Origin of the sequence: Phyllobacterium sp. 0TCS1.6A, from assembly GCF_026420825.1 — a bacterium.
Taxonomy (GTDB): Bacteria; Pseudomonadota; Alphaproteobacteria; order Rhizobiales; family Rhizobiaceae; genus Phyllobacterium.
Window position 1 is genome coordinate 1 of record NZ_JAPMAB010000013.1, and the last position, 57307, is coordinate 57307.

Genomic DNA, 57307 nt, shown 5'->3' on the forward strand with positions numbered 1-57307 from the left:
GCTGAAGACCGCCCGTCTCCCCCCATTTCAATGACCAGACGCGATTTTCGCGGGCGTGGTGCGGATTTTCCGTATCCGGCATCTCCAACAAGAGATTGCACCCCACCTCCCTCATGCTGAGCTTGTCGAAGCACGCACTATGCTGATGCAACCAAACAAGGGATTGCACAAACGTTGTTGCGCCCTTCGACAAGCTCAGGATGAGGGAGAGTGGAGATTTGCAGGGTGGTAGTTCTGGGATGTTTCAATCTCTGGCTCCCTCCGCTTCCGCCATCAAATCAATCCCCTCATGCTGAGCCTGGTTAGCCTGCCGAACCACGAAGCACGCACCAATTCGATGCAGCGTTCCAAGTCCTCATACTGCGACGAAGCCGCCATCGACCATCAGTTCCTCGCCGCCGATGAAGCTGCCATCGTTCGATGCGAGAAACAGCACCGCCTTGGCAACCTCCTCGGACTGGCCGAGCCTGCCAAACGGAATGGCTTGTTGCATCCATTCCTCGGCGCCGGCATTTTTCTGCAGATATGACTGCATTGCCGGGGTCAGGACCATGCCGGGTGAAACGACGTTGACGCGAATATTCCGGGTTTTCAGGTCGGTCGTCCATGTCCTTGCAAATGAGCGGATCGCCGCCTTCGTGGCGCTGTAGATGGAAAGGCTGGCGAAGCCCTTGCTGCCCGCGCCCGAGCCCATCAATACGATAGCGCCGCCGGCGGACATCAGCGGCAGGGCCTTCTGCACCGTGAAGACCGTGCCCTTGACGTTGATGTCGAAGACGCGATCGAAATGGTCTTCCTCGATGCCGCCGATGGGCGCGGACTCCGACACGCCGGCATTGGCGAATACCACGTCGACCCGGCCGTGATCGTGCTTTATCCGCGCGTATAGAAGGTCCAGGTCGGCAAGGTCACTGACGTCGCCCTGAACGCCAACGGCGCCATTGCCGATTTCCCCGAGCGCCTCGTCGAGGCGGTCCTGCCGACGGCCCGTGATGTAGACGCGGGCGCCCGCCGCCGCAAATGATCTGGCCGTCGCGAGGCCAATCCCGTCCGTGCCGCCCGTGATCACCACGACCTTGTCATCGAATTGCCTTGTCATGTCGTATGCTCGCTTTCGTAATAAGTGGAGGATTGCTCCACTTAACATATGGAGGTATCCTCCACTTAGCAAGTTCCAATGAGGCAGGTATTTGACTGACGAGACCGTGTTACGGGCCGACGCCCAGCGAAACAGGGAGCGTATCCTCGCTGCCGCCGAGGAGGTGTTTCTGGAGCGAGGCGCCGGCGCCTCGCTGGAAGACGTCGCAAGGCGGGCCGGGGTCGGGATCGGAACGCTCTACAGGCGCTTTCCGACACGAGACGAACTTCTGGCTGCGACCTATAGCTCGCGATTGGTGGCTTTTGCCGAGACCAGCAGATCGAAGGACACTGGCGAGGACCCGCTGGGCGCGATGCGCTCCTATCTTGAACAACTCGTCCAGCACACGAACCTCTATCGTGGTCTAGCCGCCTCGCTCGGAACAGTCTTGCAGGTCGGATCGCCCGGCTGCGCCGCGACGAGTGCGGAAGGTATCAGGCTTCTGGACAATGCGCAGGCTGCCGGGGTGGTTCGCCCGGACACCAGCTTTGACGACCTTGTTTGCGTCGTGACCGCGGTTTCGCTGGCTACCGAGCAGGACAGCGCACCAAAGGCGCATATCGCGCATCTGGTGGGCGTGTTTCTGAACGGCATCGTTGCAGGCTGAGATGTCGCCTGTCGCCTATCGAAGCAGCGGCAGCAATTGCTCGCCCTGGCGCTTGATCTCCTGCAGATAGGGCGTGTCGGACAGGATGAAATGCGTCACGCCGAGAGCGCGGTACTTGCGAAGCGAGGCGGCGACATCCTCCGCCGATCCGACCAGCCAGGTGGTGCCGGCGCCGCCGCCGCCGAATTTTCCGGGCGCCGTGTAGAGATTGTCGTCAAGCACCTCGCCGCGTCTGGCGAGATCGAGCAGGCGCTGCTGGCCGACCGCACCGGCCTTGTGATCGTTCCAGTTGCCGCTCTTGCCCTCGGCCATGGCGGCGACGCGCGCCTGCGCATCCGCCCAGGCCTGCCCGGTCGTATCGCGAACGACGGTGGTGATGCGCAGGCCGAATTCCAGCGGCGGCAGGTCCCGATCGAGCGTCCTGCCGAGATTGCGCAGCCGCTCGATCCGCTCCCGGATCCCATCCAGCGGCTCCCCCCAGAACAGCTGGACGTCCGCTTCGGTTGCCGCAACGCGCTCGGCAGCTTCCGAAGCGCCGCCGAAATAGAGCTTCGGATGGAGCCTTTCACCGTGATTGTCGAGGCGCGGCGCCACGGTCGAATCGGTCACGCTGAAATGCTCGCCCCTGAAGGTGACATGCTCTTCGGTCCAGAGCCTGCGGATCAGCCGCATGAACTCCCTGGTGCGCGCATAGCGTTGCGCCTGGTCGCCTTCCTCGTCGCCATAGGCGGCCAGCTCGTCCTGGCCCGACACGATGTTGACGCGCACGCGGCCACCCGTCAGCTGGTCCAGCGTGGCGACCGACGCGGCGAAGTTTGCCGGGCGCCAGTAGCCCGGCCTGGCCGCGATCAGCGGCTCGAACGTCGTGGTACGGGCCGCCAGCGCCGTGGCAAGGGTAAAGGTGTCTGGACGACCCCAGCCGGTGCCGATCAGCGCGCCTTTCCAGCCATGGTCCTCGAGCGCTTTCGCCTGCTCGGTCAGCGTATCGAGGCGGTTGTGGTTTGCCGCCGCCGTATCGCCCCGGTGGCCGGCCTTAACGTCGTTGGGGATGTACCATAGATAGTTGCTATGATCGGTCATGGTCCTGCCTCGAAATGTTCAAATCAGTCTGGCGCCGGGTCACTCCGTCACCCGGTTTCGCAATCGCCCCTCGTCGAGCAGAATGCGCACGGTGCGCGCCGCATTGGTGCGCATCTCGGTCACGGCATGGTCGGAATAGAAGGCATTGTGGGGCGTGATCACCAGCCGGCCGGCAAGCCAGTCCTCGCGGTCGCGCCAGGCGGCGAGGAGCGGGTGATTGCCGGGCGGTTCCTCGGCCAGCGTGTCGATCGCCGCCGCCGCCAGATGGCCGCTTCGCAGGGCCGCCTCCAGTACATCGAGATCGGCGAGCAGTTCGCCGCGCGCCGTATTGACCAGGATCGCGCCGGGCTTCAATCGGGCCAACCGGGCGGCATCGAACATGCCCCGGGTCTGCGACGTTGCCGGGCAGTGCAGCGTGACCACATCGGACCGGGCGAGCAGGTCGTCGAGCCGGTCGACGCGCTCGTAGCCGACGGCCTTCTCGTGTCCCGGCGGCTGGCCGGGATCGAAGCCGATGATATGGAAGCCGAACGGCTTCAGGCGATTGACCACCGCCGTGCCGATCCGGCCAACGCCGACGAGACCGACAATCGTCCGGTTGGAGCGGGAGAGCGGCTTGAGGCTGTGGACCTGCCATCCGGATGCGTAGCGGCGAGCCCGCGCATCGTGCTCCCACAGACGCCGGTGCAGTGACAGGATCATCGCCACCGCGTGATCGGCCACTTCCTCGGTGCCGTAATCCGGATTGTTGGCGAAGGGAATTCCGGCCTTGGTCAGTGCCGCGACATCGATCTTCTCATAGCCGACGCCATAGCGGACGACGCCGCGACAGCGGGTCAGATGGGCAATGCTGCGCGCTCCCAGCCGCGCGCCCCAGACCATGAGGGCATCGAGGCGCGCCAGCCGTTCCGGGCTGAACCGGCTTTCATCGGTCGTCGCGAAGAAGTCGACCTCGACATCGTCGCCGAGAATATCGGCCTCGAGATCGGGCGTGTCGATCATGTGATCGGTGACGCCGACCACGTATCTGCCTGCTGTCGTCATGACGCTCCGCCCAACCTATTTCGTCATGCCCCATCTGAGGATCGTACGCTGTTCGATCTGCCGGAACAGCACGTTCTCGACGATCAGGCCAAGCAGGATCACGGTGATGAGGCCGGCGAAGACGCGGTCGGTATAGAGTTCGTTGCGGTTCTGGAAGATGTACCATCCAAGCCCGCCGCGCCCGGACGAGGTGCCGAAGACGAGTTCTGCCGCGATCAGCGTGCGCCAGGCAAAGGCCCAGCTGATCTTCAGGCCGGCGATGATCGAGGGGAGGGCCGCCGGCACCAGGATAAGGAAGACGTAGCGCAACCCGCGCAATCCGTAATTGCGCCCCGTCATCCGAAGCGTCTCGGGAACGCTGGTGAAGCCGGTATACATGTTGAGCGCCAGCGGCCACATCACCGAGTGGATCAGCACGAAGATCAGGCTGCCCTGGCCAAGCCCGAACCAGAGAAGGCCAAGCGGCAGCAGCGCGATCGGCGGCAGCGGGTTGAACATGGATGTCAGTGTCGACAGCACGTCCCGGCCGAACCGGCTCGATATCGCAAGCGTGGTCAGGACGAAAGCGAGCACCACGCCGCTGAGATAGCCCTTCAACAGCACGTCGATGGAGTTTGCCGCACGGCCGGGAATGACGCCATTCGCGATATCCTCGTAAAAGGCGCGGATGGTCTGGCCGAACGACGGCAGCATCAGGTCATTGCCCTGGATGCGCGCAACGACCTCCCAGAGGACGGCAAGCGCGACGAGGATAAGGCCCTTGCGCAACCAGGGCTGCTGCAACAGACGCTGCGGCAGCGGGATCGTGCGGGCAATGCTGGCTCCGGCAACGGCCTCCGGAGCCCGTTCGTATTCCGGCCGAACCGGCGGCGCCGGCCGGGCCGCTGCTGGTGACAGGAGGCGGGTTTCACTCATGTCGGCTTGCTTTCTTCCGGCGGAACGTCTTCGAACAGGAGGCGATGCACGCGGTTTGCCGCCGCCTGGAATTCGGCGCTTCCGCCACCGTGCAGGTCCCATTCATGGGCATTGAGTTCGGCACGCATGCGCCCCGGATGCGGCGAGAGAAGCGCGATGCGGTTGCCGACAACCAGCGCCTCCTCGATGGAATGCGTCACGAAAAGCAGGGTGAACCGGACCTCCTCCCACAGCGCCAGAAGCTCTTCCTGCATCTTTCGGCGGGTCAGGGCGTCCAGCGCGGCGAAAGGCTCGTCCATCAGCAGCACGCGCGGCTCCATGGCAAGCGCCCGCGCGATCGCCACGCGCTGCTTCATGCCGCCGGACAATGCGTTCGGATAGGCGTCGGCGAAGCGGCTGAGCCCAACCTTGTCGAGGTAGTAATCCGCGCGCTCTGCCGCGCTCTTGCGGTCAAGTCGCCCGGAAACCCGCACCGGAAACGCCACATTTTCGCGGACCGTCTTCCATGGCGGCAATTGGTCGAATTCCTGGAACACGACGACGCGGTCCGGTCCGGGACCGTCGACCGGCCGGCCATCGAGCAGTATCCGTCCCTCGCGGGGCTGGATAAACCCGCCGACCGCCTTCAGCAGCGTCGACTTTCCGCAGCCGGATGCCCCGAGAAGAACGAAGCGATCGGCCTCCCATACGTCGAAGCTGACATTCTGCGTTGCGCGCACGATCTGGCTCGCCCCGGTATATTCCAGCGTCACGCCTTCTACGCTGAGAAGCGCCGGCGGCAGGGTCGCGGAGACTTGGCTGTCGTTCGCTGTTGTGGTCAGGCCATCCATGATCGTTTCCAGAAATGATGCGCGCGCCTTGCCGGCCGCGCGCCGATATCGATGGGTCGCCCGGCCAACCGATCAGCTGCCATTGTCGGCGTGGGCTTCCGGGAAGAAATAGTCCTTCCAGGATGCGGCCTCGTTCTTCAGCACGCCGAGCTTGTGAAGCTCGGTGGCGTAGACGAAGGTGTTTCTCGGTACGATGGAGAAATCATTCTCGGGATCGTTGATGATCTGCAGCACCAGTTCCGGCGACAGCTTCGATTTCTGCTGACGGATGAAGGTGTCGGCGGCCTTCGCCTTGTTGGCGTTGATCCAGTCCGCCGCTTCGCGCAGGGCCGCGTAGAAGGCGGCATAGGTTTTCGGGTTCTCGTCGTGAAAGGCGGTGGTGGCATAGAGCGCGTTGAAGCTCGCCGGGCCGCCGAGGATGTCGTAGGAACTGATAACCTTGTGCACCGCCTTGTTGCCCTGCAGCGCCTGGTAATAGAAGGGCGCCGACGAAAAATGTGCGTTCACCTCGGTTCCGCCGGAGATCAGCGCCGCCGTCGCGTCGGGGTGCGGCAGGCTGACGGTGATCTCGTCCAGCTTCTGGAACTTGTCCTGGCCGAACACCTTGGCCGATTCGATCTGCAATGTTCGCGACTGGAAGCCGACCCCGGCGGCGGGGACCGCGATGCGGTCGTTCGCGCCGAAATCCTTGAGCGAATGGACGTCCGGATTGCTGCTCAGCAGATAGTTCGGCTGCGAGCCGAGGGTGGCGACGAGCTTGACTTCCTGGCGGTCCCGGGTCCGGTCCCACATGTTGAGCGCGGGCGGGACTCCAGCCGCCGCGATGTCGAGATTGTCGGACAGCAGCGCCTCGTTCATGGCGGTGGCGCCCGAAACCGTCGCCCAATTGACGGCGATGTCGAGGCCGGCTTCCTTGCCGTGCTTCTCGATGAGCTTCTGGTCGCGAACGACGTCGAGGATGAGATAGGAGATGCCGAACTGCTGGGCGACGCGGATCGTGCCTTCCGCAGCCGCCGGGCCGGGCACAAGGCTCGCGGCGATCGCCATTGCAGCACTCGTCGCCGCGGCGAAAATCTGGCGTCTGGTCGCGCCCAAAACCTGATGCCGCATGATGAAGGGGCTCCTGCGCCTGTATGATTGGATACGCAATGAAACTATTGTTCACAGCAAAATCCATCAATGCGCTGGCATTTCGTTTCACGCCTGAATTGCAAACTATCGTTCTCACTCGCGGCGATAGTTTCGAATATTGTTTTGCCAGCCGCCATGCCGCGAGGCAATTGACCTCGGCGGCCCCTCTCGCGGGTAAAGGCGCGGGAACGGGACGCCCGCGCCATCTTTAACGCTGCCGACCGTCAGATGATGCCGGGGACGACAAGGACGAGCCAGGCAATGATCGGGCCGATGATGGCAATCAATGCGCTGTAGACGAGCAGCTTGCGCAGGACGTCGTCGCGCTCGCCTTCGGACGCATTGGCCACCACGAGAGCGCCATTGGTCGAGAACGGGCTGGTATCGACGATCGTGGTCGAGATCGCGATGGCGGCGACGACGCCGATGGCGCTGATATGCCCCTGCATGAGAAAGGGCACCGCCAGTGGAATGATCGCGCCGAGCAGCGCCGTCGAGGAGGCGAAGGCTGAAACGACCGCACCCGTGAAGCACAGGAGCAGGGCGGCCAGGAGCGGCATTCCCAATCCCGAGATACCGGATGCCACATAGTCCACCGTGCCGGCTTCCTGCAGCACGCCGACATAGGTGATGATGCCGGAAATCAGCAGCACCGTCGACCAGCTGACCTTGTCAATCGCCGCCTTCTGGGTCTTGGGCGACACCAGCGCCAGCGCGACGGCAACGGTGATGGCGACGAGGCCGACATTGAACTTGAAAGCCAGGGCGCCAACGGCGAGCGCCGTCAGGCCGATCAATGTCAGCAGCCGTTCGCGGGTCAGGCCCTCGCTCGTTGGAATATGCGCGCCGGAGGGCGAAACGTCGCTGCGGTGATAGGCCGGCGAGGCGGGTGTACCGCCATGGCCGACAATGGCGCGCGATGCTCCCGCCAGGTGCGTGTCCGGATCCGGCCCCGCTGCCGCGGCGTGCTCGCGCAGGCTCTTCCAGCCGCCGAAGACGAAGAAGACGACGATTGCGATGGCCAGGTTGAAGAAGAGGCTGGACAGGAACAGCGTCGTCGGCCCATAGGGCAGGCCCGCCTTTTCGACGATCTGGTTGGTGATGCCGCCATAGACGCTGATCGGCGAAAAGCCGCCGCCCTGTGCGCCGTGAATGACCATCAACCCCATCATGACCGGACTGATGCGATATTGCGCGGCGAAGCGCAGCGCGACCGGAGCGAGGATCGCGACAGCCGCCGGGCCGAGCGCGCCGAAGCCCGTGATGACTGCGGCGACGAGGAACATCACCCAGGGTATGAGTGCCATATGTCCGCGCACCAGCTGGACGGCCTTCTCGACCAGCCAGTCGATCGTCCCGTTGTTCTGGGCAATCGCAAACAGGTAGGTGATGCCGACGAGCGTCAGGAACAGGTCGCTGGGGAAACCGGCGAAGATGTCCTTGGAAGGCAGGCCCATGATCAGGTCGCCAACGATGAAGGCTGCCGCGAAGGCAAGCGCACCCATATTGATGGGTAGAATCGTCGCAATGACGAACATGCCAATCAGCACAAGAATGGATAAAATCTCGATATTCACGGCAAATTCCTCCCTCTACGGCGCGCCAGGGGACGGCCGTCTTTTCCTCATTGATGCGGCGTGAGTTCCTCCCTACGCCTCTTTCGCGGCTGTCATCCTCCCGATGGCAGTGCTGAATGCTTCAAATCATCGCCCGCGCCAGCGGTATAAAGATCGCAATACCGTTCGCGCAGGACGTTTTTCTGGACCTTGCCCATCGTGTTGCGCGGCAGGTCGTCGACAAAGATGATCTGCTTCGGCTGCTTGTAGCGTGCAAGGCGATCCCCGAGCGCATCCCGAATGGCCCGTTCGTCAAGGCTCGAGCCGGGCTGCTTGACCACGACTGCGGTCACCCCTTCGCCGAGATCGGGATGGGCCACGCCTATCACCGCGCATTCGACGACGCCGGGCAACTGGTCGATCTCACCCTCGACTTCCTTCGGGTAGATGTTGTAGCCGCCGGAAATCACCAGGTCCTTCTGGCGGCCGATGATGTGGACATAGCCTTGCGCGTCGATCTTGCCGAGATCGCCCGTGATGAAGAAGCCATCGTCGCGAAACTCCGCTTTCGTCTTTTCCGGCATGCGCCAATAGCCCTTGAAGACATTGGGCCCTTTCACCTCGATCATGCCGGTCTCTTCGCGTCCCAGGATCTCGCCGGTTTCGGCCTGGCTGACACGTATGGTGACACCGGGAAGCGGGAAGCCGACCGTTCCGGCCCTGCGCTCGCCATCATAGGGATTGGACGTATTCATGTTGGTTTCCGTCATCCCGTAGCGCTCGAGGATGGCGTGGCCGGTGCGTTCCTGAAACGCCCGGTGGGTATCGGCCAGGAGCGGCGCCGAACCGGAAATGAACAGCCGCATATTGGCCACGGCCTGACGGTCCAGCCCATCATGCTGAAGCAGCCGGACATAGAAGGTCGGAACGCCCATCAGCGTCGTGGCGCGTGGCATCAATGCCAGGACCTGCGCCGGATCGAACTTCGGCAGAAGAAACATCGACGCGCCGGAAATCAGAATGACGTTCGTGCCGACGAAAAGCCCGTGGGTGTGGAAGATGGGGAGTGCATGGATCAGCCGGTCGTCCGGTGTAAAGCGCCAGGTATCCTTCAGGGCCTGGGCATTCGACAACAGGTTTGCATGGGTGAGAATCGCTCCCTTCGACCGGCCGGTCGTACCGGAGGTATAAAGGATGGCCGCGGGATCATCGGCCATTCTGGCGGCTTCGACAAAATCCGGCGATTCATCATTCGCGAGTTCGAGCAGGGTTCCGCCGCCGTGTTCGTCCAGCGTTTCGACGAGCGCACCATGTTTCGAGGCGATCGTCCTGATGCCGTCGGCAGCTTTCGGGTCCGCAACGACAAGGCGAGGCTCCGCATCGCCGATGAAGTAGTCGAGCTCGGCCAGCGTATATGCCGTGTTGAGAGGCAGGTAGATCGCCCCGCACCGGATACAGGCCAGGTACAGCATCAAGGCATGCGCGCTCTTCTCCACCTGTACGGCGACGCGATCGCCGGGCCGCACGCCCAGCGTATCGATGGCGCCGGCGATCCGCCCGGACCATTCCAGCATGTCGCCATAGGTCCAGCGCCGCTCCGCGGTTTCGATGAAGACGGCGTCATCGGCAGGAATGGAACGGCGAATGGCATCAAACAGATGGTTGCTCATGAACTGAATTCCTTGCTGTCCGCCTTGTCGTCGTGCGGCTGTTTGTCCTTGTTTGCTCCCTTCGCGGCGGCAAGGCCGCGCAGCAGTTTTCTGACGGCCGGCGCGGCCACGATCTCGTTGCGCTGGGCAAATGCTTCGTGATTGGTCTCGATGTCGTCGAGCTTGTAGAGGTAATTGACCATCAGGCCATGCGCCTGCCGCATCGCGCGGCTCGACGTGTCGCCAAGAAAATTCATCCGCTCCAGCCGCGCCCCATTGCCAAGGTGAAAACGGGCAACGGGATCGATCGGGCGTCCGTCCGCCGTGCGCCCCTGCAGGAAATAGGCGGCGGCGGCGGGCATCAGAACAGCCTTCACGGCCGCTGACACTGCCGGATCGCTTGCCCATTCGGCGTCGTCCAGCGCGGCGAGGGTAGCCCGGTCGGCCGCGCTCAATATCTCCGAGTTCTCCTTGCGCCGCTCGCGCGTCAGCCAGCCGGAAAATCCCGGAACCGGCGAGAGCGTGACGAATGTGTCCAGTTTGGAATGGTCCCGGCGCAAATCCTCCACCACCTGCTTGATGAGGAAATTGCCAAAGGAGATGCCGCGCAGGCCGGCCTGGCAGTTTGAAATCGAATAGAAGACGGCCGTTCTCGCATCCTGTGCCCGAATGGGCGCGCGCGTCTCGTCAAGGACGTCGGATATGCTCTCGGGAATGGACTTCGTCAGCGCCACTTCCACGAAAATGAGCGGATCATCCGCCAGTTGCGGATGAAAAAAGGCGAAACATCGCCGGTCGGCAGGTGCGAGCCGCCGGCGCAATTCGTCCCAATTGCCGATCTCGTGCACCGCCTCGTAGCGAATGATCTTTTCCAGAATATGGGCGGGCGTCGACCAGTCGATCGGGCGCAGCATCAGAAAGCCGCGGTTGAACCAGGAGGCGAAGAGGTGCGCGAAATCGGCATCGACGGATTCAAGGTCCGGCGTGTCGGCCTTGAGGCTCAGCAGCCGTTCGCGCATGCGGACAAGCGTGGATATGCCGCTGGGCGCAAGATTGAGCCGCCGGATCAGCTCCTGCCGGCGGGGTTCCGCCGCCTGATGCAGTTCAAGCACTGCCCGCGAGGTGGGCGCGGCGCGGTAGGCCTCGATCGCTGCGTCGAGCCTTTTCGAATCCGGCCCGAACCTGTCGTACAGCAGCTGCATGAACGCGCGCTGTTCTTCATCGCCGAGGCGCGACCATTGCTGCAGTATCTCGGCGGCCAGCGCCATGCCCGAAGCCTCGCCGCGGCTCGACAGCAGCGATTCACACAGGCTTTCCAGACCCGCAATGCCGGAGGGAAGCCGTTCCGCGCGCGGGGTGAAGGACCACAGTTTCCGGCCCCGCTCCGTTATCGTCTGCACCATGTCGCTGAAGAAGGTCGTACCCGTCATTGTATGACTCCGATCCGCGGGATTGTTCAGTTAGCAATGAGGTTGCATCCATATCTTCCCGAACACCTCTGACACTGCCGGGTTCCGCCCTGCATGAACGGGATAATCTGGCAGCGGTTGCATGGCCGGTCCTTGTTCCTTCGCTTGTTCCACTCCATGCTGAGAATGATATATAATGTTTCACCCATCTTGTGTGCATAGTCAACTACTTTGTATACAAGAGAAGACAGCGTGCATTTTGACGAGGGATTATGGCTGAAAACATCGTACAGAAACTGCGGGACGACATCGAAAACGGTATCGTCACCAACCAATTCGCTCCTGGCGACAGGCTGGACGAAATGCAGTTGGCCAAGCAATTCGGCGTTTCGAGAACGCCTGTCCGCGAAGCATTGATGCAGCTCAGCGCCATCGGCCTCATCGAGATTCGTCCCCGGCGCGGCGCCGTCGTCGTCGAGCCGGGGCCGCACCGGATCTATGAGATGTTCGAGGTGATGGCGGAACTGGAAGGAATGGCCGGGTCGCTCGCCGCCCGCCGCCATACGGATGCGGACCGGGCCGACCTGCTAGCCTCCCACGGCCGCTGCGAACAATCGGCGAAGGCCGACGATGCCGACACCTATTACTATGACAATGAACTGTTTCATCTGGCCATTTACACCGCGAGCCACAGCAGCTTTCTCGTCGAGCAATGTACTGCGCTGCATCGACGCCTGCGGCCCTATCGCCGGCTCCAGCTTCGGGTGCGCAATCGCATGAAAACGTCGTACAGCGAGCATGCGGAAATCGTCGAAGCGATCCTCGCGGGCGAAGCCGAACTGGCCCGCACGCTGCTGCGCCAGCATATCGCCGTGCAGGGTGATCGCTTCAGTGACCTGGTTGCAACGCTGGCGCAGCGATAGGCGCCGCAAATGCGGTTGAAGTTTGGCTCTCCGGTGCTATATGTAGGTAATTACCTACATGGAGGCATGCCGTGGGCATCACCACCCTTTCGAGCCGAGAGCTGAACCACGACGTGAGCAGCGCCAAGAAGGCAGCCAAAGGCGGCCCGGTCATCATAACCGACCGCGGCAAGCCTTCCCACGTGCTGATGACCTATGACGAATTCGAACGCTTGACAGGCAGGCACCGCAGCCTTGTCGACGCTCTCGCCATGACTGGCCTCTCGTCGATCGATTATGAGCCGCACCGCATTGAAATCGAACCGCGCGACGTGGATCTGTCTTGAGGTACCTCCTGGATACGAACGTCGTTTCCGAGTTGCGCAAGGTCGGCGACGGCAAGGCCGATGCCAATGTGGTGGCGTGGGTCGGAGCGGAGGATGCGACGCGCTTCTTTCTTTCGGCCATCACCATATTCGAGTTGGAGCGCGGTGTGCTCGGGGTACAGCGCCGTGATGCCGCGCAAGGCGCCCGGCTGCGTTCCTGGCTCGACAGTCACGTGCGGCCGGAATTCGCCGGCCGAATCCTGCCGGTTGACGATGCGGTAGCGACGCGATGCGCGCATTTGCACATCCCCGATCGGCGCAACGAGGCCGATGCGCTGATTGCGGCGACGGCTCTCGTCCATGACATGGTTGTCGTGACGCGAAACGTGAGAGACTTCGAAGGCACTGGCGTCGTTGTTGTCGATCCCTGGCAGGGCTGAACCGCACTGCTTGCGCCGCGACTACCTCCCTTCGCCTATCCAAAGAGTTGCCGTTCGAGCAGCGCTTCAAGCCAATCGGCGAAGACCTGTAGTCGCCGCGACAGGTGTTGCCTGTGCGGATAGAGCAATGTCATGGGCATGGGTTCAGAGCGGTAATCCGGCATGATTTCGATGAGTTCGCCCGCTTCAAGGTGATGGCGGACATCATAGGCCGGGATCTGGATGAGCCCGAGGCCTGCCAGGCAACAGGCGATATAGGCTTCCGCGCTGTTGACGGTGACGCGGCCCCGCAGTTGCCGTGCGTGCAGGGTTCGATCGGCCATCCACTCCCAGTCCTCGACCCTGCCGCTGGAAGGTGAGGCGTAGTTGACAGCCATATGGGCGCCGAGATCGTCGGGCGATTGCGGTGTACCGTACCGCGCCAGATAGGACGGGCTGGCGACATTGATCAACGGCAGCCTGCCGAGCGGCCGCGCGATCAGGCCGGAATTGCCCAGCGGCCCGACGCGCAGCACGCAGTCGACACTGTCCTCGATCAGGTTTACCGCCCGGTCGGTGACGCCCAGCTCGATGTCGATCTGTGGATGCAGGTCGAGGAATTCAGGCAGCGCCGGCGCGATGATGCGCCGTCCAATGCGGCCCGGGACGTCGATCTTCAGCTTGCCCGACGGTTGCGCCGCCGACTGCCGGAAAAGGTTTTCCGTCTCCTCGACATCGGCGATCACCTGCAGGCAGCGACCATAGAAGGCGACGCCGTCCTGCGTCGGGGAGACCTTGCGCGTGGTGCGATGCAGCAGCCGTGCGCCGACGCGGCCCTCCAGTTCCTGCACGGCCGCCGATACGGAAGAGCGCGGGATGCCGAGCGTGTCCGCGGCGCGCGTAAAACTCGAACATTCGACGACACGGGTGAAGACGCGGAACAGGTCAACGCGATCCAATTTGGCAGCGATCCTTTATTGTGCTGATTTTCTGACAGGTGATGTCAGAATGATCGTCTTTATCATCCAATCCTAGACGATATGTTCCCTTGACGGAAGCGGCCCCGACGCGGTCGCCATATTGGCAAAGGAGGCCACCTCATGACTGACCACAGCATCAACGGCAAAACCGTCATCATCGCTGGCGGGGCCAAAAATCTCGGCGGTTTGATCGCGCGCGATCTCGCCGGGCAGGGCGCAAAAGCCATCGCCATTCACTACAACAGCGCCTCGACCAAGGCCGATGCCGACGCGACCGTCGCCGCGGTAAAAGCGGCCGGCGCCGAGGCCGTCGCCTTGCAGGCGGATCTGACCACGGCAGGTGCGATGGAAAAGCTCTTCGCCGATGCGGTCAGTGTCATCGGCAAGCCGGACATCGCCATCAACACGGTGGGAAAGGTGCTGAAGAAGCCGATCGTCGAAATCACCGAAGCGGAGTACGACGAGATGACGGCGGTGAACGCCAAGACTGCCTTCTTCTTCATCAAGGAAGCCGGCAGGCATCTCAACGACAATGGCAAGCTCGTGACGCTTGTCACTTCGCTGCTCGGCGCGTTCACGCCTTTCTACGCCGCCTATGCCGGCACCAAGGCGCCGGTGGAGCATTTCACGCGGGCGGCCTCCAAGGAATTCGGCGATCGCGGCATCTCCGTGACGGCTATCGGCCCGGGCCCGATGGATACTCCCTTCTTCTACCCCGCCGAGGGCGAGGATGCCGTCGCCTACCACAAGACTGCGGCGGCGCTCTCCGGCTTCTCCAGGACAGGCCTGACCGATATCGAGGACATCGTCCCCTATGTCCGCTTCATGGTTTCCGATGGCTGGTGGATGACGGGGCAAACCATTCTCGTCAATGGCGGCTACACCACCAAGTAGGAATTCGGGCAGGCTGGTTGAACGCGCTCAAGGCTGCGCGTTCTTCAACCGGGAGACGCAAGCCATCAGCACCACCAACCCGTCACGCCATCTTGCCGGTGGCGTTTCGGGACCTCCTGCGTACTCGCCTGCATCGGTCAGAATTTGAATTCCGCACCGTCATAATCGGTCAGGACCTCAATTTCACCGGCAACTATCTTTTTGCTCAGTCCCGCAATTCCGGCTTTCACCTCATCGGATACGCCCGGCGACAGCGCCAATGATACCGCTTCGGGATCTTCCAGCCCTATCTTGATGATCTCCCCGGATTTCCAGTCGCCGTCGGCCAGATCCTTGGCCGCATGAAATGCCGCCAGGCTTACATTCGCTATTGCGGACGCGACGAATACATCCGGATGGTCTGAATACCAGTCCCGGACATTTCCGATCTGGCGCACGCCACGTTCCCGCATGGCCTCGATGGAACCGGCACGGCCAGCATTCAGCATCGTGAAGATGATATCGGCGCCGGCGTCAATTTCTGCCGCCGCAACTCTGCGCGCGAGTTCGACGTCGTCCTGATCGCCAGCGAACACCGTCAGAAACCTGGCTCCGGGATTGGTATTCATGAGGCCATGATAGAAGGCGGCACGCCCTTTCAGTCCCGGCGGCACGCGAATTCCCGAAATGTGGCCGACGATATTTGTCTTGGTGAGAAGGCCTGCCGCTGCGCCGGCCAACCAGGCAGACTGTTCCTGCAATACTTCGTAGCTCGAAACATTCTTGCCTTTCGTGTTTCCCTGCACGACAGCGAACTTTATGTTCGGGAATTCCGGCGCGACGGCTTCGACTGCCTTGCCGTTCTGCCCGCCATGGGCGATGATCAGGTCGGGTCCGTCCGCCGCGAGTTTTCGGAGCGCATCGGACAAGAGCCCAATCTCCGGCTTGATGTTATCGATATAGCTCGTCTCGATGTTGAGGTCTTTCTTGATCCGCATGAGGCCGTCATAACCGGCCTCCATGAATCCTCCATCGTCGATTCGACCGGGGATAAGCATGCCTACTTTCAGATTATCGGCGAAGGCGGCATGGGATGCCAACAATGCGGCGAGGCAGATCACAAGGCGATATGTAATTTTCACGAGAGACGTCGGCATTCGGTTCCCCTGTTTTACTTGTAATTCCGAGTTTGTTTCCGAGTATTCGTTGGCTCCAATTGCCTGCAGATACGATCGAAGCGAATATCATCTAACCTTGCAAAAAATTCTGCATGGTGGAAGCTAGCCGGCATGGCGATACTACCTGATTCCACAAGGGAATTCCGCTTGTCGGCAGGTACGACGCGCCGGAACAACAATAAGGGGAATCACCACGATGTCGTCAACCACACATCCCGTGGACGAGGTGCTGCCAGTGCCCCGTCTTGCCGTGCTCGGCGTGCAGCACGTCCTTGTCATGTATGCCGGCGCCATCGCCGTTCCGCTCATCATCGGCCGCGCATTGAAGCTGGAACCCGAACAGGTCGCCTTCCTGATCTCTGCCGATCTTTTCGTCTGCGGCATCGTCACCATCATCCAGTCGCTCGGCGCGACGCAATGGTTCGGCGTAAGGCTGCCGGTCATGATGGGCGTCACCTTCGCCTCGGTGGGGCCAATGGTGGCGATGGCGAACGCCATTCCCGGCGGTGACGGCGCACGCATGATCTTTGGCGCCATCATCGGCGCCGGCATTGTCGGCATGTTGATCGCACCACTGGTCGGCCGGATGCTGCGATTCTTTCCGCCGGTGGTGACGGGAACGATCATCCTGGTAATCGGCGTTTCGCTGATGCGGATCGGTATCAACTGGATCTTCGGCAATCCGGTCGGCCCGACTGCGCCGAAGCTCATTGCGCCGGAACATGCGGCGTGGCTGAAGGCAGTCACCGAAGTTGCGGGCGCCGCAGGTTCGAGCCTGCCGGCAGTACCGGAAAAGCTTGCCCTTGCCGCGACCGTCCCGAATGCCGCCTATGCACCGGTGTCGCACATGGCGATATCGGCTGCGGTCCTGCTGTCGATCCTCGTCATCGCTCGCCTCGGCAAGGGCTTCGTCGCCAATATCGCCGTGCTGCTGGGCATCGTCATCGGCGCAGTCATCGCGGCCTCCCTGGGGCTGATGCATTTCGACAAGGTCGGTAGCGCCGGCTGGTTCGCATTGGTGACGCCGTTCCGCTTTGGCATGCCGATATTCGATCCGATCCTGATCCTCACCATGACCCTCGTCATGATTGTCGTGCTGATCGAATCGACCGGCATGTTCCTCGCGCTGGGCGAGATGACCGGCAAGCGTTTGACGCTGCCCGTGCTTTCGGCCGGCCTGCGCACCGATGGTCTCGGCACGGTGATCGGCGGCGTTTTCAACACTTTTCCCTATACGAGCTTCTCGCAGAATGTCGGGCTGGTCGGTGTCACCGGCGTCAGGAGCCGGTTCGTCTGCGTCGCTGCCGGCGTGATCCTCATGCTGCTTGGCCTGATCCCGAAAATGGGCGCACTGGTGGAGGCGCTGCCGACATTCGTGCTCGGCGGCGCGGGGCTGGTGATGTTCGGCATGGTCGCTGCCACGGGCATCCGCATCCTGTCGGCGGTCGATTTCAAGTCGAGCCGCAACAACCTGTTCATCGTGGCCGTCTCGCTGGGATTGGGCATGATCCCGCTCGTCGCGCCGGAGTTCAAGACATGGCTTCCCCACGCGATCCATCCGCTGGTCGAATCCGGCATCCTGCTCGCATCGGTCTCGGCGGTGCTGCTCAACTGGTATTTCAACGGAGCGACCGGCGATGCGGAGCATCTGCGCGAGGCAGCCATGACCGCCGAAGCCTGAACGGATTGCCCTCAACGAATTGCCACGGGACCTGACCGGCACCAAAGCGCCGGATCAGGCCCCGTCATTCTGGAGACGGCCCCCTAGAGTTCTTCCAGTATGTCGCCGAAAGCTTCAATGTCGCGGAGGCGCTTGCGGCCTGTCACGCCTGCCTTTTCGATCGCACGCGTTGTCAGCAGATGGCAGAGCGCCATCACCGCGACATGGTTGAAAAGCGGGCCGGCCGCGACAGTCTGGCAGTGGAAATGCCATTGCGCGGATGCGCGGAAGGGCGCGCCTTCATCGGTGATGTAGAGCAGTTTCGCGCCACGATTTTCGATAAGCGCCAGCAGGTCGTCCATCTTGGCGATGCGGCGGCGAAGAGCAAAGACGATGACCAGATCGCCGGATGCGATGCTCGCCATATATTCGCCGAGCGTCTGGCCGGGACCGGGAACGGCGACGATATTGTCGACGACCTGCATCATCTGCCACTGCAGATAGGCTGCGAAGGGCTGACTGCTGCGAAAGCCCAGAACCCAGGTCCTGCGTGTGCCAAGAAGCGTCTCCACCACCGCATCGACCTGCGTTTCGCGGATGGTCAGAAACGTCTTCTCCAGATTGGCTATGCCCTGGCCTATGTGCGTCGAGAGCGATTGACCCGCCGCAGAGTCCGTAGCGCTGGAAAGAAACAGCCTTGAGCCCATCTGTTTTTCTTCCCGCGCGTGCCGGCGCGACTCTTCGTATGATTCATAGCCGAGCTTGCGGACGAACCGGGTCACGGTAGCATTTGACACGTGGGATAACGCCGCAAGCTCCGACGCGGAATAACTCGCCATCTCCCCGGGGAAATCGCACACGAATTCGCCCAGTCTTTTTTCAGCGGGGGGAAGGTCTTCCAGCACATCTCTCACACGGGAGAGAAAGGATCGTCCGGTGGCATTCATGGGTGCTCTACTGAAACTCAGTTTTCATGTTGCATATTTATTAGCAGATTCTGCCTATTTGCGCAGCTTATTTGATGAAAGATTAGGCGATTTATCTATTTGAAATCTATACTTAAAAAACTACTTGTCAAAATGTATTTTCTGGCGCTTCATTGTGAAAAAATAATTTCATACGGCTGAATCAAAGGAGTTGGACCGTTATGGCAGGGGAACAGATAATCCAATCCGGCGCAACGTCGCCGGCCAACAGGCAGATGGAACAGGCACTGGGAACCATCGGTGTCACGGGTGCCCACAAGCAAATTCTGGCACTTGTGCTTATCGGATGCCTTTTCGATAGTTTCGAACAGAATACCATCGGTCTCGTCGCGCCGATTTTGCGCGAACAATGGGGCCTGACGGGAGCCGACATTGGCTTCTTGAATACCGTTACCTTCGGAGCTGCCGCTGCCGGTCGACTTCTGTCCGGCATTCTCGGCGACCGTTACGGGCGGCGGGTGATGTTGAGCATCAATCTGCTTCTCTTCACGCTAGGCTCTGCGGCTTGTGCGCTTGCGCCGAATTTTGGCTGGCTTCTGGTTGCGCGTGCCATCGTTGGTTTCGGCGTTGGCGGTGAAATATCGACTGCCGTTACGATACTGGCGGAGTTCTGTTCGCCCAAGTTTCGCGGTACGGCGGCGGGCCTCGTAAATGTCGGGGCAGGGGGCTTTGGCAACTTCCTCGCGCCGGCCTTTGGCCTGCTGATCTTTGCGCTGTTCCCGGGTGAGAACAATTGGCGCTGGTTGTTTGCGGTCCTGGCTGTTCCTGCATTCCTGGTCGTATTCTTTCGCCGCTATGTTCCGGAAACGCCGCGTTTCCTGGCGTCGCAGGGCAAAATCGACGAAGCCAACAAGGTGCTATCCATTCTCGCTTCGGGGACCTTGCGCCCGAGGGACCTGAAGGTCCGGGAATATCTGTCCAAGCCGGAAGACGGTGACGTCAAGCCAGCCAAAGGCGGCTGGAAAGAACTGTTCCGTCCGCCCTTCATCGGACGCACCATTCCGGTAGCGATAGCCATCCTGATGAGCTATGGCGCGCAGCTTTCCGTCCTGACGCTCATGCCGATGATTTTCGTATCGATGGGCTACACGCTCTCCGGCAGCCTGCTCTACAGCATGATAATCCAGAGCGGCAGCGTTCTGGGCGCCATCGCCGCTTCCGCGTTCGGCTATTACTTCCCACGCAAGAAGGTGCTGACTGCCGGTGCTGTCTTTGCCTGCATTGCAGCGCTGGCTATCGTTTATCTCGGAACGAACATCTATCTGGTGCTGTTCTTCGGCGCGCTGTTCCAGTTCTTCGTCCTCCTTCTCAATACCTCGATCTGGATCTACGCGCCGGAGCTCTATCCAACCCGTATCCGCGGCTTTGGCGTGGCCCTGATCCTTGCGAGCGGTTCCGCTGCCGGTTCATTCGTTCCGACCATCGCCGGAGCGCTATTCGACAGCTTCGGCATGATCGGCGTATTCGGTCTTGCCGCTTCGATGTATGCTGTATTCGCCTTCTGTATCCAGATTGGACCGGAAACCTATGGTCGTTCGATGGAAGACCTGACGCAGCCAGCGGATGTCATCGACACCTCGATGCCGATCCTCGACACCGTAAAAGGACAGGCATGAGAATGACTGTGCCATCTCCTTATGTCTTGCTGATCAATCCCAACAGTTCGCAAGCAACGACGGAGATGATGCTCGATATTGCACGGCGTACGGCCAGCGGGCGGCTTCGACTTGTAGCCGCCACGGCGAACCGTAGCCCTTCGATGATCGTCAATGATCTGCAATTGGCTGAATCTGCGGCGCAGGTCATAGAGATCGGCCTTGCCCATAAGGCCGACTGCGCCGGCGTCATCGTCAGCGCTTATGGAGACCCAGGCGTTCTGGAGCTGCAGGAAATCCTGGCGGTGCCAGTCATCGGCATTTGTGAGGCATCCATGATCGCTGCCTCCCAAGGCGGCCGCAAATTCGGCGTCGCAACGGTGACGCCGAATTTGGCTGACGCGATTGCTGCGCGGGCGGCAAGCATCGGACTTTCGCATCTTTATACCGGAATTCGCTGCACGGCTGGCGATCCGGAAAAACTTGCCGGTGAAAGGGATCGGCTGCGTATCGAACTCGAAGCGGCCATCAAGCTCTGCGTCATCGATGGTGCGGATGCCGTCATCATCGGAGGCGGGCCACTGGGTGAGGCTGCCGAACATCTGCGGACGCTGTTCGATATCCCGATCATCGCGCCGATCTCGTCGGCGGTTGAACAGATGGTCGTAGCGTTGGGAAAAGACGCTCCTGGCGAAAAAGAACGAGCTTGACGGCCTGCCCTGCTCAAGAGCAGCGCCTGCATCGCTGCCAAGCGAGCCGTCAATGACGGCTAGAAGAGCGCGCCGATAGAGCAGTCAACGACAGTACAGAATTTCAAAGTATATTCGGGATACTTTGCAGACAATATATGTATAAAAATATTGATTGGCTGATGCTGATTTTTGTAGTTCACTACGGCTGGATAACCGCATTTATTTAAGAGCGCTGCCTAACTCTGCTGGATATGACGGCGGTGATGGCCTTGCTGTTCAGCAAGCATACTGGCCGCGCTGTCGCCGCGGATGATTTGATCTGGCGGCATGCGGCGGAGGTATGATTTTGACTTGATCAGATCCGGGAGGAGGATTTCATGGCCAGGATAGAACTCAACCTGTCGTCAACGTCCGAGAGGCCGGGGTGGATACCCGACGAGACTTCACATAGTGCCTATTGGAGGGATTTCGCCACAAGCTATACCTATACGACGGCGGTCAATCCGAACCCGGTTCGATCGGCCGAAGGCAGTTTCGATTCCGACGCGAGCGACACCGAGATCGGCCTCGTCGAGTTTCCTGAAACCCAGGTCGGCGAAGATCCCGACACGGGCGCTTCGGCGATCAGCCTCGACTGGCAGGACGACGACAGCGTCGATATCGCGCTGAACCGGGCCTGGAATACCATCAAGAACATCGAGATTTCGGAGTTCACGGGCTCGGCGCTCAGGGTCTCCAACTTCGTCGATGCGTGGGTGCACCTGACTGGCGATGCCGACCGCGACATCGATATCGACGGGGTAAAGCGGGCCGAGGTGACGACCGGCGGCGGCGATGACCATATCAGGCTCGGCATCGACAGCAATACGGGTGATTGGAGCAACGAGATACGCATCGACACCGGGGCGGGCGACGACCACGTCGATATAGCGAGGGCCAGCCGGGACTATACCGGCGACGGCGAAGCCACTCCCGGATGGGCAAACGGCCAAATTTCGCTTGGCGCGGGTGATGATTCCGTCGGCGTCAATAACGGCGGCAGCTATGGCGACTACACGATCGATGGCGGCGACGGCTCTGACAGCCTCTACGGCGGGTACGGAGATGACGTTCTCCTGGGCGGCAACGACACGCTGAAGGGCAATGATGGCGAGCCTTACGAAAATTATTTGGGCGGCAATGGCGGCGACGACACGTTGATCGGCGGCCAATGGGCCACCAATCACTTCAGCTTGAGTGACTACAACGTTGGCGATCACGTCATTGGCGGCTATCTGACCGATTCATTATTCGAAACCTATCAAAGCGCGGAATATGCGATTGCCGCGGACGCTAGCAGGATCAACATCAACGGCGCCACCGTGGAGGGGGTTGAACGTGTCGGCTTCGACTTCCTCGAAATGGCCCGGGTGACGATCGGTGGTGACTTCTCGTCCGGCGAACTGGAGACTATCTCTGTCACCACCTATGGCGGCAACGCTCCCCATCACACCATTTTCGACGTGGATGCCAGCAACGCCGTCGGCGTCAATATCGAACTCGGAATTTGGGATGGTCACGGCACCTTCCTCGGCGGCGGTGGAGACGACCAGATCGATGTGACCCCGATCGACAGCAGGGATGTGTTCGACGGCGGCGGCGGCACCGATAAATTACACTTTCGAGGTCTGGAAAATGCCTTCGACATGACCATCGCGGGAAACGGTTCCTCGATCGATATCGACGGCGCCCGCGTCAGCAATATCGAGAACATCAGCATCAGAGGTACAGGTGAGGGCGACCACGTCACCGTCTCCGGCGACCTGGCGGAATCCGGCCTTCGCAGTATTGAATACTCCTCCGGGGGCAGCACCACATTCGATGCCGGCGCCTCGACCAATGCCGGCATCGGCTTCAATCTCACCGGCTCGTTCGAGGCCGATACTCTTGTTGGGGGAGCCGGCGACGATACCCTCGTCGGTTTGAACGGCGCCGACATTCTGACAGGCGGAGCCGGCGATGACAGGATTACCGGCAATGGCGGCGATGACCTCACGGGCGGCATCGACCATTTCGTCTTCGCCTCCGGCAGCGGCAATGACAGCATCGTCGGCTTCCAGGCGGGAAGCGGCGACGTCCTCGACATTGCCGGTTACGGATTCTCGGGCTTCGCGCAGCTCGAGGCGGAAGGCAGGATCACCGTTACCGATGACTACACCCAGATTGCCTTGAGCGACGACGACTCGATCCAGGTCCACGAGACCGGGTTGACGGCCGAAGATTTCCTCTTCGCCTGAGGCGGGTTGACTGGAGTCATCTGCCAGTTTGAGAATTGTTGTGCACGGTCCGCCTCTCCGGAGGCGGTCCGGCCGCTTCCCTCAAGCGGCGGTTGCGAGGTTCAGCTGGTAGCGCGTCGTCTTGCGCTCGCCGGTGCGCAGCAATGCGCCCTTTTCCACCAGGTCGGAAAGGTCGCGGGTCACCGTCGAAGGCGGAGCGCCGGTAATCGTGGCATAGTTGCCGGCGCTCAAGCCGCCGGTGAAGCCTTCAGGCCCCTCGGCGCCATGGGTTATAAACTCCGCATTTATCGCTCACAATGCCCCGAAAATGTGGGCGATAAAAGCGATTTGTTTCGCTCACCGCCTGCTGATACCCGGTATGTGGCCTATCTGTTCGGCCAGATAGTCGATCAGAAGGCGGACGCGCGCCACATTGGCACGTTCCGGCACGATGAGCATGCTGAGCGGCGTGGTCGTCAGCGAATAGTCGGGCAACAGCACTTCGAGTTGATTGTCCGCAAGCAAATCGTCGACCAGCCAGCGATGCGCCGGACCGATACCACGACCGGCCCTGAAGGCTTCCCTCGCCGCAAGGCCATGATCGACGCGCAAGTCGCCTGCCACGGCCACGGCATGCCTGCTGCCATCCGGTCCGGTGATCGCGAGCGTCTCGCTGCCCATGACATTCGACATGCGGATGATATTGTGCGTCGCAAGGTCGGCCGGCCTCGTCGGTCTTCCATGCGCAGCAAGGTAGCCCGGCGCGCCGACCAGAAACCGTGTGCTTTCGCCGAGACGGTAGAGCTTCATCGAACTGTCGGTGAGGGGCCCTAGGCGCAAGGCGATGTCGACACCTTCCTTGACCAGGTTGATCTGTTCATCGTTGAGACTGAGATCAACATGAATATCCGGATATTGCGTCTGAAACCCGAAGACGAGGCGAAGCATGTGCTGGATGCCGAGCGCCGCCGTACAGGACACGCGAACGGTGCCCGAGGGCGCTTGACGGGTGTCCCTGATTTCCGTGGTCGCCTGTTCGACCAACCGGAGAATCTGGAGGCACTGGGCGTGATAGCGGCTGCCTTCCTCGGTCAATTCGACGCGGCGTGTCGTCCGGCTCAACAATGCGGCGCCGAGGGCCTTCTCCAGCTCGTTCAGGTGCCGGGTGACGGTGGACTGGCCAGTGCCAAGCTCGCGTGCCACCGCTGACAGATTGCCGCGCTCCGCCACGCGGACGAAGGTGCGCATTCGCTCGAGAGTGACATCCGATCTATCCATAATCCGGCACTATCATATCCATTCTCGATATATAGCGGAATAGTTCGGGCAAGGCTATCCTGCCGGTCTATGTCGAACTCCATCCGGACGGTTTCCATGAAGATCCTTCTCGTATTTGCTCACCCCGAACCGAAATCCCTTGCAGCATCGCTGCGCGATACCGCGATTGCCGAACTCGAGGCATCAGGCCACGAGGTGCGGGTGTCGGATCTCTACGCCATGGGTTGGAAGTCCGAAGTCGATCGCCTGGACTTCCCCGCGCTCGCCCCCGAAGAGCGATTGACGGTTGCTGCCGCGTCCGGCCAGGGATTTGCAGCCCGGGCGCTCACCGACGATGTGAAGGCCGAGCAGGACAAGCTCCTATGGGCCGACATGCTGATCCTCCAGTTTCCCTTGTGGTGGTATTCGATGCCCGCGATCCTCAAGGGTTGGGTCGATCGCGTCTATGCCTTTGGCTTCGCCTATGGAGTCGGCGAGCACAGCGACCGGCACTGGGGAGATCGTTTCGGGGAGGGGACGCTCGCCGGCAAGCGCGCGATGCTCATCGTCACGACAGGCGGCTGGGAAGAGCATTATTCGGCCAGAGGGATCAACGGACCGATCGATGACCTCCTGTTTCCGATCAACCACGGGATTCTCTACTATCCCGGTTATGATGTTCTGCCGCCCTTCGTCGCCTATCGGGTCGACCGGCTCGATGCGGAAGGGTTTGAGGCCGTCGCTTCAGCGTTGCGAGACAGGATGCGGTCGCTGGAAACGACCGAGCCGATCCCGTTCCGGCGGCAGAACGGCGGTGATTACCTCATTCCCAGTCTAGAGCTCTCTCCTGACCTCGCTGCGCCGGGAGCAGCGGGCTTCGCACTCCATCAGCGCTCGTCCGGGTGACCGGCGCTGCGACATGGCTCTTCGTCACGCCGCCTCTTCGTGCCGGCCATGCCGCACACCGAGCCAGCTCAGGAGCCGGCCGCGGAGAGCCGCAAATTCCGGATCGGCGACATCGCGTGGCCGATCCAGCGCAATCCGCTCTTCATGCGCAATGATGCCATCCTTCATGACCAGCACACGGTCGGAAAGCAGCAGCGCCTCCTCCACGTCGTGAGTGACGAGCAGCACCGCGCAGCCATGGCGCTGCCAGAGCTCGCCCACCAGTTCCTGTGCCTTGATCCGCGTCAGCGCATCAAGCGCGGCAAAGGGTTCGTCGAGCAGCAGAAGGTCGGGCTGGCGCACCAGCGCACGGGCCAGCGACACCCGCTGCGCCTCGCCGCCGGACAGCACCTTCGGCCATTGGTCGGCGCGGTGGCTGATGCCGACTTCATCGAGCGCCGCAATCGCCCGTCTCCTGTCCGGCGCGTCCGGAAGGCCGAGAACCACATTGCGCCAGACCCGCTTCCACGGCATCAGCCGCGGCGCCTGGAAGGCGACGGAGCGGCGCAGCGGCACCGAGACCTCGCCGCAAATGTCCCGGTCGAGATCGGCGAGGATGCGCAACAGGGTGCTCTTGCCGCAGCCGCTGGCGCCGAGCAGGGCCACGAATTCGCCCGCCGCGATTTCGAGATCGAGGTTCTTGAGAACCTCACGCTCTCCGAAGCGCCGGGTCAGCCCGCATACGTTCACCACGGAAGGCGTCGGGGATGGTCTTTCGGTCGTCACGTTCCGCTGAATGCCGGCCGCCATGACAGGAATATCCTTTCGAGCGTTCTGACGATGAAGTCGACCGCGAGGCCGAGGAAGGCATAGACCGCGAGGCAGACTACGATGACGTCGGTCTGGAAGAATTCGCGGGCATTGGCCATGAGATAGCCGATACCAGCGGTCGCATTGATCTGCTCGCCGAAGACGAGAGCCAACCATGCAATGCCGAGCGAGTAGCGCAGCCCGACCAGCGCCGAGGGCAGGGCTCCCGGCAGGATGATGTGACGGATCATCGCCAGGCGGGAAAGGTCGAGCGTCCTGCCCGCTTCGATCAGCGTGGAATCCACGTTGCGGATGCCCGCATAGACGTTGAGATAAAGCGGGAAGGCGGTGCCGAGCGCGATCAGCGCCACCTTCGGCGCCTCGCCAATGCCGAACCAGATGATCAGCAACGGGATCAGCGCCACATTGGGGACGGTGCGCAACATTTGCACGGTGGAGTCGATCAGGTCCTCGCCGAGCCGGAAAAGACCGGAAAGCACGGCAAGCAGGATGCCGACAGTGCCGCCGATCGCAAGCCCCGTCAGCGCACGACCGAGCGAGACCCAGATCGCCTGTTGCAATTCACCGGTCTCGATCAGCTTCGCCGCACTGCCGATTACCACGGAAGGTCCTGCCAGCACCTCCTCCGGCAACAGGCCGGTGATGGAGGCGAGGTGCCAGAGAAGAACAAGAAGCACCGGGCCCGCCCCGCGCCTGAGCCAGCGCGGCACGCCGCGGCGGGACGCCGACAACGGCTCGATGCGCTTCAGGTCGACAGCTGGCAATGGCGCCCGGCGGTTGCCAGGCCCTGCATCATGCAGTTTCTCGGCTGTTTCCAGTCTTATGGTGGCAATGCTGTTCATCGGCCGGTTCCCATGGATCAGTTGGTCGGCAGGTCGCGATAGACATATTTCGACAGGTCGAGGTTGCCGGAGAGCACGCCCGCTTCCTTCCAGGTCGCGAAAACGTTCTGCAGCGAAGCGGTGAAGGCATCGTCCAGCGGCACACGTTTGAACGCCGCCTCGTCGTCATAGGTTTCGGCGATGATCGACTTGTCCTGCTTCGAGAAGGCGGCATAGAAATCGATATAGGCATCCTTGTTTTCGGCCGACCATTTGTAACCCTGTTCGATCCGGGCGGCGAAGTCGGCGATCGCCGCTACCTTGCCCGGATCGGCAAGCGCGCTGTGGGTGGCGCTGAGCACGCCATGGCCGGTATTGATGCCTTCGCCGTCGATCAGCACGCGGGCCTTCTGTATCCCGACCGTGCGGGCGAGATAGACGCCCCATATGCCCCAGGCATCGATGCTGCCTGTCTGAAACGCTGCACTGGCGTCGGCCGGCGTCAGAAAGGCCAGTTTCGCTTCACCTTCCTTGATGCCCGCTTTCTTCAACACGCCAACCGTCAGGTAATGAGCGACACTGCCTCGCGTCGTTGGCGATATCGTCTTGCCCTTCAGGTCCTCGATGGTCTTGATCGGACTGTTTTCCGGGACGAGCAGCGCCGTGCCGCGCCCGCCATTGGAAAAGGCGGCGACAACCTTGATCCTGGAACCGCCGGCGATGGCGCTGACAGTCGGGCTGTCGGCGGCCGAGCCGATATCGACGGCATCGGCTTTCAACGCCTCATGCAGGTTGACGGCTGCCGCATAGACGGACCATTCGATCGTGTAGGGCACGTTCTCGAGCAGGCCCGCCGCCTCCAGCTTGGCGCGCACCACGCCGGTCTGATCGCCGATGCGGAGCGTGACGTCCGACGGGTCCTCGGCGAAACTAGCCGAAAGCGGTGTTGCGAGGCAGAGCGCGGCCAACCCGCCGGCGAGGACATTGAATAAGCGTCTGGAAAGAATGGTCATGAATCACCTTGCTCCGGTCGGGCTTCTTGGGGGATCATTCGGCGGCGACAGGAACCTCGCTTGCCGCATGGCGGTTGCGCGGCACGTCTAGGCCGAGATTGCCGCGGAAGGTTTCCGATTCGTATTCCTCGCGGAAAATGCCGCGCTTCTGCAGGATCGGGATCACGGTTTCGACCAGCACTTCAAGCTCCTTCGGCAATGAGACGTTGATGACGAAGCCGTCCGAACCGCGCTCGACCAGCCAGCGCTCGAAAGCATCGGCGACCTGCTCCGGCGTGCCGACGAAATCGCTACGCGGCGTGGCGAAGCGCAACGCCACCTCGCGCAGCGTCAGATTGCCGGCGCGGGCGACTTCGATGATCCGGCTTGACTGGCTCTGGTTGGAATTGACGCCATGGGCGGCAATGTCGGGGAAGGGCGCATCGAGATCGTGCTGCAGGAAATCATAATCGTTGAACGGCCGGCCGAGCATGGAGAGCGCGTTCTCTATCGATGTGAGACTTGCAAATTCCTGGTACTTCCGCTCGACCTCCGCTTCAGTGGAACCGACGACCGGGCGGATGCCGGGCAGGATGAAGAGCTTGTCCGGGTCGCGGCCGAAGCCCGCGGCACGCTGCTTCAGGTCGTGATAATAGTTCCGGCCCTCTTCGAGGCTGTCATGATGGACGAAGATCGCGTCGGCGCGCCTCGCCGCGTAGTTCCGGCCATCTTCCGAAGCGCCCGCCTGGAAGATCACCGGCTGGCCCTGCGGCGAGCGAGCGATGTTGAGCGGTCCCCTGACCTCGAAGAACTCGCCCTTGTGGTTCAGCGTATGCAGCTTCTGCGGGTCGAAGAAGACGCCGCGCGCCTTGTCGTGAACCAGCGCATCGTCTTCCCACGAGTCCCACAGGCCTTGCACGACATCGAGATATTCGTCGGCGAGCCGGTATCGCACGTCATGGGCGAGATGCGCCTGCCTGCTGAAATTGGAAGCGCTGCCCTCCAGCCAGGAGGTGACGACGTTCCACCCGGCACGGCCGCCGCTGATATGATCGAGCGAGGCGAACTGGCGGGCGACGTTGAAAGGCTCGCTGTAGCTTACCGTCAGCGTGCCGACGAGGCCGATATGCGACGTGGCACCGGCGAGGGCGGACAGTATGGTCAGCGGCTCGAAGCGGTTGAGATAATGCGGGCTCGACTTCTCGGTGATGAAGACGCTGTCGGCGACGAAGAGAAAGTCGAACTTTGCCGCCTCGGCAAGCTGGGCCTGACGCTTGTAATAGGCAAGATTGGTGCTGGCCGTCGGATCCGCATCCGGATGGCGCCAATCGCCCCATCCCATGCCGACGCCGTGAAGCATGAAACCAAGTTTCAACTGCCGTTTTCCGGTCATCCGATCCTCCGACGAAGCGCTGCCGCGACAATTGCGGCATGGTTTGCAGTTTCGTCAGATTATGAGCCATGCGACCCGTGCAATAGATAATTTATTGCGAATTGCCGCCCGCAGGTGAGAAAGAATTTCCGTTCATTGCCGGTTTGGCCGCATCGAAAAGAGCGGCGCCACGATCGATTGTGCTCCGGTGAAAGCGACGATTTTTGTACGTCGGGACCTGCCTATTCATGAAACCCAGATACCGCAGGCACGTTGACGATTAATCAATGTGACAGCTGCCATGAATAACTTGAAGGATGTCTGGCCGTCGCCCACCAGTGCGGGCAGTTCCTTCCCCGGGCAGAAGGGAAGAACGGTCGTGTTGCCGCTGAGACGCGTCCACCTTGGATAATAATGTCGAACATATCGCGGTCGTGCCCCTAATATCACTCATCTGTCGTGATGGTTTAAACCATCACGAACAGGGCGGTCGTAACTGTCGGACCAGAAGCTTTTCGGCAGGTCGAGCGATGTTCGCAGGCCGGAGCGGTCCAGCATGATCTGGCATTCTACCTGGCTGGCCGAGAGTATTTCAGCCTGCTGGGCAACCTGCCGGTTCTCCATCATTACCTGCCCGTCCACTATAACCGTGTCGATGTCGCTGGCATTGGCGTACATGAGAAGCTGATGAAGCGGCATGACCGAGGGTTGCAGATGTGGTTTTTGCGTATCGACCAGAATGATATCGGCCCGCTTCCCCGGCTCAATCGACCCGACCTCATGATCTATCCCGAGCGCTCTGGCGGTTTCGATCGTGGTCAGGGAAAGCGCACGGCCCGGCGGAAGAATATTGGGATTGCGGCACATGGAACGATGGTAGCGCATTGCGCCGCGCATCACGTCGAACATGTCTGTTCCACCATCGGGTGCCAGCCCGTCACTCGATAAAAATACCCGGGCCCCAGCAGCAAGCAGCTCTACCAAAGGGCAGCGATCCCATGTGCCGCTTGCCGAAACAGCGTTATTGGATACGACCGCACCAAGCTCCGCGATCAGCGCCACTTCGTCTTCTTTCAGTCCAATCGCATGCGAGAGCAGAGTTCGATGATCGAGAATGTCCAGCCCGTTGGCAAAGGCGACAGTTCCCTCGCGGTGGCCGTCGATCATGAGCAGGGTATCGTATTTCCGTGCAAGGTCTTTCATGGTCTGCGCAATCTCGCAGAGCGTGCGAAAATGCCTGTCCCGATGAATGGCGGGATTTATGACCGGCGCAGTAAAGGCTACCCGAGTTCGCGCCCCCGGCAGAATCCGCGCAACCTCCTCACAGACGGAGAGCTGTCGATCGAAATTCACTTCTACCGTTTGCGCCCGATCACCCCGAAAATGGGTGTAATGCCGTGGAAACGGTGGCCTCGTCGGGCCAATGCCCAGGACCAGCTTCATTCCAACACCGCAGAACGCGGCTGCGTAAGTGGTCGCAACTTCTGGTGTGTCGGAGCGGTTGTTCTCGTCCCCACCTCCAAGATAGAGCGTTGCCGTGGTAACGCCTGCCTTGAGTCGTTCGAGAGCCGACAGGCGAGCCTCCGCGGCCCAGAAATCAAGCGACGCTGACTCCATGTAGACCTTCCGGCATGCCTCGCGAAACGCTGGGAAGTCATCGCTGCCCATTGTTCTTATCAATCCGTGGCCAGCGTGAGAGTGCCCGTCGATAAAGCCGGGCATGACAATCGCGTGATTGCCGCCCACTGTCTTCAAAGCAGCATACCGTTGAGAAATCGCATCTCTCGGTCCCACCGCGAGAATTTTCCCGTCATTGACCGCCACTGCACCATCCGTGATTAGGCTGCGACCCTGATCCATCGTGACGATCAGGCCGGCCATGACGATGAGATCGATCGTGCTATCCATCGTGGATACCTCTCACATGCTCGCATTGAGGGTTAGATCCGACTGCCGATCCGGCCCGCGATGCTCGATCCAGTCGGCAAGCGATTGCGGCAGACCAACCGTAACCTTGGGGCCCGGCCGCGCAAACCGTCCGGCACTGGCCGCCTTTGGTTTCATCCTTGCAAGCGTTTGGGCCTGACTGACTGCAGCGACCAGAGGATCGACCAGCGGCACCGGTGAACGATGGGCTATGCGTTGCGCGAGACCTGCCAGCGGCGCACCGGCGAGTATCAGTACGTCGGCGCCATCTTCCTTCACCGTCCTTTCAGCCAGTGCGACGATTTCGTTTTCCAATTCGTATTGAACTGTCGATACCGACTTGAAGCTAACGTCCGGCACACGGATCGCCGCGCAACGATGGGTCAGTCCGGCCAACGCCACCGCATCCTCGTACCAGGCAACCAGCGTTCGGGAGAATGTCAGCATGGCAAAGCGCTCGCCCAGCATGCAGGAAGTCAGTATGGCGGCCTCGGCCATGGCAGTAATCGGGATTTCGAAGAGTTCGCGTGCTGCAATGAGACTTGGATCGCCAAAGGCTGCGATGACAGCGGCGTCGCAGCCGTGATGATGTTCCGCCAGCATTTCGAGCGTGATATTGCCCGCAATCATCGCTTCAGCTCTGCTTGCAATGTAGGGGAAACCCCGTGTCGCCGTATGAGCAATCAGCTCTGTGTCGGGCGCAAGAACGGACTGCGCGGTTGCAATCATCCGGTCCGTCATCTCGGTCGATGTATTGGGGTTGATCATCAATATCTTCAACACTGTCTCCTTCCGGTTAAGCAACCGGGCCTGCAAGAATCGTTTCAAACTGCGCTGCCGCTGCCAGTACAAATGTGTCCGCGCCGGCGGGTCCAACGATCTGCATGCCAACCGGCAAACCATTGCGGTCAGAGCCGCACGGTAAGGAGAGGGCTGGCAGACCGGCATGATTGAAGCGAGGGGTCAGGGCAGCATGATCGCGGGGTGAGACGGGCTTGCCGCCGATGGTCTCGGGACCAAGGCGGTCATGGGGCCAGGGGCCGCAGGGTGTCGTCAAGCCGATGAGTAGATCGTACTGGGCAAATATATGGTCCAGGCAACCGCGCAGCCTGTGTGACTGATCAAGGGCTCGGGCAACTGCGACGCCCGGGAGCGACAGGCCGCGTTCGATTTGAGATCCGATATCGGGATCAAAGAGGTCTGGTTCGTGCTGCCAGCGCTCCCCATAGAGCATGGCAAGGCCAGCATGCTGAAGCGGCATGAGTACTTCTTCATTGGTTCCCTCGGGCCAGGCCATTGTCACTGCATCCATCTCCACACCCGCCGCCAAAATTCGTCTGCGTGCCGCTTCAAAAGCTGCAGCAACATCAGCGTCGACGGCGGCATCAATACCGAAGGTGGGATGGTAACCGAGACGCAACGGGCGCTGCGGAGCAGGTGTATTGCCGGTCAATGCCTCGAATAGTAGCGCACAGTCATCGACCGTCCGGCCCATTGGCGCGATGACTGAAACGCCCCAGAACGGCTCGGCAAATCCCGGTCCATAGGGGATCGCGTCCTGGCTGGGCTTGAATCCGACGATGCCGCAATGGGCTGGTGGGCGACGGCTCGATCCGCCGGCATCTGTTCCGAGTGCCAACGGTGCCATGCCGGCAGCAAGCGCGGCTGCATTGCCGCCCGACGAGCCGCCGGGCGTCAGGGAGTGAGCCAGCGGGTGTCGGGTCGTGCCATAAAGCGGCGTTGCTGTAACGCCTTTGGCAGCGAATTCGGAGCAAGCGCCGATCCCGACGATGACGGCTCCAGCCTGTCTCGCCAGCCTGACGGCCTCGGCATCGCTGTCAGCGATGAAATTGGCGAAAAGGCGCGAACCCTGAGTTATCGGCCAATCCTCTACCCATATGTTGTCCTTGACGATGATCGGCACGCCGGCAAGCGGAAGACATTCCCCGCCGCCTATGCGCTCATCGACAATACGCGCCTGTTGCAACGATTTCCCGCTATCAATGGCAACAATCGCATTCAGCGAAGGGTTCCGCTCCGATATGATGGCGAGATGGGCGCGAACAGCGTCTATGGCGGACAGCCTTCCGGTGTTTACGGCAGCCGCTATTTCTCGGGCGCTCATGGTTATGACGTCTTCATATAGTTGCATCATTAGCTCCAGCCGGCTGAAAATCAGGCAGGCCCGTAGCTCGCCGCCAATGGGTAGCAATCTGGGCACGTGTGGCGAACCAGATATTGCCGCGTGCTGCAATCGCCTCCAGCAATGCCTCAAGAGCGCCGATGCGAGCCGGGCGGCCGATGATGCGCAGGTGCAACCCAATGCTCAACATGCGCGGCGCACCGGCGCCCTCCTGCCACAGCCGGTCAAAGGCAGCCAGGCAATAGCGGCTGAAATCCTCCGGATGCACGAACCCGCCGCCCGGCTGGAAGCGCATATCATTGGTGTCGAATGCGTAGGGAAGGACTACATGCGGCCCGTTGCCGACGGAGACGACGTAGGGTGCGTCATCATCATAGGCGTCGGAATCGTAAAGGAAGCCGCCGTGTTCAACGAGCAACCGTCTGGTCTCCGGCGTGGAAGCCGAGCGTGTATGCCAGCCGCTTGGTGCCATGCCGGTCACGTTCCGGATCGCTTCGAATGTTCGAGCGATATTTCGCCGCTGCTCGTCCTCTGTCATGCCCGCCAGGCTCTCCCATCGCCAGCCGTGACAACTTACTTCGTGGCCGCGAGCTATCGCGTCTTGAACCAGCCATGGCGACCGCACTGCCGCCCGGCCACAGCAGGAAAAGGTCGCTGGCACGCCATGCTTTGCAAGCACATCGACTATGCGACGATAACCGGCACGCGGACCGTAGCCATAATGGCTCTCCATGCACGGGTCCGGTACGCCTATGACTTCTTCGCGCGCCTCGTAGACGCTTTCATTGCGCTCGTCTCCATCGGCGATCGAGAGTTCCGATCCCTCCTCGACGTTGACGACAAGGGAAACTGCGAGCTGCGCACCTCCCGGCCAGTCGACGGCGGGATATCCATCGCGATAACCAATGAAATCTCGTCTATCGGCCATTATTGGATCATCCGGTTAAGGCCGACAGTTCTGGAGCCTATGACCAATGCCGTCAGGGCGAGCACGATGAGGCCGGATGAAACGGCAGCGATCGTCGGATCCGGCGCTTCCTCGAGATATTGCAGCATCTTGATCGGAAGTGTCTTGTTCCAGGCGTCTGTTAGAAAGATCGAGATCGGATAATTGTCCATCGACGCGAGAAAAGCGAACATGCCAGAGGTTAGAAATGCGGGTGCCAGGCCCGGCACCATGACTTTTATAATCGCCCGGGAATATGGAAGGCCAAGTGTCTGGGCAGCATCGATCAGGGAGAAGTCGAACTTTTCCAGCGCCGCGACGAGCGTGCGCACGATATAGGGTAGGGTGATGACGATATGGGCCAGCAAAAGGCTCCAATAGGCATCGCGCAAGCCGAGATCGCGGAAGAACTGCAGCAATGCGACACCGATAACGAGCCCTGGCATCATCAGTGGCGACACTGTCACCGTGGCCAGTATTTCGCGCCCCGGAAAGCGGCCGCGCACAATGGCAAGCGAGGCAAGTGTGCCGACCACCAGCGCGATTATCGTGGAGATCGACGCAAGATTGACCGAAAGCCACAAGGCATTGATCAAATCATGCTTGCGCGCCATGGTTTCGTACCAACGCAATGACCAGCCTGGTGGCGGTAGCGTATAGACGCTGGAAGACGTGAAGGACACGATCACCGTTATGATGAGTGGTGTCAGTAAATAGATGCAGACCGCAAGCGCGACAATCCAGCTTGCAACGGTTGCAATTCTATCGGTGAGGGTCATGCCTGCCTCCCGGAAAGTCTCTTCAGGATGACGGACGAGACGATGACGATGAATGCCGCAATCGCAAGCAGTATGGTTGATATGGTCGACCCCATTTGTTCGTTCCGAAGATAGAGAAAGGACCTGGCGATCAGCATGGACAGGGTCTGCGTGCGTTCGCCGATGATCAGGTTGGGTATCACATACATCGCCACCGCCATCGAGAAGACAAAGGCGGCGCCCGCGACGATACCAGGAAGCGTCAGTGGCAAGGTTACCCGGAAGAAACAGAACAACGGCCCGGCACCCAGCGTAGCCGCAGCTGAGCGAAGGTTTGGGTCGGTCTGGCGAATGACCGCGTAGATCGGTAACACCATGAACGGCAGGAATATATTTGTCGCACCGATCACCAGGGCTGTTTCGGTGAAAAGCAGCCGCAAGGGTTGGTCGATGATGCCAAGACCGAGCAGTGTTTTGTTGATCACGCCGTCGGTACGGAAAACGATAGACCAGGCAAAGGCCTTGACGATCACGCCGACCGACAGCGGGAGGATCATCGCTATGAGTATGATTGTCTGGGTAAATCCGCGAGCGCGTGCCAGAGCAAAGGCGGTAGGATAGCCAAGAAGGAGTGTCAGGAGTGTGGTTTCTATCGCGACCACGATAGTACGGCGAAGTGCCGTCAGCATGAAGGGATCGGAGAAAAACGCGACATAGGTGGCAATCGATAGATTGCCCGTCGTGTCCCTGAAACTTTTCACGAGCAGGAAGACGATCGGCAATACAAACAGCATGCCAAGCAGACAGAGCGCCGGAACAGCCAGAAGCAGGAATGGATCAGTTCGTCGGCCAGGCGCGGCTGCGGCTCCGTTGAATTGGCTCATTGCACTCCCTCCGCCGGATAGACCAATGTCTGTTCCACGTTCCAGGAGAGCGTTACCGGTTCGCCGGTCGAAGGCAGGCCTTGCTGGGCGGCGCCCGATTGCTCGCAGATGATGCGGTCGGCGCCCGAAGCGGTGGCGTGAACAAGTGTCTTCGCCCCGAGGCACATGACATCGCTGAGTGCCACGGTTATGCTGTTGCTGCCGGCAGCACCCGGCACGGGATCGAGATGTTCCGGCCGAACACCGAGAAGGACCTTCGCGCCCTGGATAAAGTTACCCGGTGCAGTTACCTCCCCATAGGCCGTCGAGATCAGCAGCGAACGACCCTCGACCTTCTTGACCGTTCCAGCGATACGGGTTGACATACCAACAAAATCGAGGACGAAACTCGTTGCCGGGCGGGAATAGAGCTCCATCGGTCCGCCATATTGCTCAATCCGCCCACGGTTCATGACGGCGATCCGATCGGACACGGCGAGCGCCTCTTCCTGATCGTGGGTTACGAAAACAGCCGTAATGCCGCGAGAGCGCAAGAGAGCCTTGAGTTCGACTTGCATGGTTTCTCGCAGCTTGCGGTCGAGCGCCGAAAAAGGCTCATCCAGCAACAGCAAATCAGGGGCCACGACCAGTGCGCGGGCGACGGCTACACGCTGTTGCTGCCCGCCTGAGAGTGCCGAAATAGGTCGGTCGGCGAATTGCTCCATGCGCACCAATGCCAAAGCTTCTTCGACCGGGGTCCTTTGCTCTGCCTTGGAAACTCCGCGTGCCGCCAGGCCGAACCCGACATTTTCAGAAACATTGAGATGCGGGAACAATGCGTAGTTCTGAAAGACCACCGAAACGTTGCGTTTATGGGCCGGCAATCCGGTCACATCGCGTTCAGCCAGCCGTATCGTGCCATGATCCGCTGTGACCAGGCCTGCTATCATGCGCAGCAAGGTGGTTTTTCCGCAGCCGGAGGGGCCGAGCAGGGATACCAGCTCGCCCCTGGCAACCGAGAAATCGAGACCGTCAAGGACGGTGTTGTCCCGATAGCTCTTGATTATACCTTTTACGTCCAGATACATTCCGCTTCCCTTTGTGGAGGACGGGCGTGGACGGCCCGCCGTCATTTTGCCGAGAAAATTAGATCGCCATCATGCGATCGAAACGATCGATCCAATTGGCGCGGTTCTTCGATACGAATGCCCAGTCCGGACCGAAAACCTCGATACCTGCCGGCGCGATATCGACACCCTTCACTTCGGTGTTGGCGGGAAGAGAGTATGTGGATTCCGCCAGGATGCTCTGCAGTTCAGCGCCCAGCATCTCGTTTACATAGGCTGCCGCGAGCTCGGGATTGGGGCCATCCTTGACCAGGCAAATGCCAGACGGCATTGCGAAGATGCCTTCCTTTGGAGCAGCAAGGTCGATAGTCGCCCCCTCCGTCACCCTCGGAATGGTGTAGGAGGAGAACTGTCCGGCCAGCATGGCAATTTCGTTCTGCTCCAGGAGGTTGAAGGATTGCGTCAGGACGGCATAGACGTTGAGAAGGTTCGGCTTCAGTTCCTCAAGCTTTGCGAATGCGGCATCAATCTCATATTGCGCCTCGGCCAGTGGCTTGCCCGTGGCAAGATGGGCTGCCATGAACAATGTCCACATGCCTTCCGTGTTCTGCAGGGATGGAATGACTACCCTGCCTTTGAAGGCCGGGTCCCAGAGCTTGGTCCAGCTGTCCACCCCGCTCACCGACTTGTTGTAAGCGATACCCGCCCAGGGCTGGACGTAATTGGCCCACATGCCGTCCATATGGACCGTACCCTGACGAAGCTTTGCGATATTTGGCGCAAGTGCCGGCGTGATCGGCGTCAGCAGGTTCTCATTGACGGCCATGATCATGACCGGGTCGTCCATCTGCACCACGGACAGATACGGTTTGGCCTTGTTCGATTGCATTTTTTCAAGATTTACGAGTGATTTCGTACCCTCGAAAATGATCCGCGCGCCATATTTTTTTTCGAAGGCCGGGGCGACGATTTCCTCTACCCATTTGGTGTGGCTTGCCGCCCCGCCGACGACCAGCTCCTTGGTCTCGGCACGCAGTATTCCAGGTGCAGCCAGCAGCGTTGCCGTCGCCGTAGCGCTCTTCAGGAAGCTTCGACGGGTAAGGTCTGAAAATCCATTCTTGGTCATGGCGATCTCTCTCGGTTACGTGGAATGACGAATACGCCACTAACCAAGCAAATTGCATGCCATGTCAAAAAATTCTTTATTTACATCATATTATATATGAATAATTATCACACTTGGTGATCCTGCTGCCTATATTGGTGGCTGCTGCACATAATTTCCTCACACTGACTATCGGAGACACTGATGCCGAACACTGCCGCCCAAGGAGCCCGATTTGATTTGCTTGTCGAGAATGTTGCGATCGTAACATTTGGAGAAGCCATCGCACGAGATATGGCCGTAGGGATATGCAATGGCGCGATTGCCGCCATCGGTCCGGCAATAGAGTTGCGAAAGAGTCTCGCAGACAGGCGCATTGACGGACGTGGCGGCATGTTGATGCCGGGCTTCGTCAATACCCATAATCATTCACCGCTGATGATCGTGCGCGGCATGGTGGAGGATATTGGTTTTGCCCCGGCCTATACCAAGGGTGTTCCGCAGGGACACTGGCTCTCCGATGAAGAAACTCTGGCGTTGTCGCGCCTTGGCCTCCTCGAGATGGTTCGCTTCGGGTGTACCTCGATCGTCGACTACTATCGCAAGCCTCTTGCTCTGGCAAAGGCTGCAACCGAGGCGGGCGTTCGTGCCTTTCTCGGAGGGCGTGTGATGGATGTTGATACTGCGGCTCTTGCCGAAGGTCGGTTCCAGCCAGACGTCGCACTGGGAAAGGAAACGCTTGCGGACAACCTGACGCTTATTGACGATTGGGATGGCGCCAACGGAGGACTGATCCGTTGCTTCTACGCACCTCACGCGCCGGATACGGTATCCCGGGATCTTTTCAAGCTCATCGCAACAATGGCGGAACAGGACGGCCGTCAGGTTCACACTCATCTCGCACAGTCGCGTATGGAGATCGCCCACATGAAGGCCCGCGAGGGTATGCGCTCCAGTGACTTTCTGGACGATCTCGGCCTTCTGAACGAGCGGCTTGTTGCTGCCCATTGCATCTTTCTGGAGGAAGACGAGGTAAACAAGCTTGGGAATGCGGGCATTCAGGTCGCTCATGCGCCCATCGGAAACGCTGCTTTTGGAGCGGCGGCACCCATCGCTGCGCTTGCGGCCGCGGGTGCCAACATCACGCTCTGCACCGATACCAAGTCCGGAGATATGTTCGAAGCGATGCGCATGGCGCTCGCTTCGGCGCGACTGCGAGCGAAGGAGACCTTTGTTTTCGACGCACACACGGTATTTGGCTGGGCAACGGTGAGCGGGGCGCAGGCACTAGGCGTGGCCGATCAAGTCGGACGCGTTGCTGTGGGCTACCGGGCGGATATGGTCCTGCTTGATTCCAGCGCACCCAATCTCCATCCGGTTGTGGATGGCTTCGGCGTAGTCGCGCATCTGGGCTCGGGCGCCAATGTCAGGACGGTGATTTGCGACGGCAAGGTACTGATCGATGACGGCCGTGCGACCTGGGCCGACCAGGACGAAATCATCGCCACGGCCCAAACGGTCGCCGATCGTCTCTGGAAACGCGCTCGTGCCGCCTGATCAGCCGCTGGTCTCCGCCAGCTGCTCCAAAAGGACGGAACAGACCGTATCGCCCGTGTGATTGAGGTGCAGCTGCCAAATGCGGCGCGCGGCAGAGGCATCACGGTTGCGGAGTGCTTGCATCAGAGCCTCGTGCTCCGCTACCGACTCGTCCCACCGTGACGGTTTCATGATAGCCATATAGCGACCGCGACGGGCTCTCAGCATGAGCCCCTCATGGGTCGCCCTGAGGATGCTGTTGCCTGAAAATTCGACAATCAGATCATGGATCTGATTGTTGACTGCAAAATAGGGATCCTTGTCATGGTTGCGATGATGGATCAGCATGGCCCCGTGCAACTCTTCCAGTCTTTCCAGTTCTACAGGTGTGATGCGGCGAGCGGCGAGCTGGGCAGCAAGGCTCTCCATGCCTGCGATGACCTCGAAGAGCTCTCGTGCCTCGTTTACAGTAAAGGACATCACGCGGGCGCCCCGGTTCTGCAAGATTTGAACGAGGCCGTCACGCTCGAGAAGCTTCAGAGCTTCTCGCAGCGGTGTTCGCGATATTTTGATCGTCTCGCTAAGCGTTCTCTCCGGGATGCGCGAGCCGGGCGCCATTTCACCTCGAATGATCATCCCACGTATTGTCGATGCCGCCTGTTGGGCAAGAGGTTCTCGCTTCGACAGCAGCACCTTGGGCGGGCGGCCCCGTTTGGCTGGCTTGTCTACGTTGGGCGCCATTTTCAACTCACTCATTTGCTTTCTTCTATGTGTGCGATGATACCTCGCCTAGAATCTGGGCCTGCGCAATAGCCCGTGGCCGGCGTTTACCTTCCAGAGGGTGGTGGTGGCCCTACCGAGCCGCGTTCTATAATCGATGTCTGGAGCACCACCCTTTCCGGCGGCCGTTTTTCCCCTTTCAACCGCCGGATAAGAAGTTCCGCCACCATCTTGCCGAGGGCGTAGACCGGCTGGTCGATGACCGTGATCGGCGGGCTCGTGACGCTCGTCCAGTCAGCATTGTGGAATGTGATGAGTGAAATATCCCTGGGGATGTGTAAGCCCATGTAACGAATGTGCCTGAATATCTCCAGGGCAACGAGACTGTCAGACGCCAGAATCGCGGTCGGCCTGTCAGCTTTTGACAAAAGCGCTTGGATGATCGTACGCGTTTCCTCGGGGCTGGTCGCGCCAAGCCGGACGAGACGTTCGGGCGTCTCGATACCAGCCTCCCGGCACACTGAGAGGAAACCTTCGACGCGTTCTCGCACCGAGGACGTATAGACCTGTTCGAGGTCACGATACTCGTGCCGGTCGGAATCGACCGCTGTCACATAGGCGATGTCGCGGTGGCCCGCGGCCGTCAACATCCGTGTCGCCCGCATCGCTGCTTTCCGGTCATCTACCGTGACGGTATCGACCTGGAGATCGGGCAAGGCGCGGTCGAGCAGGGCCAAGGGCCGACCGGAGCGATGAATATCGCGCAGATGCGCGATGTCACGAGATTCCGCCGGCGTCACGATCAACCCGTCCACGCGCTTTCCCATCAGTACGCGCACGGCGCTCTTCTCCGCCTCGATCTGCTCCCCCGAATTTGCCAGGATGACGTTGAGGCCGGCGGCGCGCGCCGCATCGCTGATGCCGCGCACGGCATAGCTGAAGAACGGGTTTTCGATATCGCCGACGACCACACCAATAATCCCCGACTTGCCGGTCGTCATACTGCGAGCAAGCTCGTTAGGCCGATAGTCCAACGCTTGGGCCGCGGCCATGACTTTTTCATATACTTTTTCGCTGAAAACCCCGTAGCCGCCAAGAACACGTGCGGCCGTCGCCTTCGAGACCTTCGCCTCGCGCGCAACATCGCTGACGGTAACGGAGCGGGCTTTGCCTGAATCTTTCATGTATCGAAGCACTACAGGAGACATTGACGGCAGGTCAATCAAGAACTAATAATTGATAATGAGACCGGTATCAATCGTGATGAGACCGGTCTCATTATATAAAAATAACAGGTTTTCCAGAGGAGAAGAACATGAGCAAAATCGGCATTTTCGCACCCTTGCTTTCGCCCATTCGTAGCGGGGTGATGGCGTTGACGCTTCTATCCGTCAGCTTCGGAGCGGTCGCACAAACCCCTGCCGCCGAAGGCAATCCCTACAATCTGATCGACCCAAAGGTGATCAGCGTCGGCACGATGGGAGATTCCAAGCCTTACGCCTTCACTACGGCAGAGGGGGAATTCACCGGCTTCGATATCGAGTTCTTCCTCAATGTCGCCAGCCGCCTTGGATTTCAGAAAGATCAGGTCATCTTCACTGGTCAGGAATTTGCGGCGCTCCTGCCTTCCGTGGCCAATGAGCGCTTCGATGTCGCCGTTGCCGCGATCGGTACGACCGACACGCGCAAGAAGACCGTCGATTTTTCTGACGGCTATCTCGCGGGTTATCTCTCGGTGCTGACGCCGGATACAACGATCACCTCCGCCGATGGCCTGAAAGGCAAACGGCTCGGCGTGGTGCAGGGAACGCTGCAGGAAACATATGCTGAGAAGAATTTCGGGGAAGCCGACATCGTCAAATTCCCCGATAACAATTCCGCCGTTTCGGCTCTCAACAACGGGACCATCGATGCGCATTTTCTCGATTATGAGGCTGCCAAGCAATATGGCGACCGCTATTCCGATCTGAAAATCGCGGTCAATATTCCGTCTTTCGACGCTCCCGCCGGTTTTGTCGTGCGCAAGGGGAATGAGGCATTTCGTGAGGCACTGAACGGCGCCCTTCATGCCGCGATGCAAGATGGAACCTGGAAAAACCTGTATGAAAAATGGTTCCCCGGCTCGCCGATGCCGGACGCTTACCTTCCCAAGCAATAGACTCATGCCGGTCTTTGCCATGGGCGGACGCAGGACCAAGCGATAGCTCGTCCGCCCGCACAGGGCACTTGGGGCACGACAGTAAAGGGGATTAAATGAACTGGCTTGAGAACCTGCGCCGCAGTTTCCTCGACTGGGAGGCGATGGCGGCGGTACTGCCGAACATGATCACCATCGGACTGAAAAACACGTTGATACTGGCAGCGGCCTCCACCGTGCTTGGGGTGGTCATTGGCATGGTGCTCGCTGTGATGGGGATCTCGCAGTCGCGATGGCTGCGGATACCAGCTCGTATCTATACCGACATCTTCCGTGGGTTGCCCGCGATCGTCACCATTCTTCTGATCGGCCAAGGCTTCGCTCGCATCGGTCGCGAACTCTTCGGACCGTCACCCTATCCGCTCGGCATCCTTGCACTTAGCCTGATCGCCGGTGCCTATATGGGAGAGATATTCCGCGCGGGCATCCAGAGCGTCGAACGCGGGCAGATGGAGGCGTGCCGGGCGCTCAGCATGAGTTACGGCCAAAGCATGCGACTGATCGTGATACCGCAGGGGATCCGGCGCGTGCTGCCGGCGCTCGTCAATCAATTCATCGGCAACGTAAAGGATTCGAGCCTCGTCTATTTCCTTGGCCTGCTTGCATCCGAACGCGAGATCTTCCGTGTGGGACAGGACCAGGCGGTCGTCACGGGCAATCTGTCACCACTGCTTCTGGCCGGCGTTTTCTATCTCGTCATCACAGTGCCGCTGACGCATCTCGTCAACTATATTGACGACCGCCTGAGGCTCGGCAAGCAGCGCGGAGGTGGACCCATCACGAGCGGTCTTGCCGAATTAAGCGAATTGGACGATTCCGGCGCCAATGCCACGGGTCAAATATCCGGGCACCGTAGCGAAACCCGACCCCAGTTCAAGGGTGGCAGCCTCCAGATCAGCGATCTCGCTATGGCTTATGGCGATGTTGAAGTATTGAAAGGCGTCAATCTTACCGTCAGGCCGGGCACCGTGACTTGCATCATCGGTCCGTCGGGTTCGGGCAAATCGACCTTGCTGCGGTGTATCAACCGGCTAGTCGAGCCGAGGGCCGGCGACGTGCTCCTCGATGGGGTGAGCATTCTGGCTATGAAGCCGGAAAGACTGCGCCGGCGTATCGGGATGGTATTCCAGCACTTCAACCTGTTTCCGGACCACACGGCCCTTCAGAACGTCATGCTAGCGCTCGTCAGGATCAAGGGCATGCCCCGGCAGGAAGCCCAACGGATTGCCGAGGCGCGGCTTGCCGATGTGGGGCTCGCTTCCCGCCAGCACCACCGACCTGGCGGCCTTTCGGGCGGCCAACAGCAACGCGTGGCGATTGCTCGTGCTCTGGCGATGGATCCGGAAGTCATCCTTTTCGATGAGGTAACGAGCGCGCTTGACCCCGAACTGGTAAAAGGCGTGCTTGACCTGATGGCAGATCTCGGGCGGCAAGGCATGACCATGGTCGTCGTCACGCACGAGATGGGCTTTGCCCGAAAGGTCGCTGACCAGGTCGTCTTCATGGATGAGGGCCGGGTAATCGAAGCCGGCACGCCATCCGCCATTTTCGACAATCCCGGCAGCGCACGGCTAAAACGCTTCCTGGCCGAGGTCCTCTGATGAACCAGGCCGTGATGATCTCACGAAAACCGCATAGAACGACAGAATGAAAGTACACGACATGAATTCACTCTCTCCAACGTCGAAGCCCGTTTCCAGAGTCATCGTCATAGGAGGCGGCATTTTCGGCATCTCATCGGCTGTCCACCTTGCCCGCCTCGGCATCCCGACGACGCTCGTCAATAATGGCCCCGTCGCGAACGGTGCGTCGGGGCGCTCGCTCGCCTGGCTCAACTCGTCGCGCATGCGTTCGGAAGCGTATCATCGTCTGCGCATGGTAGGGATCGACCGCTATCGGACATTGGCCGCGAAATATCCCGATGCGTCGTGGCTGCGCTTCGAAGGAGGACTCACATGGGACGCCGATGACAGCACCAATGAGATCGCCGACGTTTATGCCCACGAGCGGCTCATTGGATATGACGCACAGCATGTCGTGCCGGACGGAATCGCGGCGGTCACTCCCGGCGTCGATGCCCGGGCTGTGACGCGGCAAGGCGCTCTATTCAATCCCGGCGAAGGCTGGGTCGATCTGCCGTCGCTGATTGAGCTTTTACTGGAAGAATTCCTGGCGCGCGGCGGCAAACTCGTCTCCGATTCCGGCCGTGCCGAGGTGGTGATCAAGGATGGACGTGCCAGCGGGGTTATGACTGCCAGTGGAGCGAGCTTCGAAGCGGATGCCGTGTTGCTGGCGACGGGTCCGGATGTCCCGCGCATGGTGAAAAAAGCAGGACAGCACATTGCCGATGCCACACCGATCGCGCTGCTCGTGCGGACGACGCCGGGCCAGCACGACTTGCGTGCGGTCCTCAACACGCCTCGCGTGGCGATCAGACCGACACCGACAGGCGGCCTCGCGCTCGATTCCGCCTGGTCAGAAGAAGAGGTAGTCACGCGGCCGGACGGTAGCTATGAGGTGAAAAACTCGACGCTGCAGGGCTTGCTTGATGAGGCCTCGAAAGTCCTGCAAGGCAATCCGACACTGGAAATTGAAAGCTATGGCGTTGGCCCCAAGCCTATTCCGGGTGACGGCGATCCGGTTTTCGGGGAACTAAAAGATATTCCGGGCTACTACGTCGCATTCAGCCACAGCGGAGCCACGCTTGGGCTTATCGCCGGAGAATTATTGGCCGGGGAGATCGCCAGCGGCAACCGGCATCCACTTCTGGATAGCTTTCGCCCCGAACGGTTCGGATAACGCGAATTCGGGGCAGGTATCCAGAGTTCTCTGGTCCGGCCAACCACCTGAAAATCGAACTTTCAGGTGGTTGGTGGTGAAAAGATCGAGATTTTTTGGCGGGGCAAACAAGTCCTGCTTCCAGATATCCCGCTAGGCTTCTTCGGGTGTTCGTGCGGGGCGGGTGGTGCGATAGACCTCTTCCAAGCTCATCATGTTTGAAAGGTCGACGCTCATGGGAGCCCCGTGACCGAAGGCACCGCGCATCAGGCACGTTTGCGCGGCGGCTTCCGCGGCTTTTGTTAAGACGGCCTCCGGCCGGACGCCGTCAAGTAGGCCGACGAGGACGTTGGCAATATAAGTGTCGCCGGCTCCCAGCGTGTCGATAGCATCGACCGGCTCAGCCGGAACCTCCACGATGCCAGTTTCGCCGGCGAGAAGAGCGCCTTCGACGCCGCGGGTGACGAGGCACCAGCGGGCCCCGGCGGTGCGGGCACATTCAGCCAGCACTAGCGCCTCCTTGCGGGTGGCGCTGCCGGCGGAAAACGCGATCAGGAAGCAATGCGGTGCCACTTGGGCGATACGTTCGGGATCGTGGACAGTAGCGAGATCGTACGAGATCTTCGTCAGTTCGGCAAAGCGGGGCAACCAGGCGTCGACATGGCTCGATCGGCCTGTATGAACGGCATCGAAATCCGAAAGCCGCGCCAGGTCGGCCCGCGACGGCGCGATTATCGAGACGCCGAGATTGGCGCCAACGAAGACGCGGTCGCCGTCTTGTGTCTCGATCACGCAATAGGCGGTCTGCCCGGGTTCAATCCGCAGCGATGCCACGTCAACGCCTTCGTCGATCAGGGCCCGTCGGATCAGGGAACCCGCATCGTCATCGCAAACGGCTCCCACATAGGCCGTTTCGGCGCCGGCGCGGTGGGCAAACACCGCATGGTTGATGCAGTTCCCGCCGGGAAACATCAGGTTCTGGTCGCGATAGCAATCGACCACATTGTCACCGAAAGCGAGAATTCTAGCGGGACGCGGCATCGGGAGGACCTCCTGAGAACAAAACTGAGAACGTTCTCAATTACCGAGCTACATCTAAAAAGGCAACTGGTTCCTACACGGGGTGCGCCGAAAGTGGGCGTGAGTGCTGGAGAAGGAAGGGAACGGTCCACGCCTGTCGGAAGCAAGCCGCTGGTGCCGCCTTTCCGAGAAGCGTTGAAAGAAACGGTATCGGCCTTCACGCGCAGGTTCAATTCTGTTCCCGTTGCGTCTTGCCGGATCAGAGTTGGGTGACGGAGCCGCGTTTGATCAGTTCAGCGGGCATAAGTACGGTGCGCGGCGGATAATCCTCGCCGTGGATGCGCTCTAGCAGCATGCGCGCGGCGGCTTCGCCCATGGCGAGCCGTGGCTGCGCAACGGTGGTGATGCCAGGACGGTGAAAACTCATCCAGTCGAGATCGTCGAAGCAGACGATCGAGACATCCTGGGGAATCGAGAGCTTCAGGTCGGCCAGCGCCCGCATGGTTCCCTCCGACATGGTGCCGTCGGTGGTGAAGAGGGCGGTCGGCGCCTCGGGGGCTGTCATAAGGCCGGGCACGACGGCGTGCGCGGCCAGGGCGGAATAGCTCCCGGCCCTAAGCGTCAGGCGCGGATCGATGGCCAAACCCTCGATCCGGTGCGCGCGGACATAGCCGAGAAGACGCTGCCAGCTCGGGTAGAGCATCTCGCTTTCGATGGGATCGCCGGCGATGGCGCGGGTGAGGAAGGTCTCCAGCCCGCCGTCTTTCTCGTCCACCAGTTCCGCCACGATGCCGATCCGGCGGTGGCCGGCGGCGATCAGGTGGCGCACGGCCTGTTCGGCCGCCGCGATGTTGTCGGTCGCGACACGATCGACCATCAGGCCGGCGACGGCGCGATCGATCAGCACGAGTGGAACGCCCATGGCCTTGAGATTGTGCAAATGCCGCGCCTTGCGCGTGTCGCTCGGGGTGACGATCAGCCCATCCACCTGTTTCTGAGCGAGAAGCTCCACCGAACGGACTTCCTTGGTCTGGGCTTCGTCGCTGTTGGTGATCAGCAGGCCGAAGCCGTTGGCTTCCGCGACGTTGGAAATACCGCGCAGGACCGAAGCATAGAACGGGTTCTGGATATCGCCCGCGACGACCCCGAGCGTGCGGGTCTTGCCGGTGATGAGGCTGCGCGCCAGCGCATTGGGCCGGTAGCCGAGGCTCTGAGCGGCCTTGAGCACCTGTTCTTTCTTGTCATCGCTGGTATAGCCGTAGCCGCCGAGCACGCGCCCAGCGGTCGCCGTGGAAACGCCGGCTGCCCGCGCGACATCCGTAATCGTTGCCTTGCTTTTCGGAGCCACGCGGCAATTCCTCTCACATTTTTGCCCTGCCAAAATGAGAATCTTATCATGTCCGGATCGGAGAAAATGGCAGCACTTTTTAGGTGTTACCAGATAGGCGGCGATTTTCAATGCCTATAACCGCCGTTAAGCGCGAAAACGGTGCTTGACGGGGAAGCAATGTCCGTGTCTCATATGTGAGAACGTTCTCGTGACTTTTATAAGGGGAACTGGAGAGCGCCATCCCGAGCCCGCTGGGTTCGCTAAAACAAGGAGGTCGTCATGTTGAAATCCATTCTGGCCGGATGCGTCCTGAGCGCGATCCTGGCGATGCCGGCGCTGGCCGATGTCATTCCGGCTTTGCACGATGCGCTGCCGCAGGAATACAAGGACAACGGCATCAAGGCCGCCGTCTTTAACGACTGGGCGCCGGACGAGTATCAGGATGCCGACGGCCAGCTGAAGGGCTGGAGTGTCGATATCGCCAAGGAGATGGAGCAGCGCCTCGGTGTGACATTCACGTTCGAGGGCACGAGCTTCGACGCCATCGTTCCGGGCCTACAGTCCAAGCGTTTCGACGCTGGCTTCTCGTCTTTCGGCACCACGGCGGAGCGCCTGAAGACGCTCGATTTCGTCTCGCAACGCCGTATCGGCACCTCCTTTGCCTATCCGAAAGACAGCACGCTCGACATCAAGTCGGCCTCCGACGCCTGCGGGTTGACGGTCGCGGTACTCAACGGCTCATGGGATATCGGCCTACTCGAAAAGCTGAACGCCAATGAGTGCAAGAACAAGCCGGTTGTCATGCAGACGCATGGCACGCAGGCGCAGGCAGAGCTTGCCGTTCGCTCCAACCGGGCGCAGGCGACCGTGGGCGGATCGGTGAAGCTTACCTATATGGCAAAGCAGACCGGCGACCTCAAGGTATCCGATCTGGTCCTGTCGCCGGTCAACAGCTGCATCGGCGTGCGCAAGGGCGACCCACTCGGCCAGGTGCTGACGGACACGATCCAGTCGATGATCGATGACGGCACCTACGAGAAGATCATGACCAAGTGGGGCCTGAACGACAGCGGCATGCTGAGCAAGGCACTGTTGATCACGGAAGAGCATCCGGCCGATCTCTGAAACAATTGTCTGCCCTATGCAAAACCACTTCTGGCGAAGCCTGCTTGGTGCCGGATCGGACAGCTCAAGACGACAGCAAGGAATGACGATGTCTGAAAAACCACACTCGCGCCCCTCCATCCATGATGTGAAGCCTATTGCGCTGCCAAAGGTCGGCCACTGGATCGGCGGTGTGGTGCTTGCGATATTCGCCGTCGTCTTCCTGCAGGTGCTTGTCACCAACAAGAACATGCAGTGGAACGTCGTCGCCGAATATATGTTCAGCCCAGCTATCCTCTCCGGTCTCGGCATGACGCTGCTGTTGACGGCGCTCGCCATGGTGCTGGGGCTTGCAATCGGCGTCGTGCTCGCCATCATGCGCCTGTCGGCCAGCAGCGTCTTCCAGTCGGTCAGCTGGGGCTGGATCTGGTTTTTCCGCGGCGTGCCGCCGCTGGTGCAGATGATCTTCTGGTATAATCTGGCCTTGCTCTTGCCGGAGATATCGATCGGCATTCCTTTCGGCGGGCCGAAGCTCTTTTCCTGGAATACCAACGAGCTCATCACGCCGTTCAGCGCCGCCATCATGGGCCTTGCCTTCACCGAGAGCGCCTATGCCGCGGAAATGATCCGCGCCGGCATCCAGGCGATCAATGCCGGCCAGACGGAAGCCGCCGCCACCCTCGGGATGACCCGCGGCCAGACGCTTCGCCGCATCGTGTTGCCACAGGCATTGCGCATCGTTATTCCGCCCATCGGTAACGACACGATCTCGATGCTGAAATTCACCTCGCTCGTTTCCGTACTGGCGTTGCCCGATCTGCTCTATTCCGCCCAGATGGTCTATGCGCGTACCTATCAGACGGTGCCGCTGCTATTAGTCGCCACCGTCTGGTACCTCGTGCTCACCACCGTCCTGACGGTCATCGAACATGCCGTCGAGCATCGATTGAAATCCGAACATCACGCGGGCAAGAAGAAATCCGGCGGCATGTTCCGCCTGTTCGCGCACCAGCAGGAGACCCTGTGATGAACACCGAGCCGACAGTCCAACCCCTGCTGAAGGTCGAGCGCCTGCGCAAGAGTTTCGGCACCCATGAGGTGCTTCGCGGCATCGATGTCGCGGTGATGCGCGGCGACGTGACCTGCATCATCGGCCCTTCCGGTTCGGGCAAGAGCACGCTGCTGCGCTGCCTCAACTATCTGGAAAAACCTACGGGCGGCGCGGTCTTCCTCAATGGCGAGCCCGTCGGCGTGCGCTGGAAGGGCGACAAGCTCCTTGAGATGAGCTTCAACGAGCTTGCACGCCAGCGCCAACGTATGGGCATGGTGTTCCAGGGGTTTCATCTTTTCCCGCACAAGACCGTGCTTGAGAACGTCATCGAGGCACCGTTGCTCGTCAAACGCGTGCCGAAATCAGCGGCGGCGGAAGAGGCGATGGCACTCTTGGAGCGCGTCGGCATGAAGGAGCGCGCACACTATTATCCGGCGCAGCTTTCCGGCGGACAGCAGCAGCGTGCGGCGATCGCTCGCTCGCTGGCGATGAAGCCCGATGTCATGCTCTTCGATGAACCGACCTCGGCGCTCGACCCGGAGCTTGTCGGTGAAGTTCTCGCCGTCATGCGCCAGCTTGCCGACGACGGCATGACCATGGTCGTCGTCACGCACGAAATGGGCTTTGCTCGGGATGTCGCCGACCACCTGATCTTCATGGATGGTGGGGTGATCGTAGAGCAGGGCCGTCCGGCGGACGTGCTGACACGCCCGCAGCATGATCGCACGCGAGCTTTCCTGGCGCGGGTTCTGGCTGACGCGTGACGCGTCAGCCGAGTGTTTGCGAAAGCGCGGCGGCGGTGAATAGGTCGAGATGCGCGCCGCCGTTATTCTTGAACACGGTGATCTGATCGGCGCTGGTGCGGCCTTCTTTCTGACCCTGCACAAGTTCGAAAAGGTCGGCTTTCACGGCGTCCCAGGTGATCGCGCCTGAAGCGACGGCCTGCGAAAGATCGCCGCCGCCCTGCATGTTGTTGCGGCTGTCGACGAAGATCGTGCCACGCGTCAGGGCCGCATCGTCTGCTTCCCGAAGCGTGGGCAGATAGGCCCCGACAAGATCGAGATGGGTGCCGGGTCGCAGCAGCGCACCCTTGATCAGCGCCGTATCCGACATGGTGACGCAGGATACTACATCGGCGCGGGTGACAGCGCCGTCGAGGTCGTCGCTGACCGTGGCGTCAAGGCCTTTTTCGCGAAGCTGGGCTGCAACGGCCGCGGCGCGCGCCGTGGTGCGGTTCCAGATCGTGACGCGGCTGAGCGATGGGCGTGCCGCCAGATGCGCCGCGGCAAAATGCGGCGCAAGCGCACCGGCGCCGACGATCAGAAGATCTTCCACGTCCTCGCGAGCGAGAATGGCGGCGCCGAGTGCGGAGTCGGCGGCCGTCTTGCGCGCCGTCATGGCCGCACCGTCGGCTGCAAGGAGCGGTCCGCCGGTTTTACCGTCAAACAGCGCCACAAGCCCTTGAACGGCCGGTTGCGGTGGTTGCAGGTCTGCGTTCTGCGGAAAGACACCCACCATCTTCACGACGATCGGTCCGCCCGGCGCCCAGCCGGGCAGGGTGACGAACTGGGCGCCGCGGCCTGCGGGATCGGATTGCACCACAACCTCGGAGGCGGGCATCGGCCCGAGATGCGCCTTGCGCAATGCCTCGATCAGAAAAGGCCAGGGGAGTGCCGCGTGAACGGCGGCGGCGTCAAAGATGTGCATGTCGAACCTTTCAGGACTTGATCGTGTAGGTGACCAGATGGCTTGGAGTGATGAGTTGCGACAGGGCGAGCGGGCGCTCTTCGGCGTCGGTGACGATCTTTTCGATCCGGTAGACCGGCTGGGTGGCCGTCACGGCCAGAATGGCTCGCTCACTGGCCGAGGCAAACCCGACATCGATCTGCCGCTCCGCATGGGCCGGCTCGATGCCAGCCTTGTCCCGCAAGGAGGCGAAGAAGGAGCCTCCGGCGGCAACCGGTTCGATCACCTGCGAAAAGCGCAACGGGTCGAACCAGAGCGTTTCGAGCGTCATCGGCAGCCCGTTATCCTCCAGCAATCGGTCGAAGCGGATCAGTGCTCCGGCCTGCAACCGGGCTTGGATGGCCGGAGCTTCGGGGTTGTCGACGCGCGCGAGGATGCGGTGGCTGGCCTTTCGGCCGAGCCCATCCATGGTCTCCGAAAAGCCGGACAACGAGACGAGCGTCTGGCGCATCTTGCCCGGCATGACGATGGTGCCGCGGCCCTGCTGTCGCTGCAGGCGGCCATCGGCGCAAAGCTCGCCGATCGCGCGCCGCAGTGTGATCCGGCTGACGCTATAGCACGCCATCAGCTCTGGTTCGGCGGGCAGGAAGCTGCCTTCCGCGAACTGGCCGGTTTCGATGCCGGCCAGAAGCGAGCGGCGGACCTGTTCATAGAGCGGCAAAAGGTTTGATTGGTCTTTCATCCGCTCTTCCAGGCTTTCTCAGTAGGTGATCTTCTTCATGTAGCGCCGCGCCTCAAGCATTTCGTGATTGCGCAGCTCAGCAATCTTATAGGCGAAACGCCAGAGCGTGTCGAAGAAGATCAGCGGCACGACATTGCCCTGGAATTGCGGATCGATGCCCGAAAGATCAAGCTTTTCGGCGTCGAGAACCAGAATGTTCTCAGCCGAACCGAAGCGATGCAGGAATTCGTCGGCGCGTTGTTCCAGCGGCCGTGTGCTGTCGAGACCCTTCATGAGGATGAAGGCGCGATCCTTATCGAGCACCTCGAAGGGACCGTGGAAAAACTCGTTGGCATGGATGGCCTGGCTGTTGATCCACTGCATCTCCATGAGCACGCAGATGGCGAAGGAATAGGCCGCGCCGTAGCTCGCACCGCTGGCGACCGTATAGACCACGTCTTCCTTGGCGAAGCGCGGCGCATAATCTTCGAAGACAGGCGCGAAGGTGGCATGCGCACGGTCGATGGCAGGCTGCAGGGCGGCAAGGCTGCCGATCAGTGTTTCGGTGAGATTCTCGCCGCCGGTGAGCGCAACGAGGCCCATCACAATCTGATATATCCGCGAATAGTTGCTGTCCTTCGCGTCGATCGGCACGCCGGTCGTGTAGGGTGCGTCAAAGCCGACCACATGATCGACGGCCCTGCCGAGCGGGGAGGCAGGCTCGACCGTCAGTCCGATCGTGGTGGCGCCCCTCGAGCGGGCAAATTCGGCCGCAGCTGTGGTTTCTTTCGTGGTGCCGGTCATCGAGCAGAGAATGACCAGCGAATTCTTGTCGAGCGACCGCGGTGCGCGGGCGACGAACTCAGCACCATTGTAGACATCCGAGGGCAGCGGTGCGTGCTGGTCGAGGAGGAACTTGGCCGGATACATGATCGACAGCGAACCACCGCACGCGACGAAGAAAACATGTTTCAGCGAATTTGCATCGAGGGCGGAGAGCGCGGCGGTGACGCCGGCGTCAAAGGCGGAGGGGAGGGGCATGGTCGAACCTTTCTATATGACGTTATAATACGTATTATATTTCTCAAGGCGACGTCAAGCGGACTTGACACCATCGGTAAAATTTTGCGAACGTTCTCATATTCTGCGTCAAAGAATGGTGCGCTTCGGCGTTGAACGGGAGTTGAGCGTGACCCAGATTTACGACACCGTGGTTGTTGGCGGCGGCATCATTGCGGCGGCGGCGGGCCAGCATCTGGCGGCGGCGGGCTATCGCACGCTGCTTGTCGAGCGCAATGACTATGGCTCTGGCACCTCCAGCAAGACGTCACGATTGCAGCACTGCGGGCTCGGCTATCTCTCGGCTGCCAGCGGATCGCTCGCTGCGTTTTTCGCCCGGCCGCGCAGCGCGATCGAGTGTTTGAGCCTTATGCGCCGCTCGATGCAGGGGCGGGCGGAGTTCGTGCGCATGGCGCCCGAGCGGGTAAAGCCCGTCACCTTCATTGTTCCGCTGACGCCGGAAAACGCCATTCCCCGCTGGAAGGCGCGGCTCGCCTTTCGCCTGATGGCGGCGAGCGACGGCGGTCAGGTGCCGCTCAATCTTCGCATACTGTCGGCGAAAGAAGCACGGGCACATCCGGCGCTTCAGGGCATGGCGGGGCTGCAGGACATTCGCGGGGCGATGAGTTTTATCGAATACCAATATCATTGGCCGGAGCGCATCGTCGTCGATACGATCATGAAGGCGCGGGCAATCGGCATGGAGGCGCTGAACCATACGGCAGTGACGGGGCTGGCGCGGCAAGGCAACCTCTGGAGGGTGACGCTGACGGCCGCCGGGGGTTCGCAAGATGTTCTGACCCGCGCAGTCGTCAATTGCGCCGGTGTCTGGGTCGATGAAATCACCACTCTCGCCGGGGCGCCACATCTGCGCAAAAATACTGGCGAGAAGGGCACGAACATCGTTGTCCGCCTGCCAGAGAGCCTGCGCGGCTTCGGTTTCGAGACCGTGACCGCGGCGGGCGCCCCTTTCTACCTGATCCCCTGGGGCGAGCTTCATTATGTCGGGCCATGGGATGCCGTCTCGGATGGCCGGCCGGAAGGGTTTCGCGCGACGGAGGCGGAGATATCGGCCATTCTCGATCAGCTCGGCCGCCTGTTTCCGGGTTTCGGTCTGAACCGCGAAGACGTGCTCTATGCCTGGGCCGGCGTGCGGCCGCGCAGCCTTGCCAGGGACGGCAGGAGTTCCGCACCAACCGTCCGCGAGCATGATCTGACCGATGAAGGCCTGCCGCATGTCTTCACCTTCACCGGCGGTCTGCTGATGACACACCGCGACGCCGGGCGACGGCTGACGCGTGCCGTGCATCGTCGGCTGCAGCCATCCGGCCCATCGCATCCGCTCGATACGCCATTGCCGCCGCTTCCGAATATGGATCATGTCACGGAAGCATCTGTCGCCCATGCTGTCCTCAACGAGCAGGCGTGCACACTTTCAGACATCCTGCGCCGCCGCCTTTCCGTGGGCTGGGAGGCGGATCTTGGCCGGCGCCACGCGGAACTGGCCGCGGAATTGGCCGCGCCGCATCTCGGCTGGAGCCGGGAAGAGGCGGAGGCGCAGGTGGCCGCATTCATCGAGGAGACGACGACCGAATTCAGTCTTCGGATGCCGTAAGGCGGCAACAGTATTGGAAGGCCTGCAATTCAGAAAGAGAACGTTCTCATAAAACTGGCGAAAATTACCGCATCGGCGGCACTGGAGGAGTACGAATCTTGGCACTCAATGAACGCAGTATCAGCGTGATGAATTTTCACTATGTCAGGCATACGCTGGACCGGTTTCTGGCCGATGTCTGCGAGGCCGGTGTCTCCCGCATCGAGCTTTGGGCCGCCGCGCCGCATTTCTATATCGGCGACAAGACGCTGGCCGACGCACGTATGTTGGGACGAAAGGTGCGCGGAATGGGCCTCGACATTGTCGCCTTCACGCCGGAGCAGTGCATCTATCCCATCAACATTTCAGCAAGGGAACCGGAACTGCGCGACCGCTCGCTGCGCTATTTCCTCGAGTCGATGGAATTTGCCGTCGAATGTGGTGCTCCGGCGCTGTTGGTGACGGCAGGCGGCGGCTATCGCGACGAGCCGGTGGAGCAGGCGCTGGAGCGCTGCGTCGATTCCATGGGCACGCTCTGCGACCGCGCCCGGAAGCTTGGCATCAATCTGTGGATGGAGTCGTTGCCGGATTCCTTCGCAAACATCATCCGCTCGGCCAGGGAAATCTGCGAACTGATGGACAAGCTGGACAGTCCCGTGCTCCACGCGGTCTATGATGTGGCTGGCGCAGTGATGACCCATGAGACGCCGCAGGATTATTTCACCCATCTCGCCGGCCGCGTCGCCCATGTGCATTTCACGGATTCAGATGCCGGCGGCAGCCATCTCGCTTGGGGCGACGGCATAATCGATCTCAACCAACTGGTAGCCTATCTGCGCAGCCAGAACTACGAAGGCTCGCTGACGGTCGAGCTGACCAACTGGAAATACAATGTTGATCCCACGCCCCCCTTGAAGCAATGCGTCGAGGCCATGCGCAAGGCCCTCGGTCCGGCATAGGCGGCGCGGATATGGAGAAGGAAAATCCAGCCGCCGCGCCGGCAGGGAAGGCCGATCCTTTGCTGCGGCCGCTGCAGCTGGGGCCGATCACCCTGCGCAACCGGGTCATGAGCACCAGCCACGAGACCGCCCTCGACGAGGGCGGACATCCGCTGGACGCCTATCAGCGCTATCACGAGGAGAAGGCGAAAGGCGGACTTGCGCTGACGATGTTCGGCGGCTCTGCGCGCATCTCCGCCGATACCAGCTGGGGCGGCACGCAGCTCGACATATCGAGCGATGCGATCGTCCCAGTTTTCCATGCTTTCGCCGAACGCGTCCATCGCCACGGTGCGGCGCTGATGTGCCAGATATCCCATGTCGGCCGGCGGGCCAACGCAACTGTCGGTGCCTGGCTTCCAGCGCTCGGCCCCTCCCATTCGCGCGAGGATTATAACCGCAACTTCGCCCATGAGATGGACCGCCATGATATAGCGCGCATCGTGCGCGACTTCGGCCAGGCGGCGCGGCGAGCGCGTGAAGGCGGGCTCGATGGCATCGAGACGATGACCGGCGGTCATCTGATCGGGCAGTTCCTGTCGCCAATGGTCAATCGCCGCACGGACGAATTTGGCGGCTCGCTTGAAAAGCGCATGCGTTTCCTGCGCATGGTGCATGAGGAGATCCGCCGGGAGGTCGGCAGCGATTATCCGGTCGGCATCCGCTACACGATCGATGAGGACCACAGGGACGGCCTGAGTTTCGCCGAGGCAGTTGCGGTCGCCAATCGGCTGGAGCGCGAGGGGCTGGTCGCTTTCTTCAACTGCATCTTCGGCCGGTTCGACACGCGCCGCAATCTCCTGCTCTACAACATTCCCGACATGACGGCTGTCTCCGCACCGTGGCTACATCAGGTGGGGGCCTTCAAGGCGCAGACGGGTCTGCCGGTATTCCATGCCGCCAAGATCGCCGATGTCGCAACGGCGCGTTACGCGATCGATGCGGGGTTGGTCGATATGGTCGGCATGACGCGGGCGCATATGGCTGATCCACAGATCGTCAACAAGCTCCGCTCGGGCCGTGAGCAAGAGATCCGGCCCTGCGTGGGCGCTTCGCACTGTCTCTACCGCCCGGTCCACTGCATCCACAATCCGGCAACAGGCCGCGAGACCTGGTTGCCGCAGGTGATCGAGCGCTCGCCGCAGGCGGGCCGCCGGGCGGTCGTCGTCGGCGGTGGGCCGGCGGGGCTGGAGGCGGCGCGGGTGCTGGCCGAGCGGGGACATCATGTCGTGCTGCTGGAGGCGACCGATCGGCTTGGCGGGCAGCTGGTGCTGGCCGCGAAAACACGGCTTCGCCGCGACCTGATCGGCATTGTCGACTGG

The 57307-nt window shown here is 60.8% G+C and carries 53 protein-coding genes and 1 pseudogene (1 of these 54 cut by a window edge); 21 read left to right on the forward strand and 33 right to left on the reverse strand.

The genetic code is table 11. The features are described 5' to 3' along the window. Positions 1-355: 355 nt before the first annotated feature. Positions 356-1099 carry an SDR family NAD(P)-dependent oxidoreductase gene (locus OSJ75_RS21545; protein WP_267229472.1) on the reverse strand — a complete coding sequence of 248 codons (744 nt, stop codon included), beginning with the start codon at positions 1097-1099 and terminating at the stop codon, positions 356-358. A 91-nt stretch (positions 1100-1190) separates the two neighbouring features. Between OSJ75_RS21545 and OSJ75_RS21550 the strand changes: the two genes are divergently transcribed. Then, positions 1191-1745 carry a TetR/AcrR family transcriptional regulator gene (locus tag OSJ75_RS21550; protein WP_267229474.1) on the forward strand — a complete coding sequence of 185 codons (555 nt, stop codon included), beginning with the start codon at positions 1191-1193 and terminating at the stop codon, positions 1743-1745. 15 nt (positions 1746-1760) lie between these two features. On the opposite strand, the gene OSJ75_RS21555 is transcribed toward OSJ75_RS21550, so the two are convergent. The 5 genes from OSJ75_RS21555 to OSJ75_RS21575 form a co-directional block, all read right to left on the reverse strand. Then, positions 1761-2825 (reverse strand): LLM class flavin-dependent oxidoreductase, encoded by a 1065-nt coding sequence (locus OSJ75_RS21555; protein WP_267229475.1) that lies wholly within the window; start codon positions 2823-2825, stop codon positions 1761-1763. A gap of 39 nt (positions 2826-2864) precedes the next feature. Next, a complete protein-coding gene (locus OSJ75_RS21560; protein ID WP_267229476.1) occupies positions 2865-3869 on the reverse strand; it encodes a C-terminal binding protein in 1005 nt (334 codons plus the stop codon). A 15-nt stretch (positions 3870-3884) separates the two neighbouring features. Beyond that, a complete protein-coding gene (locus tag OSJ75_RS21565) occupies positions 3885-4784 on the reverse strand; it encodes an ABC transporter permease (protein ID WP_267229477.1) in 900 nt (299 codons plus the stop codon). After that, a complete protein-coding gene (locus OSJ75_RS21570; protein ID WP_267229478.1) occupies positions 4781-5614 on the reverse strand; it encodes an ABC transporter ATP-binding protein in 834 nt (277 codons plus the stop codon). Before OSJ75_RS21570 ends, OSJ75_RS21565 begins: the two co-directional genes overlap by 4 nt. Positions 5615-5686: 72 nt before the next feature. Beyond that, positions 5687-6724, reverse strand: a complete 1038-nt coding sequence (locus tag OSJ75_RS21575) for an ABC transporter substrate-binding protein (RefSeq protein ID WP_267229479.1) — start codon at positions 6722-6724, stop codon at positions 5687-5689. Positions 6725-6762: 38 nt separating this feature from the next. Between OSJ75_RS21575 and OSJ75_RS21580 the strand changes: the two genes are divergently transcribed. Then, the gene (locus tag OSJ75_RS21580) at positions 6763-6957 is read left to right on the forward strand and encodes a hypothetical protein (RefSeq protein WP_267229480.1); all 195 of its coding nucleotides are present in this window, start codon (positions 6763-6765) and stop codon (positions 6955-6957) included. A 12-nt stretch (positions 6958-6969) separates the two neighbouring features. Here OSJ75_RS21580 and OSJ75_RS21585 read toward each other — a convergent pair whose 3' ends face one another. The 3 genes from OSJ75_RS21585 to OSJ75_RS21595 all read right to left on the reverse strand — a co-directional run bounded on the left by OSJ75_RS21585 (position 6970) and on the right by OSJ75_RS21595 (position 11380). After that, on the reverse strand, positions 6970-8322 hold the full coding sequence (locus tag OSJ75_RS21585; RefSeq protein WP_267229481.1) for an SLC13 family permease: 1353 nt from the start codon (positions 8320-8322) through the stop codon (positions 6970-6972). Positions 8323-8414: 92 nt separating this feature from the next. After that, positions 8415-9971 (reverse strand): malonate--CoA ligase, encoded by a 1557-nt coding sequence (locus tag OSJ75_RS21590; RefSeq protein ID WP_267229482.1) that lies wholly within the window; start codon positions 9969-9971, stop codon positions 8415-8417. Beyond that, on the reverse strand, positions 9968-11380 hold the full coding sequence (locus OSJ75_RS21595) for a malonyl-CoA decarboxylase (protein WP_267229483.1): 1413 nt from the start codon (positions 11378-11380) through the stop codon (positions 9968-9970). The genes OSJ75_RS21590 and OSJ75_RS21595 overlap by 4 nt, the downstream gene beginning before the upstream one ends. 251 nt (positions 11381-11631) lie before the next feature. Here OSJ75_RS21595 and OSJ75_RS21600 point away from each other — a divergent pair, with 251 nt between their 5' ends. The 3 genes from OSJ75_RS21600 (at position 11632) to OSJ75_RS21610 (ending at position 13027) form a co-directional block, all read left to right on the forward strand. Beyond that, positions 11632-12282 (forward strand): GntR family transcriptional regulator, encoded by a 651-nt coding sequence (locus OSJ75_RS21600; RefSeq protein ID WP_250017787.1) that lies wholly within the window; start codon positions 11632-11634, stop codon positions 12280-12282. 71 nt (positions 12283-12353) lie between these two features. Then, positions 12354-12608, forward strand: coding sequence for a type II toxin-antitoxin system Phd/YefM family antitoxin (locus OSJ75_RS21605; RefSeq protein WP_267229484.1), 255 nt, complete (start codon positions 12354-12356; stop codon positions 12606-12608). Then, positions 12605-13027 (forward strand): type II toxin-antitoxin system VapC family toxin, encoded by a 423-nt coding sequence (locus tag OSJ75_RS21610; RefSeq protein WP_250017792.1) that lies wholly within the window; start codon positions 12605-12607, stop codon positions 13025-13027. Before OSJ75_RS21605 ends, OSJ75_RS21610 begins: the two co-directional genes overlap by 4 nt. Before the next feature lie 35 nt (positions 13028-13062). On the opposite strand, the gene OSJ75_RS21615 is transcribed toward OSJ75_RS21610, so the two are convergent. Beyond that, positions 13063-13965, reverse strand: coding sequence for a LysR family transcriptional regulator (locus tag OSJ75_RS21615; RefSeq protein ID WP_267229485.1), 903 nt, complete (start codon positions 13963-13965; stop codon positions 13063-13065). A 141-nt stretch (positions 13966-14106) separates the two neighbouring features. Here OSJ75_RS21615 and OSJ75_RS21620 point away from each other — a divergent pair, with 141 nt between their 5' ends. Beyond that, on the forward strand, positions 14107-14880 hold the full coding sequence (locus tag OSJ75_RS21620; protein ID WP_250017796.1) for an SDR family oxidoreductase: 774 nt from the start codon (positions 14107-14109) through the stop codon (positions 14878-14880). A 137-nt stretch (positions 14881-15017) separates the two neighbouring features. Here the strand turns inward: OSJ75_RS21620 and OSJ75_RS21625 are convergent, their stop codons facing one another. Then, on the reverse strand, positions 15018-16016 hold the full coding sequence (locus tag OSJ75_RS21625) for a BMP family protein (protein WP_267229486.1): 999 nt from the start codon (positions 16014-16016) through the stop codon (positions 15018-15020). 217 nt (positions 16017-16233) lie between these two features. On the opposite strand from OSJ75_RS21625, the gene OSJ75_RS21630 reads away from it, so the two are divergent. Next, the gene (locus OSJ75_RS21630) at positions 16234-17718 is read left to right on the forward strand and encodes a nucleobase:cation symporter-2 family protein (RefSeq protein ID WP_267229487.1); all 1485 of its coding nucleotides are present in this window, start codon (positions 16234-16236) and stop codon (positions 17716-17718) included. A gap of 83 nt (positions 17719-17801) precedes the next feature. Here the strand turns inward: OSJ75_RS21630 and OSJ75_RS21635 are convergent, their stop codons facing one another. Then, a complete protein-coding gene (locus tag OSJ75_RS21635; RefSeq protein WP_267229488.1) occupies positions 17802-18644 on the reverse strand; it encodes a MurR/RpiR family transcriptional regulator in 843 nt (280 codons plus the stop codon). 200 nt (positions 18645-18844) lie between these two features. On the opposite strand from OSJ75_RS21635, the gene OSJ75_RS21640 reads away from it, so the two are divergent. From OSJ75_RS21640 to OSJ75_RS22885, 3 genes are all read left to right on the forward strand, one after another. Next, positions 18845-20299: an MFS transporter gene (locus OSJ75_RS21640; protein WP_267229489.1), complete on the forward strand. Its 1455-nt coding sequence runs from the start codon at positions 18845-18847 to the stop codon at positions 20297-20299. Between the two features lie 2 nt (positions 20300-20301). Beyond that, the gene (locus tag OSJ75_RS21645; protein ID WP_267229490.1) at positions 20302-20988 is read left to right on the forward strand and encodes an aspartate/glutamate racemase family protein; all 687 of its coding nucleotides are present in this window, start codon (positions 20302-20304) and stop codon (positions 20986-20988) included. Positions 20989-21347: 359 nt separating this feature from the next. Then, positions 21348-23246: a calcium-binding protein gene (locus OSJ75_RS22885; RefSeq protein ID WP_323748406.1), complete on the forward strand. Its 1899-nt coding sequence runs from the start codon at positions 21348-21350 to the stop codon at positions 23244-23246. An 81-nt stretch (positions 23247-23327) separates the two neighbouring features. Here OSJ75_RS22885 and OSJ75_RS21655 read toward each other — a convergent pair. Further along, a pseudogene (locus OSJ75_RS21655) lies at positions 23328-23507 on the reverse strand (DUF4172 domain-containing protein); the annotation flags it as partial. Positions 23508-23582: 75 nt separating this feature from the next. Then, positions 23583-24503 carry a LysR family transcriptional regulator gene (locus tag OSJ75_RS21660; RefSeq protein ID WP_250020022.1) on the reverse strand — a complete coding sequence of 307 codons (921 nt, stop codon included), beginning with the start codon at positions 24501-24503 and terminating at the stop codon, positions 23583-23585. A gap of 96 nt (positions 24504-24599) precedes the next feature. On the opposite strand from OSJ75_RS21660, the gene OSJ75_RS21665 reads away from it, so the two are divergent. Continuing rightward, positions 24600-25388, forward strand: coding sequence for an NAD(P)H-dependent oxidoreductase (locus OSJ75_RS21665; protein WP_267229491.1), 789 nt, complete (start codon positions 24600-24602; stop codon positions 25386-25388). 24 nt (positions 25389-25412) lie between these two features. Here OSJ75_RS21665 and OSJ75_RS21670 read toward each other — a convergent pair whose 3' ends face one another. The 12 genes from OSJ75_RS21670 to OSJ75_RS21725 form a co-directional block, all read right to left on the reverse strand. Then, positions 25413-26177, reverse strand: a complete 765-nt coding sequence (locus OSJ75_RS21670) for an ABC transporter ATP-binding protein (protein ID WP_267229493.1) — start codon at positions 26175-26177, stop codon at positions 25413-25415. After that, positions 26150-27040 carry an ABC transporter permease gene (locus tag OSJ75_RS21675; protein ID WP_267229494.1) on the reverse strand — a complete coding sequence of 297 codons (891 nt, stop codon included), beginning with the start codon at positions 27038-27040 and terminating at the stop codon, positions 26150-26152. The genes OSJ75_RS21670 and OSJ75_RS21675 overlap by 28 nt, the downstream gene beginning before the upstream one ends. Positions 27041-27057: 17 nt before the next feature. Further along, complete coding sequence (locus tag OSJ75_RS21680) at positions 27058-28032, reverse strand: ABC transporter substrate-binding protein (protein WP_267229495.1); 975 nt, start codon at positions 28030-28032, stop codon at positions 27058-27060. Between the two features lie 34 nt (positions 28033-28066). Next, complete coding sequence (locus tag OSJ75_RS21685) at positions 28067-29404, reverse strand: LLM class flavin-dependent oxidoreductase (protein ID WP_267229496.1); 1338 nt, start codon at positions 29402-29404, stop codon at positions 28067-28069. Between the two features lie 429 nt (positions 29405-29833). Then, positions 29834-31291 (reverse strand): amidohydrolase family protein, encoded by a 1458-nt coding sequence (locus OSJ75_RS21690; protein ID WP_267229498.1) that lies wholly within the window; start codon positions 31289-31291, stop codon positions 29834-29836. A gap of 12 nt (positions 31292-31303) precedes the next feature. Beyond that, positions 31304-32089 carry an aspartate/glutamate racemase family protein gene (locus tag OSJ75_RS21695; RefSeq protein ID WP_250020015.1) on the reverse strand — a complete coding sequence of 262 codons (786 nt, stop codon included), beginning with the start codon at positions 32087-32089 and terminating at the stop codon, positions 31304-31306. Positions 32090-32105: 16 nt separating this feature from the next. Beyond that, positions 32106-33521 (reverse strand): amidase, encoded by a 1416-nt coding sequence (locus OSJ75_RS21700; protein WP_250020014.1) that lies wholly within the window; start codon positions 33519-33521, stop codon positions 32106-32108. Beyond that, positions 33448-34380: a polysaccharide deacetylase family protein gene (locus tag OSJ75_RS21705; protein WP_267229499.1), complete on the reverse strand. Its 933-nt coding sequence runs from the start codon at positions 34378-34380 to the stop codon at positions 33448-33450. The genes OSJ75_RS21700 and OSJ75_RS21705 overlap by 74 nt, the downstream gene beginning before the upstream one ends. Beyond that, positions 34380-35177 (reverse strand): ABC transporter permease, encoded by a 798-nt coding sequence (locus tag OSJ75_RS21710; RefSeq protein WP_267229500.1) that lies wholly within the window; start codon positions 35175-35177, stop codon positions 34380-34382. The genes OSJ75_RS21705 and OSJ75_RS21710 overlap by 1 nt, the downstream gene beginning before the upstream one ends. Next, the gene (locus tag OSJ75_RS21715; protein ID WP_267229501.1) at positions 35174-35938 is read right to left on the reverse strand and encodes an ABC transporter permease; all 765 of its coding nucleotides are present in this window, start codon (positions 35936-35938) and stop codon (positions 35174-35176) included. Before OSJ75_RS21715 ends, OSJ75_RS21710 begins: the two co-directional genes overlap by 4 nt. Positions 35939-36036: 98 nt before the next feature. Next, positions 36037-37107, reverse strand: coding sequence for an ABC transporter ATP-binding protein (locus tag OSJ75_RS21720; RefSeq protein ID WP_250020010.1), 1071 nt, complete (start codon positions 37105-37107; stop codon positions 36037-36039). Positions 37108-37165: 58 nt separating this feature from the next. After that, positions 37166-38212, reverse strand: coding sequence for an extracellular solute-binding protein (locus tag OSJ75_RS21725; RefSeq protein ID WP_267229502.1), 1047 nt, complete (start codon positions 38210-38212; stop codon positions 37166-37168). A 183-nt stretch (positions 38213-38395) separates the two neighbouring features. On the opposite strand from OSJ75_RS21725, the gene OSJ75_RS21730 reads away from it, so the two are divergent. Then, positions 38396-39748, forward strand: a complete 1353-nt coding sequence (locus OSJ75_RS21730) for an amidohydrolase family protein (protein ID WP_267229503.1) — start codon at positions 38396-38398, stop codon at positions 39746-39748. On the opposite strand, the gene OSJ75_RS21735 is transcribed toward OSJ75_RS21730, so the two are convergent. Together OSJ75_RS21735 and OSJ75_RS21740 are read right to left on the reverse strand one after the other, a co-directional pair. Further along, positions 39749-40483 (reverse strand): GntR family transcriptional regulator, encoded by a 735-nt coding sequence (locus OSJ75_RS21735; protein WP_267229504.1) that lies wholly within the window; start codon positions 40481-40483, stop codon positions 39749-39751. A 71-nt stretch (positions 40484-40554) separates the two neighbouring features. Beyond that, a complete protein-coding gene (locus OSJ75_RS21740; protein WP_250020006.1) occupies positions 40555-41631 on the reverse strand; it encodes a LacI family DNA-binding transcriptional regulator in 1077 nt (358 codons plus the stop codon). A 131-nt stretch (positions 41632-41762) separates the two neighbouring features. On the opposite strand from OSJ75_RS21740, the gene OSJ75_RS21745 reads away from it, so the two are divergent. The 3 genes from OSJ75_RS21745 (at position 41763) to OSJ75_RS21760 (ending at position 45443) form a co-directional block, all read left to right on the forward strand. Continuing rightward, positions 41763-42605, forward strand: a complete 843-nt coding sequence (locus OSJ75_RS21745; RefSeq protein WP_250020005.1) for an ABC transporter substrate-binding protein — start codon at positions 41763-41765, stop codon at positions 42603-42605. Positions 42606-42700: 95 nt separating this feature from the next. Next, positions 42701-44245: an amino acid ABC transporter permease/ATP-binding protein gene (locus tag OSJ75_RS22890; protein WP_305884372.1), complete on the forward strand. Its 1545-nt coding sequence runs from the start codon at positions 42701-42703 to the stop codon at positions 44243-44245. Between the two features lie 46 nt (positions 44246-44291). Next, entirely contained in the window at positions 44292-45443 is a 1152-nt protein-coding gene (locus tag OSJ75_RS21760) for an NAD(P)/FAD-dependent oxidoreductase (RefSeq protein ID WP_250020004.1), read from the forward strand. A gap of 132 nt (positions 45444-45575) precedes the next feature. On the opposite strand, the gene OSJ75_RS21765 is transcribed toward OSJ75_RS21760, so the two are convergent. Next, entirely contained in the window at positions 45576-46463 is an 888-nt protein-coding gene (locus OSJ75_RS21765; RefSeq protein ID WP_267229505.1) for a PfkB family carbohydrate kinase, read from the reverse strand. A 238-nt stretch (positions 46464-46701) separates the two neighbouring features. Then, the gene (locus OSJ75_RS21770; protein ID WP_250020002.1) at positions 46702-47790 is read right to left on the reverse strand and encodes a LacI family DNA-binding transcriptional regulator; all 1089 of its coding nucleotides are present in this window, start codon (positions 47788-47790) and stop codon (positions 46702-46704) included. 261 nt (positions 47791-48051) lie between these two features. On the opposite strand from OSJ75_RS21770, the gene OSJ75_RS21775 reads away from it, so the two are divergent. From OSJ75_RS21775 to OSJ75_RS21785, 3 genes are all read left to right on the forward strand, one after another. Further along, positions 48052-48897: an ABC transporter substrate-binding protein gene (locus tag OSJ75_RS21775; RefSeq protein WP_250020001.1), complete on the forward strand. Its 846-nt coding sequence runs from the start codon at positions 48052-48054 to the stop codon at positions 48895-48897. An 88-nt stretch (positions 48898-48985) separates the two neighbouring features. Then, positions 48986-49903: an amino acid ABC transporter permease gene (locus OSJ75_RS21780; RefSeq protein WP_250020000.1), complete on the forward strand. Its 918-nt coding sequence runs from the start codon at positions 48986-48988 to the stop codon at positions 49901-49903. Next, positions 49903-50691 carry an amino acid ABC transporter ATP-binding protein gene (locus OSJ75_RS21785; RefSeq protein WP_305884371.1) on the forward strand — a complete coding sequence of 263 codons (789 nt, stop codon included), beginning with the start codon at positions 49903-49905 and terminating at the stop codon, positions 50689-50691. Before OSJ75_RS21780 ends, OSJ75_RS21785 begins: the two co-directional genes overlap by 1 nt. Positions 50692-50695: 4 nt before the next feature. On the opposite strand, the gene OSJ75_RS21790 is transcribed toward OSJ75_RS21785, so the two are convergent. From OSJ75_RS21790 to OSJ75_RS21800, 3 genes are read right to left on the reverse strand one after another with little or no spacing between them, the layout of a single operon-like run. After that, positions 50696-51634 carry an ornithine cyclodeaminase gene (locus OSJ75_RS21790; protein WP_267229506.1) on the reverse strand — a complete coding sequence of 313 codons (939 nt, stop codon included), beginning with the start codon at positions 51632-51634 and terminating at the stop codon, positions 50696-50698. A 10-nt stretch (positions 51635-51644) separates the two neighbouring features. Continuing rightward, positions 51645-52355, reverse strand: coding sequence for a GntR family transcriptional regulator (locus tag OSJ75_RS21795; RefSeq protein WP_250019998.1), 711 nt, complete (start codon positions 52353-52355; stop codon positions 51645-51647). Positions 52356-52373: 18 nt separating this feature from the next. Continuing rightward, the gene (locus OSJ75_RS21800) at positions 52374-53375 is read right to left on the reverse strand and encodes an SIS domain-containing protein (RefSeq protein WP_267229508.1); all 1002 of its coding nucleotides are present in this window, start codon (positions 53373-53375) and stop codon (positions 52374-52376) included. 148 nt (positions 53376-53523) lie between these two features. Here OSJ75_RS21800 and OSJ75_RS21805 point away from each other — a divergent pair, with 148 nt between their 5' ends. The 3 genes from OSJ75_RS21805 to OSJ75_RS21815 all read left to right on the forward strand — a co-directional run. Beyond that, positions 53524-55008: an FAD-dependent oxidoreductase gene (locus OSJ75_RS21805; RefSeq protein ID WP_267229509.1), complete on the forward strand. Its 1485-nt coding sequence runs from the start codon at positions 53524-53526 to the stop codon at positions 55006-55008. 98 nt (positions 55009-55106) lie between these two features. Further along, complete coding sequence (locus tag OSJ75_RS21810) at positions 55107-55946, forward strand: sugar phosphate isomerase/epimerase family protein (protein WP_267229510.1); 840 nt, start codon at positions 55107-55109, stop codon at positions 55944-55946. Positions 55947-55957: 11 nt separating this feature from the next. Next, on the forward strand, positions 55958-57307 hold the 5' portion of the coding sequence (locus OSJ75_RS21815) for an FAD-dependent oxidoreductase (RefSeq protein ID WP_267229512.1). The gene runs 702 nt beyond the window's last position; the window shows 1350 of its 2052 coding nt (coding positions 1-1350); its start codon is at positions 55958-55960; its stop codon lies off the right edge, out of view.

Bases quoted from the DNA above. Each gene is read 5' to 3' on its own strand.
- OSJ75_RS21545 (WP_267229472.1), bottom strand. From the start codon at position 1,099: ATGACAAGGCAATTCGATGACAAGGTCGTGGTGATCACGGGCGGCACG.
- OSJ75_RS21555 (WP_267229475.1), bottom strand. From the start codon at position 2,825: ATGACCGATCATAGCAACTATCTATGGTACATCCCCAACGACGTTAAG.
- OSJ75_RS21560 (WP_267229476.1), bottom strand. From the start codon at position 3,869: ATGACGACAGCAGGCAGATACGTGGTCGGCGTCACCGATCACATGATC.
- OSJ75_RS21565 (WP_267229477.1), bottom strand. From the start codon at position 4,784: ATGAGTGAAACCCGCCTCCTGTCACCAGCAGCGGCCCGGCCGGCGCCG.
- OSJ75_RS21570 (WP_267229478.1), bottom strand. From the start codon at position 5,614: ATGGATGGCCTGACCACAACAGCGAACGACAGCCAAGTCTCCGCGACC.
- OSJ75_RS21575 (WP_267229479.1), bottom strand. From the start codon at position 6,724: ATGCGGCATCAGGTTTTGGGCGCGACCAGACGCCAGATTTTCGCCGCG.
- OSJ75_RS21580 (WP_267229480.1), top strand. From the start codon at position 6,763: ATGAAACTATTGTTCACAGCAAAATCCATCAATGCGCTGGCATTTCGT.
- OSJ75_RS21590 (WP_267229482.1), bottom strand. From the start codon at position 9,971: ATGAGCAACCATCTGTTTGATGCCATTCGCCGTTCCATTCCTGCCGAT.
- OSJ75_RS21595 (WP_267229483.1), bottom strand. From the start codon at position 11,380: ATGACGGGTACGACCTTCTTCAGCGACATGGTGCAGACGATAACGGAG.
- OSJ75_RS21600 (WP_250017787.1), top strand. From the start codon at position 11,632: ATGGCTGAAAACATCGTACAGAAACTGCGGGACGACATCGAAAACGGT.
- OSJ75_RS21620 (WP_250017796.1), top strand. From the start codon at position 14,107: ATGACTGACCACAGCATCAACGGCAAAACCGTCATCATCGCTGGCGGG.
- OSJ75_RS21625 (WP_267229486.1), bottom strand. From the start codon at position 16,016: ATGCCGACGTCTCTCGTGAAAATTACATATCGCCTTGTGATCTGCCTC.
- OSJ75_RS21630 (WP_267229487.1), top strand. From the start codon at position 16,234: ATGTCGTCAACCACACATCCCGTGGACGAGGTGCTGCCAGTGCCCCGT.
- OSJ75_RS21635 (WP_267229488.1), bottom strand. From the start codon at position 18,644: ATGAATGCCACCGGACGATCCTTTCTCTCCCGTGTGAGAGATGTGCTG.
- OSJ75_RS21640 (WP_267229489.1), top strand. From the start codon at position 18,845: ATGGCAGGGGAACAGATAATCCAATCCGGCGCAACGTCGCCGGCCAAC.
- OSJ75_RS21645 (WP_267229490.1), top strand. From the start codon at position 20,302: ATGACTGTGCCATCTCCTTATGTCTTGCTGATCAATCCCAACAGTTCG.
- OSJ75_RS22885 (WP_323748406.1), top strand. From the start codon at position 21,348: ATGGCCAGGATAGAACTCAACCTGTCGTCAACGTCCGAGAGGCCGGGG.
- OSJ75_RS21660 (WP_250020022.1), bottom strand. From the start codon at position 24,503: ATGGATAGATCGGATGTCACTCTCGAGCGAATGCGCACCTTCGTCCGC.
- OSJ75_RS21665 (WP_267229491.1), top strand. From the start codon at position 24,600: ATGAAGATCCTTCTCGTATTTGCTCACCCCGAACCGAAATCCCTTGCA.
- OSJ75_RS21670 (WP_267229493.1), bottom strand. From the start codon at position 26,177: ATGGCGGCCGGCATTCAGCGGAACGTGACGACCGAAAGACCATCCCCG.
- OSJ75_RS21675 (WP_267229494.1), bottom strand. From the start codon at position 27,040: ATGAACAGCATTGCCACCATAAGACTGGAAACAGCCGAGAAACTGCAT.
- OSJ75_RS21680 (WP_267229495.1), bottom strand. From the start codon at position 28,032: ATGACCATTCTTTCCAGACGCTTATTCAATGTCCTCGCCGGCGGGTTG.
- OSJ75_RS21685 (WP_267229496.1), bottom strand. From the start codon at position 29,404: ATGACCGGAAAACGGCAGTTGAAACTTGGTTTCATGCTTCACGGCGTC.
- OSJ75_RS21690 (WP_267229498.1), bottom strand. From the start codon at position 31,291: ATGGATAGCACGATCGATCTCATCGTCATGGCCGGCCTGATCGTCACG.
- OSJ75_RS21705 (WP_267229499.1), bottom strand. From the start codon at position 34,380: ATGGCCGATAGACGAGATTTCATTGGTTATCGCGATGGATATCCCGCC.
- OSJ75_RS21710 (WP_267229500.1), bottom strand. From the start codon at position 35,177: ATGACCCTCACCGATAGAATTGCAACCGTTGCAAGCTGGATTGTCGCG.
- OSJ75_RS21720 (WP_250020010.1), bottom strand. From the start codon at position 37,107: ATGTATCTGGACGTAAAAGGTATAATCAAGAGCTATCGGGACAACACC.
- OSJ75_RS21725 (WP_267229502.1), bottom strand. From the start codon at position 38,212: ATGACCAAGAATGGATTTTCAGACCTTACCCGTCGAAGCTTCCTGAAG.
- OSJ75_RS21730 (WP_267229503.1), top strand. From the start codon at position 38,396: ATGCCGAACACTGCCGCCCAAGGAGCCCGATTTGATTTGCTTGTCGAG.
- OSJ75_RS21735 (WP_267229504.1), bottom strand. From the start codon at position 40,483: ATGAGTGAGTTGAAAATGGCGCCCAACGTAGACAAGCCAGCCAAACGG.
- OSJ75_RS21740 (WP_250020006.1), bottom strand. From the start codon at position 41,631: ATGAAAGATTCAGGCAAAGCCCGCTCCGTTACCGTCAGCGATGTTGCG.
- OSJ75_RS21745 (WP_250020005.1), top strand. From the start codon at position 41,763: ATGAGCAAAATCGGCATTTTCGCACCCTTGCTTTCGCCCATTCGTAGC.
- OSJ75_RS22890 (WP_305884372.1), top strand. From the start codon at position 42,701: ATGAACTGGCTTGAGAACCTGCGCCGCAGTTTCCTCGACTGGGAGGCG.
- OSJ75_RS21760 (WP_250020004.1), top strand. From the start codon at position 44,292: ATGAAAGTACACGACATGAATTCACTCTCTCCAACGTCGAAGCCCGTT.
- OSJ75_RS21765 (WP_267229505.1), bottom strand. From the start codon at position 46,463: ATGCCGCGTCCCGCTAGAATTCTCGCTTTCGGTGACAATGTGGTCGAT.
- OSJ75_RS21775 (WP_250020001.1), top strand. From the start codon at position 48,052: ATGTTGAAATCCATTCTGGCCGGATGCGTCCTGAGCGCGATCCTGGCG.
- OSJ75_RS21780 (WP_250020000.1), top strand. From the start codon at position 48,986: ATGTCTGAAAAACCACACTCGCGCCCCTCCATCCATGATGTGAAGCCT.
- OSJ75_RS21785 (WP_305884371.1), top strand. From the start codon at position 49,903: ATGAACACCGAGCCGACAGTCCAACCCCTGCTGAAGGTCGAGCGCCTG.
- OSJ75_RS21790 (WP_267229506.1), bottom strand. From the start codon at position 51,634: ATGCACATCTTTGACGCCGCCGCCGTTCACGCGGCACTCCCCTGGCCT.
- OSJ75_RS21795 (WP_250019998.1), bottom strand. From the start codon at position 52,355: ATGAAAGACCAATCAAACCTTTTGCCGCTCTATGAACAGGTCCGCCGC.
- OSJ75_RS21800 (WP_267229508.1), bottom strand. From the start codon at position 53,375: ATGCCCCTCCCCTCCGCCTTTGACGCCGGCGTCACCGCCGCGCTCTCC.